This is a genomic window from Cellulomonas sp. C5510 (assembly GCF_019797765.1).
Lineage (GTDB): Bacteria > Actinomycetota > Actinomycetes > Actinomycetales > Cellulomonadaceae > Cellulomonas.
In genome coordinates this window covers 1,381,358-1,438,557 of the sequence record NZ_CP081862.1, presented here as the reverse complement: position 1 = coordinate 1,438,557, position 57,200 = coordinate 1,381,358, and the positions used below count along the sequence as shown (strand labels likewise).

51 protein-coding genes (2 of these 51 running past the window's edge) are annotated in these 57,200 nt (G+C 76.5%); 32 read left to right on the top strand and 19 right to left on the bottom strand.

All coding sequences use genetic code 11. The annotated features are described in order from the left end of the window. The 4 genes in view from K5O09_RS06550 to K5O09_RS06535 are tightly spaced (at most 27 nt apart) and all read left to right on the top strand, a layout consistent with a single transcriptional unit that may run on beyond the window. Positions 1–34: the final stretch of a DUF3090 domain-containing protein gene (locus tag K5O09_RS06550; protein ID WP_222171975.1), read on the top strand. It extends 518 nt beyond the left edge of the window; 34 of the gene's 552 nt are visible here — the last part of the coding sequence; its start codon lies off the left edge, out of view; its stop codon occupies positions 32–34. Then, entirely contained in the window at positions 31–822 is a 792-nt protein-coding gene (locus K5O09_RS06545) for an SCO1664 family protein (protein ID WP_222171974.1), read from the top strand. Before K5O09_RS06550 ends, K5O09_RS06545 begins: the two co-directional genes overlap by 4 nt. A 27-nt stretch (positions 823–849) precedes the next feature. Further along, complete coding sequence (locus K5O09_RS06540) at positions 850–1,098, top strand: hypothetical protein (RefSeq protein ID WP_222171973.1); 249 nt, start codon at positions 850–852, stop codon at positions 1,096–1,098. Next, entirely contained in the window at positions 1,095–1,493 is a 399-nt protein-coding gene (locus K5O09_RS06535) for a type II toxin-antitoxin system VapC family toxin (protein WP_222171972.1), read from the top strand. Before K5O09_RS06540 ends, K5O09_RS06535 begins: the two co-directional genes overlap by 4 nt. Positions 1,494–1,523: 30 nt before the next feature. Here the strand turns inward: K5O09_RS06535 and K5O09_RS06530 are convergent, their stop codons facing one another. Beyond that, positions 1,524–2,489, bottom strand: coding sequence for an alpha/beta hydrolase (locus tag K5O09_RS06530; protein WP_222171971.1), 966 nt, complete (start codon positions 2,487–2,489; stop codon positions 1,524–1,526). 465 nt (positions 2,490–2,954) lie between these two features. On the opposite strand from K5O09_RS06530, the gene cysK reads away from it, so the two are divergent. Further along, complete coding sequence (gene cysK / locus K5O09_RS06525; RefSeq protein ID WP_222171970.1) at positions 2,955–3,890, top strand: cysteine synthase A; 936 nt, start codon at positions 2,955–2,957, stop codon at positions 3,888–3,890. A 14-nt stretch (positions 3,891–3,904) separates the two neighbouring features. After that, positions 3,905–4,627: a serine O-acetyltransferase EpsC gene (gene epsC, locus K5O09_RS06520; protein ID WP_222171969.1), complete on the top strand. Its 723-nt coding sequence runs from the start codon at positions 3,905–3,907 to the stop codon at positions 4,625–4,627. A 62-nt stretch (positions 4,628–4,689) separates the two neighbouring features. Here epsC and K5O09_RS06515 read toward each other — a convergent pair whose 3' ends face one another. Then, positions 4,690–5,136: a methylglyoxal synthase gene (locus K5O09_RS06515; RefSeq protein ID WP_222171968.1), complete on the bottom strand. Its 447-nt coding sequence runs from the start codon at positions 5,134–5,136 to the stop codon at positions 4,690–4,692. A gap of 120 nt (positions 5,137–5,256) precedes the next feature. Here K5O09_RS06515 and K5O09_RS06510 point away from each other — a divergent pair, with 120 nt between their 5' ends. The 12 genes from K5O09_RS06510 (at position 5,257) to K5O09_RS06455 (ending at position 18,950) form a co-directional block, all read left to right on the top strand. Beyond that, a complete protein-coding gene (locus K5O09_RS06510; RefSeq protein WP_222171967.1) occupies positions 5,257–5,625 on the top strand; it encodes a GntR family transcriptional regulator in 369 nt (122 codons plus the stop codon). Then, positions 5,622–6,644, top strand: coding sequence for a DUF1648 domain-containing protein (locus tag K5O09_RS06505; RefSeq protein ID WP_222171966.1), 1,023 nt, complete (start codon positions 5,622–5,624; stop codon positions 6,642–6,644). Before K5O09_RS06510 ends, K5O09_RS06505 begins: the two co-directional genes overlap by 4 nt. Positions 6,645–6,718: 74 nt before the next feature. Further along, entirely contained in the window at positions 6,719–7,774 is a 1,056-nt protein-coding gene (locus K5O09_RS06500) for an LLM class F420-dependent oxidoreductase (RefSeq protein ID WP_222171965.1), read from the top strand. Positions 7,775–7,829: 55 nt separating this feature from the next. Beyond that, the gene (locus K5O09_RS06495) at positions 7,830–9,038 is read left to right on the top strand and encodes a benzoate/H(+) symporter BenE family transporter (RefSeq protein ID WP_255596174.1); all 1,209 of its coding nucleotides are present in this window, start codon (positions 7,830–7,832) and stop codon (positions 9,036–9,038) included. Between the two features lie 645 nt (positions 9,039–9,683). Further along, complete coding sequence (locus K5O09_RS06490; protein WP_222171964.1) at positions 9,684–10,583, top strand: ABC transporter ATP-binding protein; 900 nt, start codon at positions 9,684–9,686, stop codon at positions 10,581–10,583. 68 nt (positions 10,584–10,651) lie between these two features. Then, positions 10,652–11,713, top strand: a complete 1,062-nt coding sequence (locus tag K5O09_RS06485) for an aliphatic sulfonate ABC transporter substrate-binding protein (protein ID WP_222171963.1) — start codon at positions 10,652–10,654, stop codon at positions 11,711–11,713. 59 nt (positions 11,714–11,772) lie between these two features. Beyond that, on the top strand, positions 11,773–12,660 hold the full coding sequence (locus K5O09_RS06480; protein WP_222171962.1) for an ABC transporter permease: 888 nt from the start codon (positions 11,773–11,775) through the stop codon (positions 12,658–12,660). Beyond that, positions 12,657–14,720, top strand: a complete 2,064-nt coding sequence (gene acs / locus K5O09_RS06475; protein ID WP_370635532.1) for an acetate--CoA ligase — start codon at positions 12,657–12,659, stop codon at positions 14,718–14,720. Before K5O09_RS06480 ends, acs begins: the two co-directional genes overlap by 4 nt. Further along, a complete protein-coding gene (locus K5O09_RS06470) occupies positions 14,717–16,132 on the top strand; it encodes an O-acetylhomoserine aminocarboxypropyltransferase/cysteine synthase family protein (protein ID WP_222171961.1) in 1,416 nt (471 codons plus the stop codon). The genes acs and K5O09_RS06470 overlap by 4 nt, the downstream gene beginning before the upstream one ends. Next, positions 16,129–16,620, top strand: coding sequence for a CoA-binding protein (locus K5O09_RS06465; protein ID WP_222171960.1), 492 nt, complete (start codon positions 16,129–16,131; stop codon positions 16,618–16,620). Before K5O09_RS06470 ends, K5O09_RS06465 begins: the two co-directional genes overlap by 4 nt. A gap of 81 nt (positions 16,621–16,701) precedes the next feature. Then, complete coding sequence (locus K5O09_RS06460; protein WP_222171959.1) at positions 16,702–17,280, top strand: PH domain-containing protein; 579 nt, start codon at positions 16,702–16,704, stop codon at positions 17,278–17,280. Beyond that, positions 17,277–18,950, top strand: coding sequence for a PH domain-containing protein (locus K5O09_RS06455; RefSeq protein WP_255596172.1), 1,674 nt, complete (start codon positions 17,277–17,279; stop codon positions 18,948–18,950). The genes K5O09_RS06460 and K5O09_RS06455 overlap by 4 nt, the downstream gene beginning before the upstream one ends. On the opposite strand, the gene K5O09_RS06450 is transcribed toward K5O09_RS06455, so the two are convergent. Next, positions 18,913–19,572: a TetR/AcrR family transcriptional regulator gene (locus tag K5O09_RS06450; protein WP_222171958.1), complete on the bottom strand. Its 660-nt coding sequence runs from the start codon at positions 19,570–19,572 to the stop codon at positions 18,913–18,915. The two genes, K5O09_RS06455 and K5O09_RS06450, sit on opposite strands and share 38 nt — an antisense overlap. Before the next feature lie 158 nt (positions 19,573–19,730). Between K5O09_RS06450 and K5O09_RS06445 the strand changes: the two genes are divergently transcribed. From K5O09_RS06445 to K5O09_RS06430, 4 genes are all read left to right on the top strand, one after another. After that, positions 19,731–21,203, top strand: a complete 1,473-nt coding sequence (locus K5O09_RS06445; protein WP_255596305.1) for an MFS transporter — start codon at positions 19,731–19,733, stop codon at positions 21,201–21,203. Positions 21,204–21,359: 156 nt separating this feature from the next. Further along, complete coding sequence (locus K5O09_RS06440; RefSeq protein WP_222171956.1) at positions 21,360–22,037, top strand: TetR/AcrR family transcriptional regulator; 678 nt, start codon at positions 21,360–21,362, stop codon at positions 22,035–22,037. Between the two features lie 32 nt (positions 22,038–22,069). Beyond that, positions 22,070–22,978, top strand: a complete 909-nt coding sequence (locus K5O09_RS06435; RefSeq protein WP_222171955.1) for an ABC transporter ATP-binding protein — start codon at positions 22,070–22,072, stop codon at positions 22,976–22,978. Beyond that, on the top strand, positions 22,975–24,615 hold the full coding sequence (locus tag K5O09_RS06430; protein WP_222171954.1) for an ABC transporter permease: 1,641 nt from the start codon (positions 22,975–22,977) through the stop codon (positions 24,613–24,615). Before K5O09_RS06435 ends, K5O09_RS06430 begins: the two co-directional genes overlap by 4 nt. Positions 24,616–24,623: 8 nt before the next feature. Here the strand turns inward: K5O09_RS06430 and K5O09_RS06425 are convergent, their stop codons facing one another. Next, entirely contained in the window at positions 24,624–24,965 is a 342-nt protein-coding gene (locus K5O09_RS06425; protein ID WP_222171953.1) for an MGMT family protein, read from the bottom strand. Positions 24,966–24,970: 5 nt separating this feature from the next. Further along, a complete protein-coding gene (locus tag K5O09_RS06420; protein ID WP_222171952.1) occupies positions 24,971–26,086 on the bottom strand; it encodes a PP2C family protein-serine/threonine phosphatase in 1,116 nt (371 codons plus the stop codon). Between the two features lie 96 nt (positions 26,087–26,182). Between K5O09_RS06420 and K5O09_RS06415 the strand changes: the two genes are divergently transcribed. Next, the gene (locus tag K5O09_RS06415; RefSeq protein ID WP_222171951.1) at positions 26,183–27,454 is read left to right on the top strand and encodes a GNAT family N-acetyltransferase; all 1,272 of its coding nucleotides are present in this window, start codon (positions 26,183–26,185) and stop codon (positions 27,452–27,454) included. Positions 27,455–27,518: 64 nt separating this feature from the next. Here K5O09_RS06415 and K5O09_RS06410 read toward each other — a convergent pair whose 3' ends face one another. Then, positions 27,519–27,971 (bottom strand): ribose-5-phosphate isomerase, encoded by a 453-nt coding sequence (locus K5O09_RS06410; protein WP_222171950.1) that lies wholly within the window; start codon positions 27,969–27,971, stop codon positions 27,519–27,521. A gap of 149 nt (positions 27,972–28,120) precedes the next feature. Between K5O09_RS06410 and K5O09_RS06405 the strand changes: the two genes are divergently transcribed. Together K5O09_RS06405 and K5O09_RS06400 are read left to right on the top strand one after the other, a co-directional pair. Continuing rightward, positions 28,121–30,097: a M13 family metallopeptidase gene (locus tag K5O09_RS06405; RefSeq protein ID WP_222171949.1), complete on the top strand. Its 1,977-nt coding sequence runs from the start codon at positions 28,121–28,123 to the stop codon at positions 30,095–30,097. Next, positions 30,094–31,065 carry a DMT family transporter gene (locus tag K5O09_RS06400; protein ID WP_255596171.1) on the top strand — a complete coding sequence of 324 codons (972 nt, stop codon included), beginning with the start codon at positions 30,094–30,096 and terminating at the stop codon, positions 31,063–31,065. Before K5O09_RS06405 ends, K5O09_RS06400 begins: the two co-directional genes overlap by 4 nt. Positions 31,066–31,214: 149 nt before the next feature. Here the strand turns inward: K5O09_RS06400 and K5O09_RS06395 are convergent, their stop codons facing one another. Together K5O09_RS06395 and K5O09_RS06390 are read right to left on the bottom strand one after the other, a co-directional pair. Further along, positions 31,215–31,766, bottom strand: a complete 552-nt coding sequence (locus K5O09_RS06395) for a hypothetical protein (protein WP_255596170.1) — start codon at positions 31,764–31,766, stop codon at positions 31,215–31,217. A 16-nt stretch (positions 31,767–31,782) separates the two neighbouring features. Continuing rightward, positions 31,783–32,334, bottom strand: a complete 552-nt coding sequence (locus tag K5O09_RS06390; RefSeq protein WP_222172632.1) for a disulfide bond formation protein DsbA — start codon at positions 32,332–32,334, stop codon at positions 31,783–31,785. Positions 32,335–32,635: 301 nt separating this feature from the next. Between K5O09_RS06390 and pepN the strand changes: the two genes are divergently transcribed. Next, positions 32,636–35,266 carry an aminopeptidase N gene (pepN, locus tag K5O09_RS06385; RefSeq protein WP_222171948.1) on the top strand — a complete coding sequence of 877 codons (2,631 nt, stop codon included), beginning with the start codon at positions 32,636–32,638 and terminating at the stop codon, positions 35,264–35,266. Between the two features lie 21 nt (positions 35,267–35,287). On the opposite strand, the gene K5O09_RS06380 is transcribed toward pepN, so the two are convergent. Then, a complete protein-coding gene (locus K5O09_RS06380; RefSeq protein ID WP_222171947.1) occupies positions 35,288–35,845 on the bottom strand; it encodes a toxin in 558 nt (185 codons plus the stop codon). 3 nt (positions 35,846–35,848) lie between these two features. Then, positions 35,849–38,125: a 4-alpha-glucanotransferase gene (gene malQ / locus K5O09_RS06375; RefSeq protein WP_222171946.1), complete on the bottom strand. Its 2,277-nt coding sequence runs from the start codon at positions 38,123–38,125 to the stop codon at positions 35,849–35,851. Between malQ and K5O09_RS06370 the strand changes: the two genes are divergently transcribed. Next, a complete protein-coding gene (locus K5O09_RS06370; RefSeq protein WP_222171945.1) occupies positions 38,124–40,328 on the top strand; it encodes a prolyl oligopeptidase family protein in 2,205 nt (734 codons plus the stop codon). The two genes, malQ and K5O09_RS06370, sit on opposite strands and share 2 nt — an antisense overlap. Positions 40,329–40,413: 85 nt before the next feature. Beyond that, positions 40,414–41,475 (top strand): mechanosensitive ion channel family protein, encoded by a 1,062-nt coding sequence (locus K5O09_RS06365; protein WP_255596166.1) that lies wholly within the window; start codon positions 40,414–40,416, stop codon positions 41,473–41,475. A 177-nt stretch (positions 41,476–41,652) separates the two neighbouring features. On the opposite strand, the gene K5O09_RS06360 is transcribed toward K5O09_RS06365, so the two are convergent. Next, the gene (locus K5O09_RS06360) at positions 41,653–41,883 is read right to left on the bottom strand and encodes a glucose PTS transporter subunit EIIB (protein WP_222171944.1); all 231 of its coding nucleotides are present in this window, start codon (positions 41,881–41,883) and stop codon (positions 41,653–41,655) included. A gap of 171 nt (positions 41,884–42,054) precedes the next feature. On the opposite strand from K5O09_RS06360, the gene K5O09_RS06355 reads away from it, so the two are divergent. From K5O09_RS06355 to K5O09_RS06345, 3 genes are all read left to right on the top strand, one after another. Further along, positions 42,055–42,504, top strand: a complete 450-nt coding sequence (locus tag K5O09_RS06355) for a globin (RefSeq protein WP_370635572.1) — start codon at positions 42,055–42,057, stop codon at positions 42,502–42,504. Between the two features lie 13 nt (positions 42,505–42,517). Next, positions 42,518–43,414 (top strand): acyl-CoA thioesterase II, encoded by an 897-nt coding sequence (locus tag K5O09_RS06350; protein ID WP_222171942.1) that lies wholly within the window; start codon positions 42,518–42,520, stop codon positions 43,412–43,414. Between the two features lie 61 nt (positions 43,415–43,475). After that, positions 43,476–44,471: a DNA topoisomerase IB gene (locus K5O09_RS06345; protein WP_222171941.1), complete on the top strand. Its 996-nt coding sequence runs from the start codon at positions 43,476–43,478 to the stop codon at positions 44,469–44,471. Between the two features lie 9 nt (positions 44,472–44,480). On the opposite strand, the gene K5O09_RS06340 is transcribed toward K5O09_RS06345, so the two are convergent. Continuing rightward, a complete protein-coding gene (locus K5O09_RS06340) occupies positions 44,481–45,143 on the bottom strand; it encodes an O-methyltransferase (RefSeq protein WP_222171940.1) in 663 nt (220 codons plus the stop codon). 169 nt (positions 45,144–45,312) lie between these two features. Between K5O09_RS06340 and K5O09_RS06335 the strand changes: the two genes are divergently transcribed. Then, entirely contained in the window at positions 45,313–46,908 is a 1,596-nt protein-coding gene (locus K5O09_RS06335; RefSeq protein WP_255596303.1) for an SDR family oxidoreductase, read from the top strand. Between the two features lie 19 nt (positions 46,909–46,927). On the opposite strand, the gene K5O09_RS06330 is transcribed toward K5O09_RS06335, so the two are convergent. The 7 genes from K5O09_RS06330 to K5O09_RS06300 all read right to left on the bottom strand — a co-directional run. Then, the gene (locus K5O09_RS06330) at positions 46,928–47,443 is read right to left on the bottom strand and encodes a thioesterase family protein (protein ID WP_222171938.1); all 516 of its coding nucleotides are present in this window, start codon (positions 47,441–47,443) and stop codon (positions 46,928–46,930) included. 305 nt (positions 47,444–47,748) lie between these two features. Further along, complete coding sequence (locus K5O09_RS06325; RefSeq protein WP_222171937.1) at positions 47,749–49,443, bottom strand: GTPase family protein; 1,695 nt, start codon at positions 49,441–49,443, stop codon at positions 47,749–47,751. Then, positions 49,385–51,532: a GTPase domain-containing protein gene (locus tag K5O09_RS06320; RefSeq protein WP_222171936.1), complete on the bottom strand. Its 2,148-nt coding sequence runs from the start codon at positions 51,530–51,532 to the stop codon at positions 49,385–49,387. Before K5O09_RS06320 ends, K5O09_RS06325 begins: the two co-directional genes overlap by 59 nt. 373 nt (positions 51,533–51,905) lie before the next feature. Beyond that, on the bottom strand, positions 51,906–53,588 hold the full coding sequence (ettA, locus tag K5O09_RS06315; RefSeq protein ID WP_222171935.1) for an energy-dependent translational throttle protein EttA: 1,683 nt from the start codon (positions 53,586–53,588) through the stop codon (positions 51,906–51,908). 197 nt (positions 53,589–53,785) lie between these two features. Further along, the gene (locus tag K5O09_RS06310) at positions 53,786–54,325 is read right to left on the bottom strand and encodes a single-stranded DNA-binding protein (RefSeq protein ID WP_222171934.1); all 540 of its coding nucleotides are present in this window, start codon (positions 54,323–54,325) and stop codon (positions 53,786–53,788) included. Between the two features lie 182 nt (positions 54,326–54,507). Beyond that, positions 54,508–56,034: a GTP-binding protein gene (locus tag K5O09_RS06305; RefSeq protein WP_222171933.1), complete on the bottom strand. Its 1,527-nt coding sequence runs from the start codon at positions 56,032–56,034 to the stop codon at positions 54,508–54,510. Further along, positions 56,031–57,200 carry the 3' portion of a dynamin family protein gene (locus K5O09_RS06300; RefSeq protein ID WP_255596165.1) on the bottom strand. 522 nt of this gene lie beyond the right edge of the window, so the window shows 1,170 of its 1,692 coding nt (coding positions 523–1,692); its start codon lies off the right edge, out of view; the stop codon is at positions 56,031–56,033. The genes K5O09_RS06305 and K5O09_RS06300 overlap by 4 nt, the downstream gene beginning before the upstream one ends.

Sequence of the window (57,200 nt, the reverse complement as noted above, 5' to 3'; positions counted from 1 at the left end):
CGACGGCCACGTGTGCGACCCCGGGGACGCGTGACCGCGCCCGACACCCGCGACGCGCCGCAGGAGGACCTGGAGCGCGGCGACCTCGAGGTGGTGGGCCGGATCACGACGGCCTCGAACGCGACGTTCCTGGCCCGGATCGGCGGGACGTCGGTGGTCTACAAGCCCGTCGCCGGCGAGAAGCCGCTGTGGGACTTCCCGGACGGCACACTCGCCCGGCGCGAGGTCGCCGCGTACCTCGTCTCCGAGGCCACCGGCTGGGGCGTCGTGCCGCGCACGTGGCTGCGGGACGGCCCGCTCGGCGCCGGGATGGTGCAGCTCTGGCAGGAGCCCGACGCGGCGCAGGACCCCGTCGACGTGCTGCCGGCCGACCGCGTGCCGGGGGCGGGCTGGCGCGCGGTCGTCGAGGGCGAGGACGAGGCCGGCTCCCCCGTCGTGCTGGTCCACGAGGACTCGGCGGCGCTGCGCCGCATGGCGGTGCTGGACGTGCTGCTCAACAACGCGGACCGCAAGGGCGGGCACGTGCTGCCGGTGCCGGGCGGCCACCGGTTCGGCGTCGACCACGGCGTGACGTTCCACGTCGAGCCGCGGCTGCGGACGGTGCTGTGGGGCTGGATCGGCGCGCCGCTGGACGGCGACGAGCGCGCGGGCGTCGAGCGGGTGCGCGACGGGCTGGGGGGCGAGCTCGGCGCGGCGCTGGCGGACCTCCTCGCCGAGGCGGAGGTCGCCGCGCTGGCGGCCCGGTGCGCGCGGCTGCTGCGCGACGGCCGGTTCCCGGGGCCGGAGGGGGACATGCCCGCGGTGCCGTGGCCGTTGTTCTGACATGCAATCTGCATGCATCATGGAGGCATGGTGGCGATCCAGATCCGTGACGTCCCGGACGACGTCCGGGACGTGCTGACCGAGCGCGCGCGGTCGCGCGGCCAGAGCCTCCAGGCGTTCCTCCGGGAGGTGGTGCTGCGGGAGGCGTCGTTCGCCCACAACGTCGCCGTGCTCGACTCGATCGCCGGCTGGCGTCAGGGCGGGTCGGCGACCGGCCAGGACGTGCTCGACGCGCTCTCGGCGGCGCGCGAGGAACGTCCCGGCGGCGGAGCGTGATCGTCCCGGACGCCTCGGCGTTCGCCCTGACCTTCACCGCCGACGACCCGCGCGCGGCAGCGGCCGACCACGCGCTGCGGTCCGACCCCGCGTGGCTGGTGCCGGAGACGTGGCACACCGAGGTGCTGTCCGTGATCCGGGGGCTCTGGCGGGGCGGGAAGCTCGACCCGGCGCGAGCGGACGCAGCGGTCGCGGCACTGTCCACCGCGACCGTGGCGGTCACCGCCGTCGCCCCGCTCGTGCCCCGGATGTGGCAGCTGCGGGAGAACCTCTCCAGCTACGACGCCGCGTACGTCGCCGCCGCGGAGGCGCACGACCTCACCCTCGTCACCGCGGACGTCCGCATCGCGCGGGCCGGGGTCGCCCGCTGCCCGGTACTGACGCTCGCGGCCTGAGCCCTCGGCGTCGTGCCGCGCGACGGCGTCTCAGGCCCGCGCGAGCGTCACGTCCAGCCACCCGAGCACCTCGTCCAGGTACCGGGTGCGGGCCGGCAGGGGCGACAGCGCCAGGTCGTGCGCCCCGCCCGGGACCTCGACGCTCGTGACGTCCGCGCCGAGGCGGGGGGCGAGCCGCCGCATGTCGGCGACGTCCAGCACCGAGTCGGTGGTGAGCAGCGCGTCGTGCCAGCGGTCGTCCGGGCCGGTCGCGTCGGAGGACAGGACCAGCACGGGCACGTCGATGGCGAGCCCAGCCGCGACGGCCGCGTGGCCGCGCCGGACCGCGCGGACGAAGCCGGCCCGCACCGGGAACCCCTCGTGCGGCTTCCAGCCGAGGTCGTAGTCCCACTCGCCGCCGGAGGCGCTGTGCAGCGCGCGGCCGTAGTGCTCGCCGAGGTGCGAGACGACCAGCCGCGGCGCGACGCGTCCCAGCACGTGCACGATCGCCCAGGTCGCGACGGTGCGCTCCAGCAGGGAGCCCCGCAGGTCCAGCCACGGGCTGTTGAGCACCACCGCGTCGACCCGCCCGAGGCCGCGCCGGTGATGCGCCCACAGCGCGGCGACGAGCCCGCCCGTCGAGTGGCCGAGCAGCACCACGCGGTCGTGCTCGGCGCGCAGCACCCGCACGGCGGCGTCGAGCTCCTCGGCGTGGACGGCGAGGTCGTGGGTGTCGTTCGGCACCCGGCCGGGCCGGATGGAGCGGCCGTAGTCGCGCAGGTCGAGCGCGTACAGGTCGTAGCCGCGGCCCGCGAGCGCGTCCCCGACGTGGGCCTGGAAGAAGTAGTCGACGAATCCGTGCACGTACAGCACGGCGGGCCGGGTGCGGTCGGCGGCGGCGTCGCGGCGGTGCACCAGGGTCGCGACGGGGTCGCCGAGCGCGTCGGGTCGCAGGTGCATCGTGCGCTGCACCCAGTCGCCGCCGAGCACGTCCGGGACCGCGTCGTCCAGCCTCATGCCGCGCATCGTGCCACGGCGGCGCACCACCCGGTGGCGGGGACGCGGGGCGTGGCGCACCGTGGACGGGTGACGACGGGCGCGGAGGAACCCCTGGTGACGGCACTGACGGCGCCCGGCGGACGACCCGGGCATCTTTGTCGCCGTCCGCGCGTTACGGTTACTGTCGGGCCTGTCGGCCCCGACGCCGACCTGACGGGAGAGGGAGCCGGGCATGCGCGTCACCGCGTCCAGCACCGTGCGTTCCCTGTCCCGCCCCGCGACGTCCCGTGCCCCGCGGCGCACCTGTCGCTGTCGGTAGAGCGCTGGCCCCACCGCCGTCCGCGTCGCACCCCTGACGGGTCCGCCACGCCCCGGCCAGCGCTCGCCTCGGACCCCACGGCAGGGCGTCCGCCCGTGCCGTGCGATGCAGGACCCGTCATCCCCGGTACTCCCACCACCTGACGAGAGAAGGACGGACGCGACATGGCACGCATCTACGACGACGCGACGAAGCTCATCGGCAACACCCCCCTGGTCCGCATCAACAAGCTGACCGAGGGTGTCGGGGCGACGGTCGTCGGCAAGCTCGAGTTCTACAACCCCGCGAGCTCGGTGAAGGACCGCATCGGCGTGGCGATCGTCGACGCCGCCGAGGCGTCCGGCGAGCTGAAGCCGGGCGGGACCATCGTCGAGGCGACCAGCGGCAACACCGGCATCGCGCTGGCGTTCGTCGGCGCCGCGCGCGGGTACGACGTCGTGCTGACCATGCCGGAGTCCATGTCGAAGGAGCGGCGCGCGCTGCTGCGGGCGTACGGCGCGGAGCTGATCCTCACGCCGGCCGCCGAGGGCATGAAGGGTGCGGTGAACCGGGCGAACGAGATCGTCCAGGAGCGGCCGGGCGCCATCCTCGCCCGCCAGTTCGCGAACGAGGCGAACCCCGCGATCCACCGCCGCACGACCGCCGAGGAGATCTGGGCGGACACGGACGGCGAGGTCGACATCCTCGTCGCCGGCATCGGCACGGGCGGCACCATCACGGGCGTCGGCCAGGTGCTCAAGGAGCGCAAGCCCGGCGTGCAGGTCGTGGGCGTCGAGCCCGCCGAGTCGCCGATCCTCAACGGCGGCCAGCCCGGCCCGCACAAGATCCAGGGCATCGGCGCGAACTTCGTGCCCGAGATCCTCGACACCGGCGTGTACGACGAGATCGTCGACGTGGACGCCGAGACGGCCGTGGCCGTGGCCCGCCGGGCCGCGAAGGAGGAGGGCCTGCTCGTCGGCATCTCGTCCGGCGCGGCGCTGCACGCGGCCATCGAGCTGGGCAAGCGCCCGGAGAACGCCGGGAAGCTGATCGTGGTGATCATCCCGTCGTTCGGCGAGCGCTACCTGTCCTCCATCCTGTACGCCGACCTCCTGGACTGATCGGACACCCCGCGATGACCTCCACCACCCGGCTGCCGCGCCCCGACGGCGCCTCCCGCCCCGACGAGGGGCGCGGGGTGCCGTCGCCGGCGCGCCCGGCGTCCGCGACGGGCCGCCCCGTCGCGGACGGTCCCCGCAGCGCGTCGGACCACTGGCGCCGTCTGCGGGCGTTCGCGCGGACGCTGCGCGAGGACCTGGACGCGGCCCAGCGCCGCGACCCGGCCGCGCGGTCGGGGCTGGAGGTCGCGCTCGCCTACCCGGGCCTGCACGCCGTGTGGGTGCACCGGGTGGCCCACCGGCTGTGGCAGCGGCCGGGCCTGCGCCTGCCGGCCCGGCTGCTGTCCCAGGCGTCCCGCGCGGTGACCGGGGTGGAGATCCACCCGGGCGCGACCGTCGGGCGGCGGCTGTTCATCGACCACGGCATGGGCGTGGTGGTCGGCGAGACGGCCGTGATCGGCGACGACGTCGTGCTGTTCCACGGCGCGACGCTCGGCGGCAAGACGATGCGCCGGGGCAAGCGGCACCCCACGGTCGGCGACCGCGTCGTCATCGGCGCCGGGGCGAAGGTGCTGGGGCCGGTGTGGATCGGCGACGACGCGCAGGTCGGCGCGAACGCGGTGGTGCTCAAGGACGTGCCGCCGGGAGCCGTCGCCGTGGGGGTGCCGGCGACGATCCGCCAGCGCCCGGTGTCCGCTCCCCCGGAGCCAGAGGTCGACGACCCGGCGATCTACATCTGAGGCACCGCCCGACCTGACGCACCGCGAGCCGGCCCCGGACGGGGCCGACCCGCGGTGTCGCGTCACTCCGTCGGCGCGCTGCCGTCCCACCCGCGCGGGGTCAGCTCCGGCCGGTGCGTCCACCGCTCCGCGAGCATCGGGCTGGAGATCAGCATGTCCGCGGTGGCGCGGTTGCTCGCCATGGGGACGTTCCAGACCGCGCCGATGCGCAGCAGCGCCTTGACGTCGGGGTCGTGCGGCTGCGGCTCGAGCGGGTCCCAGAAGAAGATCAGCATGTCGATGAGGCCCTCGGCGATCTTGGCGCCGATCTGCTGGTCGCCGCCGACCGGGCCGGACAGCAGCCGCGTCACGGGAAGGCCGAGCTCGTACTCGATCATCGTGCCGGTGGTGCCGGTGGCGTAGAGGTGGTGGCGTGAGAGCGTGCCGCGGTTGAACTCCGCCCACCGCAGCAGCTCGACCTTCTTGTTGTCGTGCGCCACGAGGGCGATGTGGTGGGCTGCACCGGGCATGGTGGGCGTCCTTCCGTGCGGCTGGCGGGACGTGCGGCACGTCCCGGGGCACACCCTAGGGCTCACGGCCGTGCGGTCGCCCACTTGTTCTAGTTGTCATCGAACAACTAGGGTGGCCCCGTGCTGTTCCGCATCGACCCCACCTCCGCCGAGCCGCTGTTCGCGCAGCTCGCCGCCCAGGTGCGCGCGGGCGTCCTGCACGGCGAGCTGCGACCGGGGACCCGCCTGCCGTCGGCGCGGGACCTCGCGGCGTCCCTGGACGTCAACCTGCACACCGTGCTCCGGGCCTACCAGGACCTGCGGGACGAGGGCCTGATCGACCTGCGACGGGGCCGCGGCGCGATCGTCTCCCACCGGCCGCCCGCCGACCTCGCACCCGTGCACGACGCGGTCGCGGCACTCGTCGCCGCCGCCGGGTCCGCCGGCCTCGCCCCCAGCACCACGCTCAGCCTCGTCAAGGACGCCCTCGCCCCGCAGGAGACCCGATGACCGCCACCGAGCCGCGCACCACCGACGGCCGGACGCCCGGACGCCCACCGGTGCCGCACCGGCTGTCCACCACGCTGCTCGGGCTGGTGCCGGGGCTGACGGTGCTGGTCGCGACGGCGCTGGTCGTCACGTCGTGGCGCGACGACCTGCCCGACCCGGTCGCGGTCCACTTCGGCCAGGACCGCCCCGACGGGTACGGGTCGGTCGGCGGGACGCTCGCGCTCATGCTGGGCGTGTTCGGCACGCTGACGGTGGCGATGTGGCTGCTCGCCGTGCTGCGCGGCCGGGACTCGATGACGCGCCGGATCGCCGTGGGCACGTCGACGGGCCTGGCTGTGTTCGGCTCGCTCGTGCTGGCCGGGACCCTGTGGCTCCAGCGCGGCCTGGCCGACGCGGCCGACACCCCCGACGTCGACCCCGTGATCGGCCTCGCGCTCGCCGCCGGGCTGGTCGCCGGCGGCCTGTGCGCCTGGGCCGCTCCCGGCGACGCCCCCGTGCCGGCGGACCGCGGGCGCACCGGGCTGACCGGCGCGCGTCTGCCGCTCGGCCCCCAGGAGCGCGCCGCCTGGACGGGCCGGGTCGTGAGCCGCGTCGCGCTCGGCGTCGGAGGCGGAGCGACCCTGGTCGTCGCCGTCCTGGTCGCCGTGCTCGACATGCCTGGGCTGATCGTGCTCGTGCTCGCGCTCCTCCTGCTCCTCCTGACCGGCGCGGTCATCGTCGTCACGGTGGACGCCCGAGGTCTCACCGCGCGGTCCGCCCTCGGCTGGCCCCGCTTCCACGTCCCGCTCGACGAGGTGGAGTCCGTGACCGTGCGGCAGGTCCGCCCGCTGCGGGAGTTCGGCGGCTGGGGGTTCCGGGTCGGCCTGGCCGGGCAGGTCGGCTACGTGCTCCGCACCGGCGAGGCCATCGAGGTGGGACGCACCCGCGGGCGGTCCTTCGTCGTGACGGTGGACGACGCAGCGACCGGCGCGGCGCTGCTCACGACGCTCGCGGACCGGCAGCGCACCTCGACCGTCTAGCGGCGCGGCCGGCCCGGACCAGGCAGCATGGGTCCGGCGCGCTCAGCGGCGAGCGCGCCGACGAGGAGGCACGCATGCGGCTCGGCTACCACACCGGCTACTGGTCCGCGGGTCCACCCCCGGGCGCCGCCGAGGCGGTGCGCGACGCGGACCGGCTGGGCCTGGACTCCGTCTGGACCGCCGAGGCGTACGGGTCCGACGCGTTCACCCCGCTCGCCTGGTGGGGGTCCGCGACGTCGCGCGTCCGGCTCGGCACCGCCGTCGCGCAGATCGCGGCCCGCACCCCGACGGCCACCGCGATGGCGGCCCTGACGCTCGACCACCTGTCCGGCGGGCGGTTCACGCTCGGGCTCGGGGTGTCCGGCCCGCAGGTGGTCGAGGGCTGGTACGGGCTGCCCTACCCCCGTCCGCTGGCGCGCACCCGGGAGTTCGTCGCGATCGTGCGGGACGTGCTGCGCCGCGAGGCGCCGGTGCGGGCGGACGGGGAGTTCTACCGGCTGCCGCTGCCCGAGGGCGAGGGCAGCGGACTCGGCAAGGCGCTGCGGTCCACCGTGCACCCGCTGCGCGCCGACCTGCCGATCCACCTCGCCGCCGAGGGGCCGCGCAACATCGCCCTGGCGGCGGAGATCGCCGACGGCTGGCTGCCGCTGTTCTGCGCCCCGCGGCTGGACGGTGAGATGCGGGGGCTGCTCGCCGACGGCTTCGCCCGGCGGGCCGCCGGCACGCGACCCGTGGAGGAGTTCGAGGTGACGGCGACCGTGCCGGTGGTGCTCGGCCCCGACATCGAGACCGCTGCCGACGCCGTGCGGCCCTTCGTCGCCCTGTATGCCGGCGGCATGGGGGCCCGGGGCGCCAACTTCCACGCGAACGCCCTCGAGCGGCTCGGCTACGCGGAGGCGTGCGCGGAGGTCCAGGCGCACTACCGGGCCGGCGACCGCGCGCGGGCGGCCGCGGCGGTCCCGACGGAGCTCGTGCAGGACATCGCGCTGGTCGGGCCGCCCGACGCGGTGCGGGAGCAGGCCCGCGCGTGGGACAGCACGGTCGTCACGACGCTCCTGGTGCAGGCGAGCCCGGAGCAGCTCCCGGAGATCGCCGCGCTGCTCGGACCGGGGGCGCGCGCGGGCGGCTGACGGCTCCGGGGCACCCGCAACGTCGCCGACACACGGCTCGGCTACGGTCCGCCGCGTGACCACCCCGCCACCCCTGGACACGGCCCCGCCGGAGGGTCGGGCCGCGCCGCGGGACACCGCGACGTCCGTGTCCGCCGGCGTCGTCACGGCGCTGGTCGGGTTCACCAGCGCGTTCGCGGTGGTGCTGGCCGGCCTGCGCGCGGTCGGGGCGACGCCCGCGCAGGCGACGTCGGGCCTGCTCGCCGTGACGGTCGCGATGGGTGCCGCGACGGTGCTGCTCGCGTGGCGGACGCGCCTGCCGATCACCGTCGCGTGGTCGACACCCGGCGCGGCGCTGCTGGCGGGTACGGGGGCGGCAGCCGGCAGCTGGCCGGAGGCGGTCGCGGGGTTCGCCCTGTGCGGCGTCCTGCTCGCCGCGTTCGGCCTGTGGCGGCGGCTCGAGCGCTGGGTGCGGCTGATCCCGGTGCCGCTCGCGAACGCGATGCTCGCGGGCGTGCTGGTGGACCTCTGCCTGGAGCCGGTGCGCGCCGTCGCCGACCGGCCGCTGCTGGTGGGTCCCGTGGTGCTCGTCTGGCTCGTGCTGCTGCGCCTCGCACCCCGCTGGGCCACGCCCGCGGCGATGGGCCTGGCCGTGGGGATCGCCGTCGCGTCGCCCGCGGTGCGCCACCTGGACGCCGCGAGCCTGCTGCCGACGCTCGCGTGGACGACTCCGCAGCTGTCGTGGACCGCGGTGGTGTCGGTCGCCGTGCCGCTGTTCGTGGTGACGATGGCCTCGCAGAACATCCCGGGGCTCGCCGTGCTCGCGGGCTTCGGGTACGCGGCACCGCTGCGCCCCGTGATGCTCGTGACCGGGCTGGGGACGGTGCTGGCCGCGCCGTGGGGCGGCCACGCGATCAACCTGGCGGCCATCAGCGCCGCCCTCGCCGCCGGGCCCGCCGGAGGTCCCGACCCGCGGCGGCGCTGGCGGGCCGCCGTCGTGGCCGGCCTGGGGTACGTGGTGCTGGGCGCCGGGGCGGCGGCGGTGGCCGCGGTGGCCCTGGCAGCGCCGGGCGGGCTGATCGCGGCAGCCGCGGGTCTGGCGCTCCTCGGGACGCTCGCGGCGTCGCTCGGCGCCGCCTTCGGCGCGCCGGGTCACCGGGAGGCGGCGGCGGTGACGTTCCTGGTCACGATGTCGGGGATCGCGGTCGGCGGCATCTCCGCGGCGTTCTGGGGGCTGCTCGCGGGCCTCGCCTGCCACCTCGCGCTCCGCGGCGCCCGCCGCTGACCCGCGTCCGGGATCACCCCGGGCACCTGGCGCGCCGGGCTTGTGGTGCGCCGCCGGTCCCCGCTACTGTCGACCCCGATCCCGAGGCGTGAACTTCCACGTCTCACATGACGAGACGTCATGACGGCGCGCGACAGCGAGAGGAGGCGGCCCGTGGCCCGGTCGACGCACCCGCGCACGACCCAGCGCCCGGGCCGGCCGATGCCCGGCCGCTGTCGCTGCGCCGTCGGCTGTCCGCGCTGTCCGCAGGCCTGTCGCGCCGCCTGACCGGACCCGGTGACCCCGGCTCCGCTCAGGAGCCCCACCGCGGTGCCCGACCGGCACCGCCCGGGACGCCCGGGTCCACCGGACCCCGCCCGACAGGCCGCACCGCCGGACCCGCCCCCCGCACCGCCCCGTCCACCGCTGACCGGCGGTCCGGGCCGGGGCACGCACGGTCCCGGCACCGCGCGCGACGCGCCGGTCACACCCGGCCCGGCGCCCGCCGACCCCGCCCGCAGGCGCCCGGCCGCGCACCCGGCCGGACCTGCCCCCTGGTGCAGCCGGCACCACGCACCATCGGCCCCGGGCCCCCGCCCACCCCCGCACCGCCCGCCCTGCACCGCCGCCCGCCACCGCCGGTGGCCCGACGACCTGGGACCTCGCATGACCTCCCCCACCCGCTCCACCACGGCGCCCGCCGCGACCACCGCCGCGCCCACCGCCACCGCCGCGCCCTCGGCACCCGCCACGCCCGCGCCGACCGGCACCGCCCGCCCGGTCGGGATGCGCGGCGTCGCCCGGGCGTTCGCCACCCCGGAGGGCACCCGCACGGTGCTCGCCGGCGTCGACCTCGACGTCGCCGCCGGCGAGGTCGTGGCCGTCATCGGCCCCTCCGGCTGCGGCAAGTCGACGCTGCTGCGCCAGGTCGCCGGGCTGGACCGCCCGGACGAGGGCGAGATCCTGCTGGGCGGCTCGCCCGTCGGACCGTACGACCCGCGCACGGCCGTCGCGTTCCAGGAGCCGCGGCTGCTGCCGTGGCGGACGCTCGCGCAGAACGTCGCGCTGGGGCTCCCTCGCGGCACGCCGCGGCGCGACGCCCGTGAGCAGGTGGCGCGGCTGCTGGACCTCGTCGGCCTGTCCGGCTCGGCGGGCCTGCGGCCCCGGCAGGTCTCGGGCGGCATGGCGCAGCGCGCGTCGCTCGCCCGGGCCCTCGCCCGGCGCCCGGCGGTGCTGCTGCTCGACGAGCCGTTCGGGGCGCTGGACGCGCTCACCCGGCTCCGGATGCAGGACCTGCTGCTCGACGTCCACGCCGAGCGTCCGACGACGGTCCTGCTGGTGACCCACGACGTCGAGGAGGCGCTGTTCCTCGCGGACCGCGTCGTCCTGCTCGGCACGCCCGACGCGGAGCGGGCGTCCGTGCGCCGTGTCCTGCGCGTGCCGGGTGCCCGCCCCCGGGACCGCGCCGACGCCCGCCTCGCCGAGCTGCGCGCCGAGCTGCTCGACGGCCTCGGCGTCCCGACCCACCACCACGTGCACGACCCCGACCTGCACCACACCATCTGACCCGCCCTCCCCCACGCCCTTCCCCACCCGCCCCCGACGGGCACCCACCCACCGAGGAGTCGACCGACATGACCGCCCGATCCCGCGCCACCGTGCGCCGCCCCGCCGCCGCCGTGGCCTCCGTGCTCGCCGCGACCCTGCTGCTCGGCGGCTGCGTCGCCGGCGAGGGCGAGGCTCAGGCCGGCTCCGCCCCCGAGGGGGGCGACGACTCCACCTGGAGCGCCGACACCCTCACGCTGGACTTCGCGACCTACAACCCGCTGAGCCTCGTCATCAAGGACCAGGGCTGGCTGGAGGCCACCCTCGGCGACGACGTCACCGTGGAGTGGGTGCAGTCGGCCGGTTCGAACAAGGCCAACGAGGCGCTGCGGGCCGGCGCGGTCGACGTCGGCTCGACCGCAGGATCGGCCGCGCTGCTGGCCCGCGCGAACGGCTCCCCCATCCGGACGATCGACATCTACTCCCAGCCCGAGTGGTCGGCGCTCGTCGTGCCGGAGGGGTCCGGCATCACCGACGTCGCGGACCTCGCGGGTCGGTCGGTCGCCGCCACGAAGGGCACCGACCCGTACTTCTTCCTGCTGCAGGCGCTCGATGCGGCGGGCGTCGACCCGGCGGACGTCGAGGTGCAGAACCTCCAGCACGCCGACGGCAAGGCCGCGCTCGAGAACGGCTCCGTGGACGCCTGGGCGGGCCTGGACCCGCTGATGGCTGCCAGCGAGGCGGAGGCCGGGTCGACGCTGCTGTACCGGAACGTGGACTTCAACACCTACGGGTTCCTCAACGCGACGCAGGACTTCCTGGACGCCAGCCCGGACCTCGCGCAGGTGGTCGTCGACGCCTACGAGAAGGCGCGCGGGTGGGCGCAGGAGAACCCCGACGAGGTCGCCGCGATCCTCGCGGACGTCGCCGGCATCGACCCGGCGGTGGCCGAGACGGTGATCACCGAGCGCACGACGCTCGACATCGACCCCGTCCCGGGCGACGCGCAGCGCGCGGTGCTCGAGGTGGTGGGGCCGATCTTCGTGGAGTCCGGCGACGTGGCCTCGCAGGACGTGGTCGACACCGCGCTCGACGAGCTGTTCGACCCGCAGCTCGCCGAGGCCGCGGACCCGTCCACGATCGCGGACTGACCTCCCGCCGGCGGCCGCGCCCCCGCGGCCCCCGGCCCCACCCCTCCCGAGGAGCCCCCATGTCCCAGGTGCTCGGCACCGCCACCGTCGCGGGCACGTCCGCCCCGGTGACGGACGACCGCGGCCGCGTCCGGCCCGGCCGGAACCCGTTCAGCCCCGGCCTCGGGCCCGGACCCCGCGCCGCGGGGCCGCTCGGCCGGCGCCCGGTCCGCGTGGCGCTCGGCCTCGTCGTCCCCGCCCTGCTGCTGCTCGCGTGGCAGTGGGTCACGGCGACGGGGCGGGTCGCGCCGTACCAGCTGCCCAGCCCCGCGTCCGTGTGGACCGCCGCGGTGGACCTCACAGAGCGCGGCCTGCTGGGCCCGTACGTGGCGATCTCGACGCAGCGCGTGCTGCTCGGCTTCGTCGCGGGCGCCGCGCTGGGGCTCGCGCTCGGGTCGCTGGTCGGGCTGTCCCGGCTGGCCGGCGCCCTGCTGGAGCCGGTGCTCGCGGCCGTGCGCGCGGTGCCGTCGCTGGCGTGGGTGCCGCTGCTGATCCTGTGGCTGAAGATCGGCGAGGACTCGAAGATCACGCTCATCGCGATCGGCGCGTTCTTCCCGGTGTACACGACCGTGGTCGCCGCGCTGCGGCACGTCGACCCGCACCTGGTGGAGGCCGGGCGCGCCTACGGGCTGCGCGGGCCGCGGCTGCTGGGCGGCGTGCAGCTGCCCGCCGCGCTGCCCGCGGTGGTGGCCGGCCTGCGACTCGGCATGGCGCAGGCGTGGCTGTTCCTGGTGGCCGCCGAGCTCATCGCGTCGTCGATGGGGCTCGGGTTCCTGCTGACGGACTCCGGGCAGAACGGCCGCGTCGACCGGATCCTGCTGGCGATCGTGCTGCTGGCGCTGCTGGGCAAGACGACCGACGCGCTGATCGGCCTGGCCGAGAAGCGCCTGCTGAGGAGGTGGTCGTGACCTTCACGGCCCTGCAGTCCGAGACCCGCAGCTACCCGGCGCCCGACCGCCCCGTCGGGGTGGCCGGCGGCTGGAACGTCGACCCCGCGGCGGACGCCGCCCTGCGCGAGCGCGCCGCCGCCGACCCGGTGGGGTTCTGGGAGGACGCCGCCCGCCGCCTGGAGTGGGCGGAGCCCTGGCACACCGCGCACACCTGGTCCCCCGCCGTGCCCGGGCCGGACGGCGAGCTCACCGTGCCGGAGGCGCGCTGGTTCGTCGGGGGCCGCCTCAACGCGGCCGTGAACTGCGTCGACCGGCATGTGGCTGCGGGCCGCGGCGACAAGGTCGCGATCCACGCGGAGGGCGAGCGCGGCGACCGCCGCTCGTTCACGTACGCCGACCTCCAGCGCGAGGTGGCGAGGGCGGCGAACGCCCTCACCGACCTGGGCGTCGGGCCGGGCGACCGGGTCGTGGTCTACCTGCCGGTGATCGCGGAGACCGTCATCATGACGCTGGCGATCGCCCGGATCGGGGCGGTGCACTCGCTGGTGTTCGGCGGGTTCTCCGCGGAGGCGGTGCGGTTCCGGGTGCAGGACACCGGGGCGAAGCTGCTGGTCACCAGCGACGGGCAGTTCCGCCGCGGGCAGGCCGTCGAGGTGAAGTCCGCGGCCGACGCCGCGGTCGAGGGCCTGGACCACGTCGAGCACGTGCTCGTGGTGCGGCGCACCGGGCAGGACGTCGCCTGGACCGCGGGGCGCGACGTCTGGTGGCACGACGTCGTGGACACCGCCTCCGACCGGCACGAGGCGCAGGCGTTCGACGCCGAGCACCCGCTGTTCATCATCTACACCTCGGGCACCACCGGGAAGCCGAAGGGCCTGGTGCACACCACGGGCGGCTACCTCACGCACGCGTCGTGGTCGCACTGGGCGGTGTTCGACGCCAAGCCGGACGACGTCCACTGGTGCACCGCGGACCTCGCGTGGGTGACCGCGCACACCTACGAGATCTACGGCCCGCTGACCAACGGCGTCACGCAGGTGATCTACGAGGGCACGCCCGACACGCCCCACCGCGAGCGCCACCTGGAGGTGATCGAGCGGTACGGCGTCACGGTGTACTACACGGCGCCGACGCTGATCCGGACGTTCATGACGTGGTTCCCCGGCGGCCTGCCGGACCGCTACGACCTGTCGAGCATCCGGCTGCTCGGGACGGTCGGCGAGGCCATCAACCCCGAGGCGTGGGTGTGGTTCCGCCGCGAGCTGGGCGGCGACCGCGCGCCCGTGGTCGACACGTGGTGGCAGTCCGAGACGGGCGCAGCCGTGATTGCCCCGCTGCCCGGTGTGACGACGCTGAAGCCCGGCTCGGCGACCCGGCCGCTGCCGGGCCTGTCCACCCGCGTGGTCGACGAGCACGGCGCCGACGTGCCGCGCGGGTCCGGCGGGTTCCTGGTGATCGACCGCCCGTGGCCCGGCATGGCCCGGACCGTGTGGGGCGACCCTCGGCGGTACCTCGACTCCTACTGGCGGCCGTTCGCGGCGCAGGGGTTCTTCCTGGCGGGCGACGGCGCGTCGTGGGACGCCGACGGCGACGTGTGGCTGCTGGGCCGGGTGGACGACGTGGTGAACGTCGCCGGGCACCGGCTGTCCACCATCGAGATCGAGTCGGCCCTCGTCGCGCACCCCGCGGTCGGTGAGGCCGGCGTCGCCGGGGTGGCGGACGCGGTGGGCGGGCAGGCCGTCGCGGCGTTCGTCGTGCCGGCCGTGCCACCGGGCCCCGTCGAGGACGTCGCCGCGTGGCGCGCCGCCGCCGACGCGCTGCGCGACGAGCTGCGGGCGCAGGTCGCCCGCGAGATCGGGCCGGTCGCCAAGCCGCGGCACGTCGTCCTCGTCCCGGAGGTCCCCAAGACCCGCTCGGGCAAGATCCTGCGCCGCCTGCTCGCCGACCTGCACGACGGCCGGCCGCTCGGCGACAGCACCTCGCTGCAGAACCCCTGGGCCGTGGAGCAGGTGGCCGCCCTGCTGCCCCGCGCCCCCCGCCCCCACCCCACGACGGCCGAGGAGGCCCTGCCCGCATGACCACCGAGGAGCACCGCTTCGGCTTCCGCACCCGCGCGCTGCACGCCGGGGCGATCCCCGACGCCGCGACCGGCGCGCGCGCCGTGCCGATCTACCAGACGACGTCCTTCGTGTTCGCCGACACCACCGACGCGGCCAACCTGTTCGCGCTCCAGAAGTACGGGAACATCTACTCCCGCATCGGCAACCCCACCGTGGCGGCGTTCGAGGAGCGCATCGCCTCGCTCGAGGGGGGCATCGGTGCCGTGGCCACGGCCTCCGGGATGGCCGCGGAGTTCGTGACGTTCGCCGCGCTCGTCGGGGCCGGCGACCACGTGGTCGCCTCCGCGCAGCTCTACGGCGGCACGGTCACGCAGCTCGACGTCACGCTGCGCCGGTTCGGGGTGGAGACCACGTTCGTGCCCGGCACCGACCCGGCCGACTTCGCCGCGGCGATCCGCCCGGAGACCAAGGTGCTGTACACCGAGGTCGTCGCGAACCCGTCCGGAGACGTCGCGGACCTGGCCGGTCTGGCGGAGGTCGCGCACGCCGCCGGCGTCCCCCTGGTCGTGGACGCGACGCTGTCGACCCCGTACCTGGTGCGGCCGATCGAGCACGGCGCGGACATCGTCATCCACTCGGCGACCAAGTTCCTCGGCGGGCACGGCACCACGCTGGGCGGCGTGGTCGTCGAGTCCGGTCGGTTCGACTGGGGGAACGGCAAGTTCCCGCAGATGACCGAGCCCGTGCCGTCGTACAACGGCGTGTCCTGGTGGGGGAACTTCGGCGAGTACGGGTTCCTCACCAAGCTGCGCTCCGAGCAGCTCCGGGACATCGGCCCGGCGCTGTCGGCGCAGTCCGCGTTCCAGCTCCTCCAGGGCGTCGAGACGCTGCCGCAGCGGCTCGACGCGCACCTCGCGAACGCCCGCGCGGTCGCGGAGTGGCTCGACGCGGACCGGCGCGTCGGCGCCGTGCACTGGGCGGGGCTGCCGTCCCACCCCCACCACGAGCGGGCCGCGCACTACCTGCCGCTGGGCCCCGGGTCCGTGTTCGCGTTCCGGCTGGCGGCCACCCCCGAGCGCTCCGGTCGTGAGGTCGGACGCCGGTTCATCGAGGCGCTCCAGCTCGCGAGCCACCTCGCGAACGTCGGCGACGCCCGCACGCTCGTCATCCACCCCGCGTCCACCACCCACCAGCAGCTGTCCGCCGCGCAGCTCGAGGCCGCGGGCGTCCCCGAGGACCTCGTGCGGATCAGCGTGGGGCTCGAGGACCCGGAGGACATCCTCTGGGACCTCGACCAGGCGCTGAGGGTCGCGACCGCCACCGACGACGCCACCGACGACGGCAGCGGCTCCCCCGGTCGCCCGGCCGCCCTCCCCGTCCCCGCAGTCGGGACCGCCGACGCCTGCGCCCTCCCGGAGGTCACCCGATGAGCACCGCGACCCGCACCTGGCAGGGCCCGTCCGCCCCGGAGCGGCTGGCCCTGCTGCGCCGCACCCGGTCCATCGCGATCGTGGGAGCGTCGAACAACCCGTCCCGGGCGTCGTTCTTCGTCACGACGTACCTGCGCTCCAGCTCCCCGTACGACCTGTACCTGGTGAACCCGCGCGAGACCGAGATCCTCGGCCTGCCCGTCTACCCGTCGCTCGACGCGCTGCCGGTGGTGCCGGACCTCGTCGACGTGTTCCGCCGCCACGACGACCTGCCGACGGTGCTCGACGAGACCCTCGCGGTGGGCGCCCGGGCGCTGTGGCTCCAGCTCGGGTCCTGGCACGAGGACGTCGCGCGCCGCGGCGAGGAGGCCGGGCTGACCGTCGTCATGGACCGGTGCGTGAAGATCGAGCACGCCCGGTTCCACGGCGGGCTGCACCTCGCGGGGTTCGACACGGGGGTCATCAGCTCCCGGCGCGCGCTGCCCTGACCGCGCCGCCGCCGGGCGGTCCGCGCCACGCCGCCCGGCGGCGAGGGTTCCCGTCCGGCGGCGCCCGGGTCAGACTGGGGCATGGACCCGACCTCGGCCGAGCCCACCCCGCCCTCCCCCGCGGCGCCGCGGCACGACTCCGTGCACGACGCCCGGCTGGACCTGCCGCCGCCCGCGCTGCGCCTGCGGCCCCCGACGCACCGCGTCGACCCCCGCGCCCGCCGCTGGTGGGTGCTGCGCGGGCTCGTCACCGGCGGCGGCGCGACCGTCGTCGTCGCGGTGCCGTGGTGGCTGTGGGAGCCCGCCCGGCCGTGGCTCGCCGTCCCCCTGGCGCTCGCCGCGGCCTGGACCCTCGCGCGCGTCCTGGTCGAGCCGCGCCGGCGGTACGCGGTGCACCGCTGGGAGACCACGGACCACGCGGTGTACGGGCTCTCGGGCTGGATCACCCGGGAGTGGCGCGTCGCCCCGCTGTCACGCGTGCAGACCGTCGACGCCGTCCGCGGGCCGCTCGAGCAGGCGCTGGGCCTGGCGACCCTCCGGGTGACCACCGCGTCGAGCAGCGGCGCCCTCACCATCCGGGGGCTCGACGCCGAGCTCGCCGCCGAGGTCGCCGAGCGGCTCACGCAGGTGACCGAGCGGACGCCGGGGGACGCGACGTGAGCGAGCGAGCCGACACGCCCACCACGGCCGAGGCCGCGCCGGGCTCCGTCACGGATGCCGTCCGCGAGGCCGACCGGCCCGCCGCCGACGACGGGACGCCGTGGTCGCGGCTGGACGCCCGCATGGTCCTCGTCGACCTCGTGCGCTCGCTGCTCTCCCTGGTCCCGTCCGCCGTGGCCGTGGGCGTCTTCGGCGTCGAGCCCACCTGGGAGAGCCTCTGGCCGCTGCTGCTCGTCGCCGCGGCCGGTCTGGCGGGCGCCGGGCTCGACCTGCTCCGGTGGGCGTTCACGCGCTACCGCGTCACCGACGACTACCTCGAGCGGCGGACCGGCGTGCTGGTGCGGCGCTACCGGTCGGTGCGGCGCGACCGCATCCGCAGCGTCGACACCACCGCACGGCTTCGGCACCGCCTGTCCGGGCTGCGCGTCGTGCTGGTCGGCGCCGGTCAGCAGCTCGCCGCCGGCGAGTCGGCGCTCGCCCTGGACGCGGTGTCGCGCCGGGACGCCGACGCGCTGCGCGCCGTGCTGCTGAGCGGGCCCCGCGCCCCGGCCGCCGACGCCGAACCTCCGCGGGTGCGCGTCCTCGCCCGCTTCCGGCCGTGGTGGGTCGTCTACAACGTGGCGGGCGTCTGGGCGTTCCTCATGGCGGGCGGTCTGCTGTGGGGCGGGTATTGGCTGCTGGAGGGCTTCGGGCTCGACCCGGCCGGGTGGGTGCGCGGGCTGCTCGACTGGGAGGCCCGCGGTCGCACGGGCACGGTCGTCGTGGCGCTGCTGCTGATGTTCGTGATCGGCGCCCTCGGCATGGGCGCGAACTTCCTGGCCACGTCGTGGGGGTTCGAGCTGGCCCGCGTGCCGGGCGAGGAGGGGACCCAGCTCCGCACCCGGCAGGGCCTGCTGACCACCCGCGAGGTCAGCCGGGACGACCGGCGGCTGCGCGGCGTCACCGTCTCGGAACCGGTGCTGTGGCGGTGGGCGGACATGGCGGACACCCTGGTCATCACCACCGGGCTGTCGCTGTTCTCGCCCTCCCAGCCGGCGTCGATCCTGCCCCGGGGACCCGGCTCCGTGGCGTGGCCGGTGGCGCGCGCCGTTCTCGACGCGGACCCCGACCCGTTCGCAGCGCCGCTGCGCCGGCACCCGCCGGGCGCCCGGCGGCGACGGCTGTGGTGGGCCACGGCGACGACCGGCGCCGTCGTCGGGCTGCTGGTGCTGCTCGCGTCCTCCGGCGTCCTGCCGGCGGCGGCGCCCTGGTGGGGTGCGGCGCTGTGGCCGGTCGCGCTGGCAGCCGCCGAGGTCGCCTACCGGGCGCTCGGGCACACGGTGACCGGGGACCACCTGGTGGTGCGGTCCGGGCTGGCCGCCCGTGCGACCACAGCGCTGCGGCGGGACGCGGTCAGCACCGTCGCGCTGCGGGAGTCGGTGCTCCAGCGCCGGCTCGGGCTGCGGACCGTCGCCGTCATGACCGCGGCCGGCTGGGGGCGGTACGAGGCGCCCGACGTCGACGCGGACGAGGCGCTGCGGTTCGCCGTCGCGGCGGCGCCGGGCCTGCTGGAGCCGTTCCTCGTGCGCGACGACCAGGAACCGGGCGGGGCGGCGGGTGGGGGCCGGGCGCCCGGGGGCGGCGGGCGCGACGTCAGGCGTCCGCGGCCTCGCGCTCCCTGGCCGACGTGAGCCGGCCGGTCGCGAGCGGCAGGATCACCGCGTCGACGAGGCGCGCGGCGAACGCCGCGTCCATCGGCCGGTGCGCCACGACCTTGCGGTAGTGCACCATCGCGAGCGCGACGGCCGTGATCATCTCCACGTCCGCGTCGGGCGACGTCTCGCCGCGCAGCTCGGCGCGCTCGAGGACGTCCCGCATGAGCCGCGCCTGGCTGGCGACGAACTGCTCGTGGAAGACGGCGGCCACCTCGGGCTCCTCGCGGATGGCCGACATGACGCCGTGCATGAGGTCGTCGTTCTTCAGCCGGGAGGCGCGGGTGGCCACGGCCAGCAGGTCGTCGCGCAGCGAGCCGGTGTCCGGGACCTCGTCGATGGTGAGCTGCTTGGCGCAGAGCATGCTGTCGACCGTGAGCTGCACCTTGGAGGACCAGCGGCGGTAGACGGTGGCCTTGCCGGCGCCGGCCCGCTCGGCCACGGCGTCCATGGTCATGCCGGCGTACCCGCGCTCGCGCAGCAGCTCGCGCGCCGCGCTGAGGATCGCCTCGTCCTTGGCCTCGTCCCGGGGGCGCCCGGGGCGGGCGGCAGGTGCGGGCGCGGGCAGCGCGACGTCCGCGTCGTCGCCACGCGCTGCCATACCCGCTCCCCTCCGTCCCGGCCATTGTGCCCGCCGGGACTCCCGGGACACAAATCGAGACCGATGGGTTTCGGAACTAGCCGGTCTTGGATTACCGTCGTCCCATCCCCACACCGACGTCCTGAGGAAGCACACCTGTATCCACACCCGACGCCGCCCTGCCGGCACCCGACCCGCGGCGCTGGCTCGTCCTCGCGACCGCCGCGCTCGCCCAGCTCATGGTCGTGCTCGACGCGACCATCGTGAACATCGCCCTGCCCTCGGCCCAGGCCGAGCTCGGCTTCTCCGACAACGACCGCCAGTGGGTCGTCACCGCCTACGCCCTGGCGTTCGGCAGCCTGCTGCTGCTCGGCGGGCGCCTGTCCGACATGATCGGGCGGCGCCGCATGTTCCTCATCGGGCTCGTCGGGTTCGCGGTCGCGTCCGCACTCGGCGGAGCCGCCGGGTCCTTCGAGCTGCTCGTCGCCGCCCGCGCGCTCCAGGGCGTGTTCGGCGCGGTGCTCGCACCCGCCGCACTGTCCGTGCTGACCACCACGTTCACCGTCCCCCGGGAGCGGGCGCGCGCGTTCGGCGTGTTCGGCGCGATCGCCGGCATGGGCGGCGCCATCGGCCTGCTGCTCGGCGGGTACCTGACCGAGAACCTCGACTGGCGCTGGAACCTCTACGTCAACGTCGTCATCGCCGCCGTCGCCCTGGCCGCCGGTACCGCGCTGCTCCCCCGGGCCGGGGGCACGGCCGGCCACCGCCTCGACCTGCCGGGCGTGCTGCTCGGCTCCGCGGGGCTGTTCGCGCTGGTCCTCGGCTTCTCGCAGGCCGAGCCGCAGGGCTGGGACTCCCCGGCCACCTGGGGACCGCTGGCGGCGAGCGCCGTCCTGCTCGTCGGCTTCGTGCTGCGGCAGCGCACCGCCTCGCACGCCGTGCTGCCGCTGGAGGTCGTGCTCGACCGCGACCGGGGCGCGTCGTTCCTCGCGATCCTCGTCGCCGGATCCGGGATGTTCGGGGTCTTCCTGTTCCTCACGTACTACCTGCAGTCGACGCTCGGCTACGCCCCGATGCGCACCGGCGTCGCGTTCCTGCCGATGGTCGTGTCCATCATCGTCACCGCGCAGATCCAGTCGAACCTGCTGATCCCCCGCTTCGGCCCGAAGGTGCTGGTCCCGATCGGCATGCTGCTGGCGGCGGGGGCGATGCTGACGTTCACGACGCTGGACGTCGACAGCAGCTACGCGCACGTCCTGCCGGGACTGGTGCTCATGGGGGTCGGCATGGCCTCGATCATGCCGGCGGCGTTCCAGCTCGCGACGCTGGGCGTCGAGCCGCGCCTGGCCGGCGCCGCCTCGGCGCTCGTCTCCACGAGCCAGCAGGTGGGCGGCGCCATCGGCACGGCGCTGCTCAACACGCTGGCCGCCACCGCGGCGACCACGTACGTCGCGGCGCACGCCCCCGCCACCCCGGAGGTGCTCGCGGCCGCCGCGCTGCACAGCTTCGACACCGCCTACACGTGGTCCGCGGGCATCTTCGTCGGCGGTGCGGTGCTGGCTGGCGTGCTGTTCCGCCGGCTGGACGACCGCCGCGCCCGGGCGGCGGCGCCCGTCGCCGTGACGGCCGAGGCGGCGGTGGTCGCGCACTGAGCCACCCGGTCGCGGCCACGCACCGGCCGCGACGGTCGCACCGCGAGGGCGGGCCGCACGACGGCCCGCCCTCGCGGCGTCCCCGGGTGGGCGGCGATCCGCGTCGCCGTCCACCGGTCGTTGCACCCCGCTGAACGGGCGTCTAGCATCCTGAACATGCGTTCAGCCGCTGCGGACCCGGACGACCTCACCGCCCGCGCCCGCATCCGGGACGCCGCGATCCTCCGGTTCGGGCGCGACGGCTTCCGGACGGGCGTGCGCACCGTCGCGCAGGACGCCGGGGTCAGCCCCGCGCTCGTGCTGCACCACTTCGGCAGCAAGCAGGGGCTGCGCGAGGCCTGCGACGCCCACGTCCTCGCCACGATCGCGGCGCACAAGACCGAGACGCTCGGGCCGGCCGGCGCCGACGCGGTGCTCCTGAAGATGGCGCAGGTCGAGTCCTTCGCGCCGCTCGCCGCGTACGTGGTCCGCAGCCTGCAGGACGGGGAGGGCCTCGCCCGCGGCTTCCTCGAGTCGTTCGTCGCCGACACGCGCCGCTACCTCGAGGACGGCGTCGCCGCCGGCACCGTCCGGCCCAGCCTCGACGAGGCCGCCCGCGCCCGCTGGCTCGCGCTCAGCGGCATCGGCGCCCTGCTCGTCCACCTCAGCCTCCACCCGGTCGGCCCCGAGGGGCTCGGCCCCGCCCTGCGCGCGTACGCCGACGCAGCCGCCCTGCCCGCGCTCGAGCTCTACACGCAGGGCCTGCTCACCGACCCGGCCCTCCTCGACGCGTACCGCCGGCAGGCCGGCCACGCGCCGCCCGGAGCGCCGGCCCCGACCCCACCCGCCGCCTGAACCCCTCCCCGCGACGAAAGCCCGTGATCCCCGTGCCCGCTGTGATCGACGTCGTCCGGCTCACCAAGTCCTTCGGCCCCGTGCGCGCGCTCGACGAGCTCGACCTGCGGGTCGAGGCCGGCGAGGTGCACGGGTTCCTGGGCCCCAACGGGGCCGGCAAGTCCACGACCATCCGCGTGCTGCTCGGGCTGCTGCGCGCCGACGCCGGCACGGTGCGGCTGCTCGGCGGGGACGCCTGGTCCGACGCGGTCGCGCTGCACCGTCGGCTGGCGTACGTGCCGGGCGACGTGACGCTGTGGCCGAAGCTCACCGGCGGGGAGGCGATCGACCTGCTCACCCGGCTGCGGGGCGGCGCGGACCCGGCGCGACGGGCCGAGCTCCTGGACGCGTTCGACCTCGACCCCACGAAGAGGGCCCGCACCTACTCCAAGGGCAACCGCCAGAAGGTCGCGCTGGTCGCCGCGCTCGCCTCCGACGTGGAGCTGCTGGTGCTGGACGAGCCGACAGCCGGCCTGGACCCGCTCATGGAGCTCGTGTTCCAGCAGTGCATCGTCCGCGCACGCGACGAGGGCCGCACCGTCCTGCTCTCGTCGCACATCCTCGCGGAGGTCGAGCGGCTCTGCGACCGCGTGACGATCATCCGCGACGGGCGCGCGGTGCAGTCCGGCACGCTGTCCGGGCTGCGCCACCTGCACCGCACGACGGTCACCGCCACCGTCACCGGCGACCCCGGCGCGGTCGCGTCGCTGCCCGGGACGCACGACGTGCGGGTGGACGGCCGGACGGTGCACCTGTCGGTCGACGCCGAGGCGCTCTCCCCCGTCACCGCCACGCTGGCGTCACTCGGGCTGACCGCCCTGACCACCGCGCCGCCCTCGCTGGAGCAGCTGTTCGTCGAGCAGTACGGCCGCAGCGCCGCCGGTGCCGGGGCGTCGTCGTGACCGCCGCGACCGCCGCGACCCGGCCCCGCCGCACGGGACCCGCGCCCGGCGGCCCGCTCGCCGGGGCGGGTCACCTCACCCGGTTCGCCCTCCGGCGGGACCGCGTCCGGATCGGGGTGTGGACGCTGTCCCTCGGCGGGCTCGTGGCGTACTTCGGCGCCGTGGTGCCGACCGTCTACCCGGACGCCGCCGCCCGCCGGACCCGCGCCGCGATCATGCGCGAGCCGTCCGGTGCCCTCCTGACGGGCCCCGGGTACGGGCTCGACGACTACACGTTCGGCGTGATGATCGCCAACGAGGTGCTCGGCATGCTCGCCGTGGCCGCCGCCCTCATGTCGATCCTCCTGGTCGTCCGGCACACCCGCGCGGAGGAGGAGGACGGGCGCACAGACCTGGTGCGCGCCGGGGTCGTCGGCCGCGCCGCACCCCTCGCCGCCGCGCTCGCCGTCATGCTCGTCGCGGACGCCGCGGTGGCGGTGGGGCTGCTGGGCGCGCTGACGGCGAACGGCCTCGACGCGCGCGACAGCGCCGCCGTCGCCCTCGGCGTCGCGGCGGTCGGCGTCACGTTCGGCACGGTCGCCGCCGTGACCGCGCAGCTCACCACCGGTGCCCGCGCCGCCAGCGGATCGGCGGGCGCCGTCCTCGCCCTCGCGTTCCTGCTCCGCGGTGTCGGCGACGCGCGACGGACCGGCGGCAGCGCGCTCTCGTGGGCGTCCCCCGTCGGCTGGGCCCAGCAGACGCGGGCGTTCGTCGACCTGCGGTGGTGGCCGCTGCTGCTGCACGTCGCCGCCGCCGCGGTGCTGCTCGCCGTCGCGACCGCGCTCGCCGTGCGCCGGGACGTCGGCGCCGGGCTCGTCCCCGAGCGCCGCGGGGCCGCCCGCGCCTCCCGCTCGCTGGCCGGTCCGGTGGGCCTCGCGGCACGCCTCGAGCGGGCGGGGCTCGCCTGGTGGGCGGCCTCCCTGTTCGCCTTCGCCGCGCTGACCGGCTCGATGACGCAGGGCATCGTCGACAGCTTCGCGGACCAGCCGCAGCTCGCGCAGGCGTTCGGGTCCACCGGCGGCGACGACCTCGTGCTGGGCACCGTGTCGACGTTCCTGGGGATCCTGGCCATGGCGGTCGCCGTGCACGCGGTCACGGTCGTCGGGCGGCTGCGCCGCGAGGAGACCGACGGCCGGGCGTCCGCCGTGCTCGCGGCGGCCGTCGACCGGCGCGCGTGGCTGGGCGCACAGCTCGGCGTCGCCGTCGCGGGGGCGACCGTGCTGCTGCTGGCGAGCGGCCTGGGTCTCGGCCTCGGGGCGGCGGGAGCGGTCGACGGCGCGGTGACCGCGTGCACCCTCGCCTCGCTCGCGCACCTGCCGGTCGTCGCGGCGTTCGCCGCGCTCGCCGCCCTGCTGCACGGCACCGGGTCACCGGCGTGGCCGGGGTGGGCGCTGCTGGTCGCCTCGGTGGTCGTCGGGGTGTACGGGCCGGTGCTCGGGCTGCCGGACTCGGTGCTGGACCTCGCGCCGTTCGGGCTGGTCCCGGCCATGCCGGCCGCCGCGCTGGACCTCGCGCCGCTGGCCGCCCTGACGGCGGTCGCGGTCGCGCTGACGGCCGGTGCCCTGGCCGCAGTGCGGAGGCGGGACCTGCGGGGCTGACCGCCCGCTCAGCCGCCGGGCGGGTCGTCGGGGAACCACACCGCGCGCCGCAGCGCGACGCGCGTACCGTCCGCGGTCAGCGGGGTGCCCTCCGCCCGCAACCGGCCCAGGGCCGCCAGGGCGTGGTGCGCGGGCGGGGACCCGGCCGCGTTCACCACCCGCCACCAGGGCACCCCGCTGCCGCCGCGCGCCATGACCCGGCCCACCTGCCGCGGTCCGCCGCGGGCGGGCAGCCCTGCGGCGACGAGGCGGTCCTGCACCACCTCGGCCACCAGCCCGTACGTCATCGCGCGCCCCGGCGGGATCGCCCCCACGACGTCCAGCACCGCCTCCAGGTAGTCCTCGTCCACGGCCGTCAGTCCCGGCGCACCAGGACGAGCGCCCGGTCGTCGCCCTCGCTCGCGCCGATCCGCGCGATCACGTCGTCCGCTCCCCCGCGCCGCGTCGCGAGCACGTCCTCCGCGGCGCCACGGAGCCGGTCGATGCCCAGGTCGAGGTCACCGCCCGGCGTCTCGACCAGCCCGTCGGTGTACAGCAGCAGGGCGTCGCCCGGCTCGATGCGGCCCCGCGTCCGCCCGAAGCACGCGCCCTCGACGACGCCCAGCACCGGGCCGCCCGGCACGGTGAGCAGCTCCACCACCCCCGACCCGGAGTGCAGGTGCACCGGCGGCAGGTGCCCCGCGGACGCCACCTCGTAGTCGCCCGTCCCCAGGTCGACCGACAGGTGCACGGCGCTCGCGAACCCCTCGTCCCACGCCTGGCCCAGCAGGTACGCGTTCGCGGCGGGCAGGAAGTCCGCGCTCTCGAGGTGCCCCACCAGCCCCGCGAGCGCCCCGGAGAGCTGCAGCGAGCGCACGCCCGCGCCCTGGCCCTTGCCGGAGACGTCCACCAGCACGAGCTCGAGCACGCGGCCGTGCTCCCGGGTGGCCGTCACGACGAAGTCACCGGAGAACGCCTCCCGGTGGGCGGACCGCAGCGCCGTCTGCACGGACCAGCCGTCCGGCAGCGCCGGCACCACGCCGTGCGCCGCGAGGCGGTCGCGCAGGTCGACGATCATGAGGCCGCCCGGCGCGCCCTGCAGCCCCAGCCGCTCCCGCTGCGTCGCGAACGCCAGCACGGCCGCGACCGCGACGCCCTGCAGCACGAACGTCCCCGGCGTGAACACCCCCAGCCCGGCCAGCGGGATGCCCAGCACCTGCACGACGATCGCGGCGCACAGCACCACCATGCCGCGCAGCCGCAGCAGGAACGCGCCGAGCAGCTCGATGAGCACGAAGGTCGACGGCGGGAACCAGGGCCGGGCCAGCACGATGCCGGCGGACGCCAGCAGCGTCAGGCCGACCAGCAGCAGCGTCAGCGCCCCCTGCGACCCGAGCCCCCAGCGCAGCAGCACCCGGCGGACCCGGTCCGGCACGCCCGGGGCCCGGCGCGGACGCGACCGCCGCGGGGCCGGGGCGTCGCTCGGGTTCATCCCGCGAGGGTATCCAGCCCGCCGCGGCCGCCGGCAGAGCCGCGCCGGGCCGGAAAACGGCGTGCCCTGCCCCGCACCCGCGGTCAGGATGGGCCCATGACCAGCGCACCCGAGGGCTACCGCCTGACCGAGATCACCTCCGACCGCCTCCCCGAGTTCCGGGCGCTCGACGCCATGGCGTTCGCCGAACCGGCGCAGGACGCCGAGACCCTGGCGGCGGTGCCGTTCACCGTGCCGCTGGAGCGAGCCGTCGCCGTCGCGGACGCCGCCGACGAGATCGTCGCGGTGCACGGCTCGTACGCGTTCGACCTGCCCGTCCCGGGCGGCGAGCTGCCGTGCGCCGGCCTCACCTGGGTCGGTGTGCGCCCCGACCACCGTCGCCGCGGGCTGCTCACCGCGATGATCGCCGCGCACCACGAGCGCTCGGCGCGCCGCGGCGAGGTCGTGTCCGCGCTCTTCGCCGCCGAGCCCGGGATCTACGGCCGCTTCGGCTACGGGTCCGCGTGCGACGACGTCCGGCTCACGCTGCCGCGCGGCGCCGCCCTGCGCGACGTCCGCGGGTCCGACGCGCTGACCGTGCGCTTCACCACCCTGGACGCCGACCGGCACGAGGGCCTCGTGGCGGACGTGCACGCCGCCGCCGGGCGGGGACGGCCCGGGTGGCTGCAGCGCGGATCGGACACCCTGCGGCGCATCGCCGTCGTCGACCCGCCGGCGTGGCGCCGCGGCGGCGAGCAGGCGCGCCTGGCGACCGTGCACGACGCGGCGGGGGCTCCGCGCGCGTACGCGATCCTGCGCCGCACGGAGACGTGGGGCGACGGCGGCGCGGAGTACACCGTCCACGTACGCGCGGCCGCGGCGGTCGACGCGCCCGCGGCGCACCGCCTGTGGTCGTTCCTGCTGGACCTCGACCTGACGACGACCGTGAACTCGGGGATGCTCGCCGTGGACGACCCGCTGCTCGCGCTGCTCGTCGACGCCCGCCGGGCGGTGCCGAAGCTGAGCGACAACCTGTGGCTGCGGCTGCTCGACGTGCCCGCGGCCCTCGCCGGGCGCCGGTACGCGGCTCCGGCCGACCTGGTGCTGGGCGTGCGCGACGCCCGGCTGCCCGGGAACGACGGGGCGTGGCGGCTCGTCACGGGCGACCCGGTCGCGGACGGCACGCACCCGGCGCGCGTGGAGCGCACCGGTGACGCCCCGGACCTCACGCTCGACGTCCGGGAGCTCGGCGCGGCCTACCTCGGCGGCCGGAGCCTGACCGCCCTGGCGGCCGCCGGCCTCGTCGAGGCCGCGAGCGCCGAGGCGCTGCACCGCGCGACGGCCGCCTTCGGGTGGCCCGTCGCCCCGGTCTGCCCCTGGGTGTTCTGAGCGCCCCCGGGTGCTCGCAGCGCGCGTGCCCCCGGCCGGCCGGGCCGGGGGCACGCACGGGGCGTCAGGCGCGCGCGGCCTCGTAGGCGGCGAGCTGGTCGATGCGGCGCTGGTGCCGCGGGTCCTGGCTGAAGGGCTCCGCGACGAACGCGTCCACGAGCTCCAGCGCCTCGTCGACCGAGTGCTGGCGGGCGCCGATCGCGACGACGTTCGCGTCGTTGTGCTGGCGGCCCAGGCGCGCGGTGTCCAGGTTCCACGCGAGCGCGGCGCGGACGCCCGTGACCTTGTTCGCGGCGATCTGCTCGCCGTTGCCCGAGCCCCCGATGACGACCCCGAGGCTGCCCGGGTCCGCGACGACCGCCTCGCCGGCCGCGAAGCACACGGCCGGGTAGTCGTCCTGCGGGTCGTACTCGGCGGCCCCGTGGTCGACGACGTCGTGCCCCCCGGCGCGCAGGTGCTCGACGAGCGCGACCTTGAGCTCGAATCCGGCGTGGTCGGCGGCGACATGGATACGCATGGGGCCATCCTGCCGCACGCGGGAGGTCGCGCGGGCGCCTGCCCCGCGGAGCCACCCTGCGGTCGGCCGGGCGTCGCCCCGGCAGCGGGACCTAGGCTGACCCCGGCGCGCGCCCGCGCGCCCGCCGACAGAAGGGACGTCCCCCGACCATGACCCGCAGCGGCATCGACTCCTCGGCCTTCGACCCCGCGGTGCGCCCGCAGGACGACCTGTACGCGTACGTCAACGGCCGCTGGGTGGCGGAGCACGTGATCCCCGCCGACCGCGCCATGGACGGGTCGTTCCGCGCCCTGCACGACCAGGCCGAGGAGCAGGTCCGGGACATCATCGTGGAGGCCGGCGAGGCGCCGGACGCCACGGGCGTGCAGGCGCAGATCGGCGCGCTCTACGCCAGCTTCATGGACACCGACGCCGTCGAGGCCGCCGGTGTCGGGCCCCTGCGGCCCGACCTGGCGGCGATCGCCGCCGCGGCCACGCGGCAGGACCTCACCGACGTGCTCGGCTCGCTCCAGCGCACCGGGGCCGCCGGCGCCACCGCGTTCTGGGTCGACAACGACGCCAAGGACCCGGAGCGCTACGTCGTCTACCTGCACCAGTCCGGGCTCGGGCTGCCGGACGAGTCGTACTACCGCGACGAGCAGTACGCCGCCGTGCTGGCGGCCTACCGCCCGCACGTCGCGCGCATGCTGCGGCTGGGAGGGTGGGCCACCGACGGGGCCGCAGCGGACGAGGCCGCGGGGCGCGTCGTCGCGCTGGAGACGCAGCTCGCCGCCGGCCACTGGGACGTCGTCAAGGACCGCGACGCGGACCTGACCTACAACCCCACGACGCTCGCCGAGCTCGCGACCGCCGCGCCGGGCTTCGACTGGGAGGCGTGGGTGAGGGCGCTCGGCGCCCCGCAGGGTGCCCTGGACGCGCTCGTCGTCCGCGAGCCGTCGTTCGCGACCGCCTTCGCGGCACTGTGGGCGTCCGAGCCGGTCGAGTCGTGGCAGGCCTGGCTCGCGTACCACGCGACCACCGCGCGGGCGCCGTACCTGTCGTCGGAGCTGGTCGAGGCGAACTTCGACTTCCACGGCCGCACCCTCACGGGTGCCCAGGAGCTGCGGGACCGCTGGAAGCGCGGCGTCTCGCTGGTGCAGGGCGTGCTCGGCGAGGCGGTCGGCGAGGTGTACGTCGCCCGGCACTTCCCGCCGTCCCACAAGGAGCGGATGGAACAGCTCGTCGCGCACCTCGTCGAGGCCTACCGCGAGTCCATCACCGGGCTCGACTGGATGGGCGAGGAGACGAAGGCCAAGGCGCTGGCGAAGCTCGACGCCTTCACGCCGAAGATCGGCTACCCCGTGAAGTGGCGGGACTACTCCGGCCTCGAGCTGCGCGCGGACGACCTCGTCGGCAACGTGCGCCGGGCGTCCGCGTTCGAGCAGGACTTCGAGCTGCGCAAGATCGGCCGGCCCATCGACCGCGACGAGTGGTTCATGACGCCGCAGACCGTGAACGCGTACTACAACCCCGGCATGAACGAGATCGTGTTCCCGGCCGCGATCCTGCAGCCGCCGTTCTTCGACGCCGAGGCGGACGACGCCGTCAACTACGGCGGCATCGGCGCGGTCATCGGCCACGAGATCGGGCACGGGTTCGACGACCAGGGCTCGAAGTACGACGGCCAGGGGCGCCTCGAGGACTGGTGGACCGAGACCGACCGGGCGGAGTTCGAGAAGCGCACGGCCGCGCTCGTCGCCCAGTACGACGGCTTCTCGCCGGCCCAGCTCCAGGGGTCGCACCACGTCAACGGCGCCCTGACCATCGGCGAGAACATCGGCGACCTCGGCGGGCTGTCCATCGCGCTGCGGGCGTACCGGATCTCGCTCGGCCGACCGCTGGACGAGGCGCCGGTGGTCGACGGGCTGACCGGCGTGCAGCGGGTGTTCCTCGGCTGGGCGCAGGTGTGGCGCGCGAAGGGCCGCGACGAGGAGGTCATCCGCCGCCTCGCCACCGACCCGCACTCCCCCGACGAGGTCCGGTGCAACGCCGTGGTGCGCAACGTCGACGAGTTCGCCGAGGCGTTCGACGTGCAGCCCGGCGACGGTCTCTGGCTCGCGCCGGAGCAGCGCGTCCGCATCTGGTGACGGGCGTCGTCCCCGGGGCCGGCACGCCGCCGGCCCCGGTCATGGGAGCGCCCGCGCACGGCCCGGTCGAGCCGGTCGAGCCCGTCCACCCCGCCCCGGGCCACCGGTCGCCGGGCCGCCGCCGCGTGCTCCAGGCGATGGGTCTCATCGCGCTGGGCTCGCTGGGCATCCAGACGTCGTCGGCGTTGTCGGCGGGCCTGTTCGGGGCGCTCGGCCCGGCGTCGGTCAGCTCGCTGCGCCTGGCGCTGGCCGCGGCCGTGCTGCTGGTCGTGCTCCGGCCGCGGCTGCGCGGACGGTCGCGCACCCAGTGGACGGGCATCGTCGTGTACGGCGTCGCGATGGCGGCGATGAACCTCAGCCTGTACGCGGCGATCGACCGGATCCCGCTCGGCGTCGCGGTCACGCTGGAGTTCCTCGGGCCGTGCGCCGTGGCGCTGCTGGCGTCGCGGCACCTGCGGGAGGGGTTGTGCGCCGTCGCGGCGCTGGTCGGCGTCGGTCTCATCTCCGGGCCCGGCGGGGCGTTCGACCTGGCCGGCTACGCGTTCGCCCTGGCCGCCGCCGTGTTCTTCGCGCTCTACACCGTGTTCGCGGGCCGGGTGGGCAAGGCCGAGGACGGGCTGTCCGGCCTGGCGCTGTCCGTCGCGGTCGCCGCGCTCGTCGCCCTGCCGTGGGGCGCCGGCCGGGTCGCCGAGGTCACGGCCGGCCAGTGGGGCGTCCTCGCGGCGTCCGCGGTGATCGGCGTCGTCGTCCCCTACAGCGTCGACACGGTCGCGGCGCGCCTCACGTCCGCCCGGGTGGTCGGCACGCTGTTCAGCATCGACCCCGCGATGGGCGCGCTCGTGGCCCTGGTCGTGCTCGGCCAGAGCACCGGCCCGGCGGCGGTCGCGGGCATCGCGGTGGTCTCCCTGGCGGGCGCCCTGCTGGTGGCCACCTCCGGCCGCGACCGCCGCCCCGCCCCACCCCCCTGACCCCGCACCCCGCCCCCCGGCGAGTTCGGCAGTCCGAGGCGAGGTCGGCACCTGGAGCTGCCGACCTCGTCACCGGAGTGCCGGACTCGCCGGGTGGGACGGGGCGGGGCGGGAGGCCCGAGGGCGGATGGGCGGGTGGGTGGGTGGGGTCAGGGGAGGGTGGTCAGGGCCGCCGTCGCGACGCGGAAGCCCACGCCCGTGGCGTCGACGACGCACGACATGCCGTTGGACGCGCTCGTGCACGTGTACGGGCCGACGGTCTGGGCGCGTCCGTAGTCGAGGACGGGGGTGTCCGCCGAGGCGACCGCGGGGCCGGGGCCGTCGACGCACGGGGTCGTGACGCCGTCCGCGGTGTTGAGGACGATCACGTGGCCGGTGGTGCCGGTGCACCCCTCGGACGCCGGGACGGTGTAGCGGATGTTCGCGATGGTGCAGGTCACGCCGTCGGGCGACATCGTGCACGCGATGTTGCCGGTCGGGGAAGCGAAGGACAGCGCGCTGTCGCTCGTGGCCCGGTCGGTGGCGCCGGTCGTCTCGCCCACCGCGGCGGGCGTCGAGCCGGTCGTCGGCGACGCCGCGGGGTCACCGTCCCCGCGGCCGCCGAGCACGAGCACCGCCGTGACGACGAGCGCCAGCACGAGGACGACGTCGACCGCCACGAACGCCTTCATCCCGCGGCTCATCCCCGCGAACGCTCCCATGGTTCCCCTCCCCGGGTCAGTCGAAGACCGGGCCCTTGGTCCGGGTGCGCTTCAGCTCGTAGAAACCGGGCACACCGGTGACCAGCACGAACCCGTCCCAGAGCCGGCCGGCGTCCTCGCCGCGCGGCGCGGGCGTCATGACCGGCCCGAAGAACGCGGTGCCGTTGACGGCGACCACGGGCGTGCCGACCTCGTCGCCGACCAGGGCGATCGCCTCGGCGTGCGAGGCGCGCAGCTGCTCGTCGAACTCGTCGGTGTCGCCGTACGCCACGAGCGACTGCGGGAGGCCGACCTCGTCGAGCGACTCCCGGATGATGGCCCAGGTGTCCGTCCTGCCGCCCGGGTGCCGGCGCGTGCCCAGGGCGTCGTACAGGGGCTTGAGGTGCTCCACGCCGTACAGCTCCGTGGCGGCGGTCAGGACGCGGACCGCGGCCCAGGCGTCGTCCATGGCCGCGCGGTAGTCCTCCGGCAGGTCCCGGCCCTCGTTCAGCACCGCGAGGCTCATCACGTGCCAGCGCACGTCCACGTCGCGCACCCGCTGCACCTCGTCCATCCACCGCGACGTCATCCAGGCCCACGGGCAGGCCGGGTCGAACCAGAAGTCGGCGGTGTCGCGGGTGGCGGGCGGCTGCGTGTCGGTCACGGAGGGGCTCCTCGTGGGCGGGGCTGCGGGGTCGTGCACTGGTGCCGGGGCGCGCGGTGCCCCCGCGGGGACGGACCGGCGCGCCCCGCCATCATGCCCCGAGACCCGGGGGCGCTGTCACGCCGGGGGACGGCCGCGGTGCCCCGGCGACCCGGCGCACGGACCCGCCCGTTGGTGGAATGATGCGGCGACGGCCGCTCACCCAACCCCACGAGGAGACCCGCGCGTGCCCGCAGAGAACCTGACCCGTGACGAGGCCCGCACCCGGGCCGCCCTGGTGGACGTCCGGTCCTACGACGTGACGCTCGACCTGACCACGGGACCGGCGACCTTCGCGTCGACGACGACCGTCCGGTTCACCAGCCGCGAGGCGGGGGCGAGCACGTTTCTCGACCTCATCGCGCCGGCCGTGCACCGCGTCGTCCTCAACGGCACCGAGCTGGACCCGGCGGACGTCGTCGCCGACTCGCGGATCCGCCTGGACGGCCTGGCGGAGGAGAACGTCGTCGTGGTCGAGGCCGACTGCGCCTACATGAACACCGGCGAGGGCCTGCACCGGTTCGTGGACCCCGTGGACGACGAGGTGTACCTGTACTCGCAGTTCGAGGTCGCCGACTCCCGGCGCGTGTTCGCGGTGTTCGAGCAGCCGGACCTCAAGGCGACGTTCGCGTTCACGGTCACCGCGCCGGCGCACTGGGTCGTCGTGTCGAACTCCCCCGAGGCCGGCGCCCCGGTCCCCGTCGAGGGCGGCAGCAACCGCAACGGCGGCCGCGACGAGGGCACCGCCACCTGGACGTTCGAGCCGACGCCGCGCATCTCGTCCTACATCACCGCGGTCGTGGCCGGGCCGTACCACCACGAGCACGGCGAGCTGACCAGCAGCGACGGCCGCACGATCCCGCTCGGCGTCTACTGCCGCGGCTCGCTGGCCCAGCACCTCGACACCGCGAACATCCTCGACGTCACGCGGGCGGGCTTCGCGTTCTACGAGGAGCAGTTCGCCGTCCCCTACCCGTTCGCGAAGTACGACCAGCTGTTCGTCCCGGAGTTCAACGCCGGCGCGATGGAGAACGCCGGCGCGGTGACGTTCCTCGAGTCGTACGTGTTCCGGTCCAAGGTGCCGGAGGCCACGGTCGAGCGGCGCGCGGTGACGATCCTGCACGAGCTCGCGCACATGTGGTTCGGCGACCTGGTGACCATGCGCTGGTGGGACGACCTGTGGCTGAACGAGTCGTTCGCCGAGTACGCCTCGACGCTCGCGACCGCCGAGGCGACGCCGTGGACGACCGCCTGGACGACGTTCTCCTCGCTGGAGAAGGGCTGGGCGTACCGCCAGGACCAGCTCCCGTCGACGCACCCGATCGCCGCGGACATCCGCGACCTCGAGGACGTCGAGGTGAACTTCGACGGCATCACGTACGCGAAGGGCGCGAGCGTCCTCAAGCAGCTCGTCGCGTGGGTCGGCCAGGAGCAGTTCTTCGCCGGCGTCCGGCAGTACTTCCAGAAGCACGCGTGGGGCAACACCGAGCTGCGCGACCTGCTGACCGAGCTCGAGTCGACGTCGGGCCGCGACCTGTCGGCGTGGTCCGCGCTGTGGCTGGAGCAGTCCGGCGTGACGCTGCTGCGCCCGGAGATCGCCTCGGAGACCGGCGCGGACGGCGTCGAGCGCATCACCGCGCTGGCCGTGCGCCAGGAGGTCCCCGCGACGCACCCCGTGCAGCGCCCGCACCGCCTGGTGGTCGGCGGCTACGACGTGGTGCCCGGCCCCGACGGCGGCTCGCGCCTGGAGCGCACCGTGCGCGTCGAGCTCGACGTGGACGGCGAGCTCACGCCCGTCCCGCAGCTCGTGGGCGAACGGCGCCCCGACCTGCTGCTCCTCAACGACGACGACCTGGCCTACGCGAAGGTCCGCCTGGACGAGCGCTCGCTCGCCACCGCGATCGCGCACCTCGGCGACTTCGGCGGGTCCCTGCCCCGCACCCTGGTGTGGGCGGCGGTCTGGGACGCGACGCGCGACGGCGAGACCCCGGCCCGCGACTACGTCGACCTGCTGCTCGGCAACATCGCGCACGAGACCGACTCCTCGGTCGTCCTGGTGCTGCTGCGCCAGCTTCACACGGCGCTCGACCTGTACGTCGCGGCCGAGCACCGGTCGGCCACCGAGGTCGCCGCGGCGGACCGCCTGTGGACCCTCGCCACCGACGCCCCGGGCGGCAGCGACACCCAGCTCCAGCTCGTGAAGGCGTTCGCGGCGCGGGCGTCCACGCCCGAGCAGCTCGACGCGGTCGAGGCGCTGCTGGACGGCGGCACCCGGCTGGACGGCCTGTCGATCGACACCGACCTGCGCTGGGAGCTGCTGACGTCCCTGGTCGCGGGCGGTCGCGCCGGGGCCGAGCAGATCGACGCCCAGCTCGAGGCCGACCCCACCGCGACCGGGCAGCGCGCCGCGGCCGCCGCCCGCGCCGCCGTGCCGACCGCCGAGGCGAAGGCCGCCGCCTGGCAGGCCGTCGTCGAGTCGGACGCGCTGCCGAACGCGCTGCAGGCCGCGACGATCGGCGGCTTCGGCCGGGTGCACGACCGCGCGCTGCTGCGGCCCTACGTGGCGCCGTACTTCGAGGTGCTCGAGACGGTCTGGGCCGGGAAGACCAACGAGATGGCGCAGAACATCGTCACGGGCCTGTACCCGACCGAGCTCGCGGACGACGCCGAGGCCGACGTGGCGGGCGCCACCGACGCGTGGCTGGCCGCGCACCCCGACGCCGCGCCCGCGCTGCGCCGGCTGGTCGTCGAGGCGCGCGACGGCGTCCGCCGCACGCTCGCCGCGCAGGCCGCGGACCGCCACTACCACGAGGCCTGACGGGCTCCGGGGCGGGGGGGGTCACCGGGTGCCGGTGACCCCCGCCAGCCACCGCGTCGCCTCGCGCGGGCTGCGCAGCCGGACCACCGGCACCGCCCCGGACTCCGCGAGCGCGAGGTACTGCCTCCGGTAGGCCCCGTGCTGCGTCCACGACCACAGCACGATGTTCTGCTCCGGGTCCCGCCGCACGAACGAGCGCAGCGACTCCGTGTTGCCGTGGTAGACGGGCCGCCGGAGCACCGCCCGGGCGAGGGTCCGCCGCACCACCCGCGGCATGACGACCCGGCGCGGGTAGTCGAGCCAGACGATCGCGTCGACGTCGTCGGCGAGGCCCTGCCGGGCGCTCGTCCAGTTCCCGTCCACGACCCAGCCGCCCGGCGCGGCGTCGAGGAACTCCCGGAGCAGCGCGCGGGCGACCTCGGGGTCCTTCTTGACCCAGCCGGGACCCCAGAACACCTCGTCGAGCTCGCGGTGCGGCACGTCGAGCCGGCGCGCGAGCTCCCGGGCGAACGTCGTCTTGCCCGCGCCGGAGTTGCCCACCACCCGGACGCGCCGCAGCCGCGGTCGTGCCGAGGTCACGGGTCAGGCCTCGCCGAGGACCGCCGCGAGCGAGCGGAACCGGGCCGTGCGGAACAGGTCGTCGAGCAGCACCGGGCGCCCCGAGCCGTCGGCCAGCGGCACCCGCCAGTTCGGGTACTCCTGGTCGGTGCCGGGCTGGTTCTGGGCGCGCCGCTCCCCCACCGCGTCGGCCAGCGAGACCCCGACGAGGACGCTGGGCGTCCGCAGCACGTACCGGTGCAGGGCCTCGACGACCTCGCGCTCCGAGGGGTCGTCCCCGAGCATCCCGCGCTCGGCGAGCGCCGCCAGCATCGCCTCCCGCTCCGCCCGGGCGGCGCGCCGCACCTGCTCCACCGGCTCGGTCAGCAGCCCCAGCCGCTCGCGGAGCGCGACGTGCTCGTCGGCCAGGTAGCCCGCGGTCGGCGGCAGGTCGTGCGTCGTGACGCTGGCCAGCGCGAGGCGCCGGTAGTCCTCGGGCGGCAGCGGCCGGCCCTCGCCGTCCTTCTCGAACCAGAGGATGGACGTGCCGAGCACCCCGCGATCCGACAGGTAGTCCCGCACCCACGGCTCGACGTTGCCGAGGTCCTCGCCGATGACGACGGCGCCGGCCCGGTGCGCCTCGAGGGCCAGGATGCCGATCATCGCGTCGTGGTCGTACCGGACGTACGCGGCGTCCGCCGGGCTGTTGCCCTGCGGGATCCACCAGAGCCGGAACAGGCCGATGATGTGGTCGATCCGCACGGCGCCCGCGTGCCGCAGCACGGTGCGGAGCATGTCCCGGTACGGCCGGTACGCGACGCGCTCGAGCTCCGCGGGGTGCCACGGCGGCTGCGACCAGTCCTGCCCCTGCTGGTTGTACATGTCGGGCGGGGCGCCGACCGACGCGCCGCGCGCGAGCACCGGCCCGAGCGCCCACACGTCCGCACCGGCGGGGTGCACGCCCACGGCGAGGTCGTGCATCACGCCCAGGCCCATGCCGGCCTCGTGGGCCGTGCGCTGCACCGTGGCGAGCTGCTGGTCCGCGAGCCACTGCAGCCAGCAGAAGAACTCGACGCGGTCGGCCAGCTCGGTGCGGGCCCGCAGCGCGCCCGGCGCGGCGGGGTCGCGCAGCTCAGCCGGCCACGGTCCCGGCCCGTGCCGCTCGACCAGCGCGCACCAGAGCGCGAAGTCCTCCAGCCCGCGGCCCTCACGGCGGCGGAAGTCGTCGAACGCCGACTGCCGGGCCGCCGAGCGCGGGACCGCGAACACGACGTCCAGCGCCGCCTTCTTCGCCGCCCACACCACGTCCCGGTCGATCGGGCCGTCGTCCGTGTCGAGGGCGAGCGCCTGCTCCGCGGACCACTCCACGAGGGCCCGGTCGGCCGACGACAGGTACGCGGCCTCGTCGACGTCCTCCACCCGCAGGTACAGGGGGTTCACGAACCGCCGGGTCGTCGGCAGGTAGGGCGACGGGGTCAGCGGCGGCACGGGCTCGGCGGCGTGCAGCGGGTTCACGAGCACGAACTGCGCGCCCGCCTCGCGCCCCGCCAGCCAGGCCAGGTCGGCGAGGTCGCGCAGGTCGCCCGCGCCCCAGGACCGGCTGGACCGCACGGAGTAGAGCTGGACCATCAGTCCCCACGCGCGCCGCTCGTCGAGCGCCGCGGGCAGCTCGAGGCGGTCGGGGGTGACGGCCAGGGGGCTGGCGGCCTCGCCGGACGGCCCGGCGGTCCGCAGCAGGTGCCAGCCGAGCGGCAGGTCGGGCGGGACCACGAACGTCGCCCGGCCGATCTCGCGGCCGTCGACGGTCCGCGGGTCCACGTAGACGTCGGCCTGCTCCAGGTCGACGCGACGCGGCTCCGCGCCCGCCGCCCGGCGGCCGTGGCCCTCGGCGGCGTCCAGCTCGAGCCACGCGCGCACGGGGTCGCCGTGCGCGACGTGCACCGGCACCGTCGTGCCCTGCGACTGCCGGACGACGACGACGGGCGGCAGCACGCGGCGCCACGGGGCGTCCTCGGCGTGCCGCAGCGCCACCTCGACCCGCTCCGGCGTGGACGCGTCCACGCCCAGGGCGCCGAGCACCGCGACCAGCGTGCTCGCGGGGACCGCACGCTGCCCGCCGCCGAACTCCTGGAACTCCGGGGCGACGCCGTGCGCCCGCGCGAGGCGCACCAGGGACTCGGACGGCGGTGTGTGCGGTGCCACATCACGATCCTGCCAGAGCGGTGCTGCTCGCGCCGGTCGCCGCGCAGGAGGCCGGGCGGACGGACGCGCAGGTGGCACCGGCGCCGTCGGGCGCGCGCCCCGCCGTAGGGTGGCGCGCATGACCGCCGACCCCGTCCCCACCGGCCTGCCCGCCTACCCCGACGCCCGCCGGAGCGACCTCGTCGAGGACCTCCACGGCCGCGCCGTCGCCGACCCGTACCGCTGGCTGGAGGACCCGGACTCCGAGGAGACCGCGGCGTGGTCCGCGGCGCAGGACGCGCTGTACGCGGCGTACCGCGGCGGGGTGACGGCCCGCGTCCCGGCGGACCACCCGCTCGCGTCGGAGCGCCTCACGGCCCGGCTCGGCGAGCTGCTCGGCGCGGGCTTCGTCGGGGCCCCGGCGTGGCGCGGGCAGCGGCGCTTCACCGCCCGGCGGGCGGGCGACCATGAGCACGCCGTGGTGGTCGTCACCGAGCCCGACCCGGCCGTCCCGGGCGCGGAGCGGGAGCGGGTGCTCGTCGACCCGGTGGCGATCGACCCCGCCGGCACCACGACGCTCGACGCGTGGCAGCCCAGCAAGGAGGGCGACCTGCTCGCCTACCAGGTGTCGCACGGTGGTACCGAGGAGAGCGTCCTGCACGTCCTCGACGTCGCGACCGGCGAGCCCGTCGACGGCCCGGTCGACCGCGCGCGGTACTCCCCCGTGGCCTGGGAGCCGGGCGGGCGGGCGTTCTACTACGTGCGACGGCTCGCGCCGGAGCTGCTGCCGGAGGACGAGCGCCAGTACCACCGGCGCGTCTGGCGCCGCGTCGTCGGCACCGACCCGGCCACGGACCTGGAGGTCTTCGGTGCCGGGCTCGACATGACGAACTACTACGGCGTCTCGGTGTCGCGCGACGGCCGCTGGCTGATCGTCTCGGCGTCGGCCGGCACCGCCCCGCGCACGGACGTCTGGATCGCGGACCTCGAGGCGTCGGAGCCGGGGACGGTCCCGGAGCTGCGTGAGGTGGCGGTCGGGTACGACGCCGAGGTCGGCGCGTGGGTCGGGCGCGACGGGCGCCTCTACCTGCACACCACCCTCGACGCCGACCGCGGGCGCCTCGCGGTGGCCGACCCGCGGGAGCCGGGCGTCCCGCACTGGCGGACCCTGCTGGCCGAGCACCCGGAGGCCGTGCTGGAGGACGTCGCGCTCACGGACGGCGGGGGCGACGACACCGGTCCCCTGCGGCTGGTGGCGGCCTGGCGCCGGCACGCCGTGAGCGAGCTCACCGTGCACGACCCCGCGACGGGCGAGCAGCTCCCCGGTCCCGCGGGCGAGGTGGCCCTGCCCGGGCTCGGCTCGGTCGGCGGGCTCGTCACCCGGCCCGACGGCGGGCCGGACGTGTGGTTCACCTACACGGACCACACCACCGTCACCGAGGTGCACCGGTACGACGCGGCCGCCGGGACGACGTCGCTGTGGGCCGCACCGCCCGGGGCGGTCGCCGACCTGCCGGACGTCCGGGTGCAGCGCGTCGTGGCGACGAGCGCCGACGGCACGCCGGTCCGGGCGTTCGTCGTGGCCCGTGCCGACGCCCTCGACCCGGACGGCCGGCCGCTCGCCCCCGCGCCGACCGTCCTCTACGGCTACGGCGGCTTCCAGATCTCGCTCGACCCGGCGTTCTCCGCCACGACGCTCGCCTGGGTGGAGGCCGGCGGCGTCTACGTCGTCGCGAACCTCCGCGGCGGCGGGGAGAAGGGCGAGGCGTGGCACCGCGCGGGACGGCGCGGCAGCAAGCAGCACGTGTTCGACGACTTCCACGCCGTCGCGCGCCTGCTGGTCGACGACGGCTGGACGACGACCGACCGGCTCGCGTGCTGGGGCGGGTCGAACGGCGGCCTGCTGGTCGGGGCCGCGCTCACCCAGCACCCGGAGACCTTCGCGGCGGTCGTCTGCTCGGCGCCGCTGCTCGACATGGTGCGGTACCAGCGGTTCGGCCTGGGCGTCACGTGGACGGACGAGTACGGCGACGCGGACACGCCCGCCGAGCTGGACTGGCTGCTGTCCTACTCGCCGTACCACCGGGTGGTGGACGGCACCGCGTACCCCGCGACCCTGTTCACCGTGTTCGACGGCGACACGCGCGTCGACCCGCTGCACGCACGCAAGCTGGCCGCGGCGCTGCAGGCCGCGACGTCGGCGCCCGTGGACGAGGCCCCGGTGCTCGTGCGGCGGGAACGGGGCGTCGGGCACGGCGGGCGGGCGCTGTCGCGCACGATCGCACTCACCGTCGAGCAGCTCCAGTTCGTCGGGGACCGGACCGGGCTGGCGACCGCCCGCTGACCGGCCGCGGGGCGGCGCACAGGCCCGGCCGGGGCGGAGCGGGGCAGGTGGGCGGTCCCGGCGGCGGCCGGGCTAGCGTGGCCCGGTGACCACCGCTCTCCTCCGCCTCGCGCTGCCCGCCGCCACCGACCCCGCCCCGTCCGAGCAGCTCGCCGACGGCGCGAACGCGTTCGTCGACTGGCTGCTCGGGCCGGGCCTGCGCATCGCGATCATCGTCGTGGCCGCAGTCGTGACGCTGCTGCTGGTGCGGCGGCTCATCCGCGCCGTCACGGAGCACATCGCCGACGGCACGTCGCTCCTCCAGCGCGGGATCACCCGGCCGCTCGGCGCCACCGAGGTCGCCGCGGCCCTGCGGAAGGTCGGCCCGGTGGCGAGCGCCCGTCGCACGCAGCGCGCCCGCACCATCGGGTCCGTGCTGCGGTCGACCGCCGCCATCGTCATCGGCTCGATCGCCGTGCTCCTCGTGCTCGACCAGCTCGGGGTGAACATCGCGCCGTTCATCGCGTCCGCGGGCATCGTCGGCGTGGCGTTCGGCTTCGGCGCGCAGAGCCTGGTCAAGGACTTCCTGTCCGGCATGTTCATGCTGCTGGAGGACCAGTACGGCGTCGGTGACGTCGTCGACGCGGGTCCGGCGCAGGGCACCGTCGAGGCGGTCGGGCTGCGCGTGACGAAGATCCGCGACGCCGACGGCACCCTCTGGTACGTCCCCAACGGCTCGATGCTGCGGGTCGGCAACAAGACGCAGGGCTGGGCGAACGCCGTCGTCGAGGTCAAGGTCGACTACTTCGCGGACCTCGACCTCGTGCGGGACCTGCTGGTCGGCGCGGCCGCCCGGCTCGCGGCCGACCCGGAGATCGGCGACGCGCTGGAGGGTGCCGCCACCGTCACCACGGCCGAGGACCTCACCTTCGACGCCGTGACGGTGCGGATCGCGCAGCGCACGGCACCCTCCCGGCAGTGGGCGGTGGCGCGGGCCCTGCGCACCGCGGTCCGGGACGCGCTGGAGGACGCCGACGTGCCGCTCGCCGGGCAGCGGGACCTGCTGGCCGCGCACCGCGAGCGCGTGCAGGCGCAGGGGGCGGTCGTCGTCGACGGCCCCGACGCGCCGCCCGCGGACGAGGGAGCCGCGCCCGGCGGTCAGGGCTGAGGGCGCGTCCGGCGGCCACCACCCCCGGCGGTCGTCACCGCCCGGGCCGGGCTGCTCCCCGCGGGCACGCGCTGCCGCCGTCCCGGCGCGGCCCACCGGCCCCGGACACGACGCAGCCCCGGGCCCGTCGTCCGGGTCCCGGGGCTGCGTGCCGTCGCGGCTCGCCGCGCGCCCGCGTCAGCGCAGGCCGTCGAGCTCCGCCGCCAGGTTGTCCGCCTCCGGGCCGACGATGACCTGCACGATGCGGCCGGACCGCACCACGCCGAACGCGCCGGTCGCCTTGAGGGCGGCCTCGTCCACGCGCTGCGGGTCCGTGACCTCGACCCGCAGCCGCGTGATGCACGGCTCCAGGTCGACGACGTTCCCGCCGCCGCCCAGCGCCACCAGGATCTGCTCTGCCTTGCTCATCGAACCCCCGTCGTGCTGCCGGTCCCGCCCCCGCGACCGCCGGAGGGCGGCCTCGGCTCCCAGCCTAGTCCGCGGTGGCGGACCGCGACGGACCGCGTCCTGCCCGGTGCGACACTGGCACGCATGACCGCCGACCACCCGTCCCCGGCACCCCGCCCGGCCGGCCCGTCGCTGCCGCTCACCGCGGCGGGCGCCCCGGCAGCCGCCACCTCGGCACCCGGCGCGGTGCCCGACCGCGTCCGCGAGTCGTTCTACGACGCGGTCGGCGGGCACGCGACGTTCGAGCGGCTCGTGGACCGGTTCTACGAGGGCGTCGCGGCCGACCCGGTGCTCGCGCCGATGTACCCCGAGACGGACCTGGGCCCGGCGCGCCGACGCCTCACGATGTTCCTCGAGCAGTACTGGGGCGGTCCCACCACGTACCAGGCCGAGCGGGGCCACCCCCGGCTGCGCATGCGCCACGCGCCCTTCCCGGTCGACACCGACGCCCGCGACCGGTGGTTGCGGCACATGAGGGACGCCGTCGACGCGCTCGACCTGGCGCCCCTGCACCGCGAGGTGCTGTGGGACTACCTGGAGCGGGCCGCGCACTCGCTCGTCAACACGGCGTCGCGGCCGTGAGATCCTGGCGCGCGTGACCGACGCTGCCCAGGGCGCCACCACCGCGCACGAGCCCACCCCCGACCCGATCGCCGCTCTGCTCGACGTCCTCGACGTGCAGCCGTCCGGCAGCCCCGACGAGCTCGTGGCCGCCAACCTGCCCAAGCCCGGCGGCCGGGTGTTCGGCGGGCAGGTCGTCGCGCAGGCGCTCGTCGCCGCCGGGCGCACCGTGCCCGAGGGCCGGCTGCCGCACTCGCTGCACGGGTACTTCCTGCGGGCCGGCGACGTCGCGGCGCCGATCACGCTGTCCGTGGAGCGGCTGCGCGACGGCCGGTCGTTCTCCGCCCGGCGCACGCACGCGCTGCAGGACGGCGAGCCGATCCTGTCGATGATCGCGTCGTTCCAGGAGGACCAGCCGGGCATCGAGCTGACGCAGCCGATGCCGGACGTCCCCGCACCGCAGGACGTCGAGTCGGCCATGGACCGCATGGGCCACCTCGACCACCCGCTGGCCCGGTTCTGGACGCACGAGAGCGCGTTCGACGTGCGGCACGTCGGCGGGTCGCTGTACCTCGGCCCGGCCCCGGCACCCGACGGCCGGCAGCGCGTGTGGATGCGGACCAAGGGCGCCCTGCCGGACGACCCGCTGCTGCACCGCGCGGTGCTCGCCTTCGCCTGCGACCAGATCATGCTCGAGCCCGTGCTGCGCCGCGCCGGCCTGTCCTGGCTGACGCCGGGGCTGTCGGTCGCCAGCCTCGACCACGCGATGTGGTGGCACCGGGACGTCCGGGTGGACGAGTGGCTGCTGTTCGACCAGGACAGCCCGACCGCCCAGGGCGGCCGGGGGCTCGGCACCACCCGGGTGTTCAGCGAGCAGGGTGTGCTGGTCGCGACCATCGCGCAGGAGGGCATGGTCCGGGTGCCCGCCTGAGACCGGAGCACCGTCCCGCCCTCCGCTGGCGGGGGCGCAGGGCCCGGTGCACAGTGTCCCGGTGGTGAGGCTGCGACGGGTCCGGATCGACTCCCCCGGGTGGACCCGGCGGCGCGCAGGCCGCGGGTTCTGGTACCTGGACGTCGACGCGACCCGCATCAGCGACCCCGTGCACCTCGACCGGATCACGGCGCTCGCCATCCCCCCTGCGTGGCGGGACGTCTGGATCAGCCCGTGGCCGAACGGGCACATCCAGGCGGCCGGCCTCGACGACGCCCGGCGGCGGCAGTACCTGTACCACGAGCAGTGGCGCCGGCGCCGTGACCGCCTCAAGCACGACCACGTGCTGGACGTCGCCCGCCGGCTGCCGGCGGCCCGCCGGTCGGTCCGCCGGGACACGGCGCTCGACGGCTTCCCCCGGGCGAAGGCCCTCGCGCTGGCGTTCCGGCTGCTCGACCTGGCGTACTTCCGCGCCGGCGGCGAGGGCTACGCGCAGCGCAACGGCTCCTACGGCCTCGCCACGCTGCGCCGGGAGCACGTGCAGGTGCTCCACGACCCGGCGGGCGCCCCGACGGCCGTCCGGTTCTGCTACCCCGCGAAGTCGGGCCAGGTGCGCGACGTCGTCGTCGAGGACGCCCAGGTGGCGGAGCTCGTCGGGACGCTCCTGCGGCGGCGCGGCGGCGGGTCGGAGCTGCTCGCCTGGCGGGACGAGACCGGCTGGCACGACATCACCAGCGCCGAGGTCGGCGCCGACGTCAAGAACCGGCTGGGCCCGGACGCCAGTCCGAAGGACTTCCGCACGTGGCACGCGACCGTGCTGGCGGCGCGCGGTCTCGCGGCGGCCGGACCCGCCCCCGCGTCCGAGCGGGGGCGGAGGCGGGTCGTCGCGCAGGTGGTCACGGACGTCTCGGCCGAGCTCGGCAACACGCCGGCGGTGTGCCGCGCGTCCTACATCGACCCGCGCGTCGTGGACCTGTGGGAGCACGGCACCACGATCCGGCCCACCCGCTCGCAGGCGGTCGGCGAGAAGGAGACGCTGGCGCTGCTGCGAGCCTGAGCCACCCGCTCAGGCGGTGACGACCGCGAGCGCGAAGCCGTCCCAGCCCTTGCCCCCCACGGTCTGCAGCGCGGTCGCCTCGAGCCGCGGGTGCGCGGCGAGGGCGCCCAGGACGGCGCGGGAGCCCTGCACGCGCGGGTCGCCGGAGCCGGCGTCCGCCACCGCCCCGGCGCGCACCACGTTGTCGACGACGACCACCGTGCCCGGACGGGACAGCGCCACCGCGAGCTCCAGGTACCGGGTGTTGCCCGGCTTGTCCGCGTCGACGAACACCAGGTCGTACGGCTCGGTGCCCGCGTCCACCAGGGCGCGGGCGGTCTCGGCGGCCGGGCCCTCGTGCACGTCCACCCGGTGCGCCACACCGGCGCGGGTGAGGTTCTCCCGCGCGACGGCGGCGTGCACGGGGTCGAGCTCGAGCGTCGTGACGTGCCCCTCCGGTCCCACGGCCCGGGCGAACCACAGGGCGCTGTACCCCGCGAGCGTGCCGAACTCCAGCACGCGGCGCGCGCCCGACAGGGTGCACAGCAGCGCGAGGAGCTTGCCCTGCAGCGGCGACACCTCGATCGCCGGCAGGCCCGCGGCCCGCCCGGCCTCCCGCGCCGCGACGAGGTCCGGGTCCTCGTCGACCAAGGTCCCGGTCAGGTACGCGTCCACCGCCGCCCAGTCGGCCATCCCTCATGATGGCACCACGGCGGACCTGAGCCACCCGGCGGGCACCGGCGCCCGGATCTGCCCGGATGCGCCGCACCTCGGCGCGACGCACACTGCGACCGTGCCCCACGACGACACCAACGCCCCCACCCGCACCGGGCCGACGGGCTCCGGCCCGACCGGCGAGGACCTGCTGCCGGAACCTGTCGCGGCGAGCCTCACGGGCCTCGTCCCGGGCGTCGGCGACGACGGCCGCCCGCGCGAGGACGCGCCCCTTGTCGCCGTCACCGGGGTCACCGGGTACGTCGGCGGCCGCCTGGTCCCCGAGCTGCTGGCCGCCGGGTACCGGGTGCGCGCCGTCGCCCGACGACCCGAGCGGCTGCGCGGGCGCCCCTGGTACGACGCGGTCGAGATCGCGCAGGCCGACGCGTCCGACCCCGGCCAGATCCGCGCCGCGCTCGACGGCGTGGACGTGGCGTACTACCTCATCCACTCGCTCGGCACGGGACGGCGGTTCGAGCAGCGCGACCGGTCGACGGCCCTCACCTTCGGCCGCGCGGTGCGCGAGGCCGGCGTCGGCCGGATCGTGTACCTCGGCGGGCTCGCCCCCGACGTCGAGGACCTGTCGCCGCACCTGGCCTCCCGCACCGAGGTCGGGGAGATCCTCCTGGCCTCGGGCGTGCCGACGACCGTGCTGCGCGCCGCCGTCATCCTCGGGTCGGGCTCCGCGTCGTTCGAGATGATGCGCTACCTCACCGAGCGCCTCCCCGCGATGACCGTGCCGCGCTGGGTGGAGAACCGCATCCAGCCGATCGCGGTACGCGACGTGCTGCGCTACCTCGTGGGCTCCGCGTCGATGCCGCCCGAGGTGAACCGGGCGTTCGACATCGGGGGGTCGGAGGTCCTCACGTACCGCGACATGATGCAGGGCTACGCCGAGGCGGCCGGGCTGCCGCGGCGGATCATCGTCGGCGTCGGCCTGCTGACCCCGCGGCTGTCGAGCCTGTGGGTCGGGCTGGTGACGCCCGTGCCGTCCGGGATCGCGCGGCCGCTCGTGGAGTCCCTCGTGCACGAGGTGGTGTGCCGTGAGCACGACATCGCCGAGCACGTCCCCGACCCGCCCGGCGGGCTGATCGGCTTCGAGCGTGCGGTGCGGCTCGCGCTCACCCGGATCCGCGAGGCCGACGTGACGACCCGGTGGTCGTCCGCCGGGATCCCCGGCGTGCCGAGCGACCCGCTGCCCTCGGACCCGGACTGGGCCGGCGGCTCGCTCTACGTGGACGAGCGGCGCACGACCGTGGACGCCTCCCCGGCGGCGCTGTGGCGGGTGCTGGAGGCGGTCGGCGGCGAGCGGGGCTGGTACTCGTGGACGCTCGCGTGGCGGGTGCGGGGGCTGCTGGACCGGGTGGTCGGCGGGCCCGGTCTGCGGCGGGGCCGGCGGGACCCCGGCCGGCTCGTCGTGGACGACGCGGTCGACTTCTGGCGCGTGGAGGACGTCCAGCCGGGCCGGCTGCTGCGGCTGCGCGCCGAGATGCGGCTGCCCGGGCTCGCGTGGCTGGAGCTGCGGGTCGAGCCGGAGGACGACGGCACCGACCCCGCCGACACCGCGCGCTGGACCACGCCGCCCGTGACGTTCGCGCAGCGCGCCGTGTTCCACCCCCACGGCCTGCTCGGGCAGCTCTACTGGTGGTCGGTGTACCCGTTCCACGGTGTCGTGTTCGGGGGCATGCAGCGGAACATCGCGCGGGCGGCGGAGACCGCGGAGCGGGCTCGCCGGGACCGGTGACGGGCGGAGGTCGGCGGCGTCAGCGACTGCGGCGCCGGAACGCCGGCGGCGCCTCCACGTACGGCGACCACGCGGCGCGCTCCGCCTCCCCGATCCGGCGGGGTGCGCCGGTCGCGGCGTCCACGAGCACGAGCGTCGTCACCGCGCGGGCGTACGGCCCGTCCGGGTCCGCCGTCCCGTCGGCGGCCGGCGCGGCGTCGTGCAGCTCGTAGCAGACGTCGATGCTCGCGCCCCCGAGGTGACCGATCCACATGTCCACGACGACGGGTGTCCGCCGGTACCCGACCGGGCGGAGGTACTCGACCTCCTGACGGGCGACCAGCGTGAACGTCTGCGCGCCCGGTCCCGCGTCGAGCACGGCGGTCGGCCACACCGGCCGGTCGGCCGCACCGGAAGGACCCGCCTCGGCGGGGTGCGCCCAGAACGCCTCGATGCGCGCCTCCTCGAGCAGGCGCAGCAGCTCCACGTTGTTCACGTGCCCGTAGGCATCCATGTCGGACCACCGCAGCTGGACCGGCACCTGCAGCCTCGTCATACGTCCTCCGTCCGTCCCCCGGGCCCGCCGCGCGGCGGGCCGTCCAGCATCCTGCACCCGCGGGCGGCACGGCGCGCACCGGCGGCGCGGCGCGGCGTGTCCGCGCGGCGGTGCCGGTGCGTGTCGGCGGGCGCGGCGTGTGCGCGAGGACGCCGGCGCGTGTCGGCGGGCGCGGCGGTGCGTGTCGGCGCGGCCTGCCCGCGGCGGCGGTGCGTGTCGGCGGGGGCGGCGGTGCGTGTCGGCGGGGGCGGCGATGCGTGTCGGCGCGGCCTGCCCGCGGCGGCGGTGCGTGTCGGAAGTGCGCGTCAGCGTGACCGGCCCGCGGCCACCCGCGCCTGCGTGCGGCACGCGTCCAGGTCGTCCAGCACGGCGGCCGCAGGCCCGGTGACGCGGTCGCGGGCCACCTCCGCCACGGCGCCGAGCAGACGCGCGCGCACCGCTCGCGCGCGGCGTCGGGCCATCAACCGGGCGAGCGCCCCGGCGAGCAGCGCGAGGGCGATGCCCACGAGGAGGCCGCCACCGAGCAGGGCCGTGGGCACGGGCAGCGGTCCCCACTGCGGCGTGCGGGGCTCGGGCAGCCGCAGGTAGGCCAGGCCGGCCAGCACCCCGAGCCAGAGCGCCCCGGCGGCGGCGGCCGCCAGCAGCACGGTCTGCACCACGTTCGTCGCCCTCGCCCACCAGGGCACCCGGTCCGGCAGCAGCGGGGTCGACGACACCGCGACGTCGAGCGGGTCGGCGAGGTCCGGGTCACCGACCGACGACCGCACGGCGAGCGCCCACGCGTCGGGCACGCCTGCCGTGGCGGCGTCGAGCGACCGCCGCACCGCGGTGGCGGCCGCCGCCCGGGTGGCGGGGCCGGGTGCGGGCAGCGAGGTGCGCCCGGTCGGAGCGGCAGCACCCGCACCAGCGGCTCCCGGTCCGGCGGAACCCGGTCCGGCGGAACCCGCGCCGGCGGAACCCGCGCCGAGGTGGAGCCGCCGCAGCGGGTCGGGGCGCAGGCGCTGGAGCCACCGCACCGGCGGCCAGCCGGCCGCCGCGGTCGCGCGCCGCACCGCAGAACGCCGTGTCGCCTCGACGACGACCGGCACGCCGGCGGCGTCGGCCAGCGCCGCGACGAGATCCGGCGGCGGGGCGGCACGGTCCGTCCTCCCCGACGCCGTCGGGGTGCCGCGCGACGGCAGCAGGCGCTGCCGCGCGGAGCCGGTGGCGTCACCGCATGCCTCGAGCACGCGCAGCGCCACGACCTCGACGTCCGCGGTGAGGCGCCGCGTCGCGGCCTCCCGGCGCTCCGCGGCCTCGTCGAGCAGCGCGCCGAGGCGGTCGAGGCCCAGACCCGTCCGCGCCGAGACGGCCAGCACGCGGGCACCCGCCGGACCGTCCAGCGCCGTCAGCCGTCGCAGGTCGGCGAGCACGGCGTCCACCTCGGCGGCCGAGAGCCGGTCGGCCTGGTTGAGCGCCAGCACCAGGACGTCGGCGTGCCGGGCCAGCGGGCGCAGGTAGCGCTCGTGCAGCGCGGCGTCGGCGTACTTCTGCGGGTCCACCACCCAGACGAGCAGGTCGACGCGGTCGACGAGGTGCTCGGCGCGCAGCCGGTGCTCGGCCACCACCGAGTCGTGGTCGGGCAGGTCGAGCAGCACCAGCCCCGCGCCGCGGCGCGGACGACCGCCCGCCAGCTCGTGCCGTCGCCGCACGCCCAACCAGTCGAGCAGCGGGCCCGCACCCGGTCCCCGCACCACGGCCAGCGCCTCCGAGGTGGTCGGCCGCTGCACGCCCGTGCGCGCGACCTCCTCACCGGCCAGCGCGTTCAGCAGCGAGGACTTGCCCGACCCGGTCGCCCCGGCGAGCGCCACCACCGTGTGCTCCGCCGACAGCGCGGCCCGCTCCCCCGCACGCGCCACGACGGCGCGCCCCGCGTCGACCACCTCGCGCGGCAACCGGCCCTCACCCGCCGTCAGCGCACGGTCGAGCGCGGCCACCCGCTCGGCCGGCGTCGCGCTCACCCCGCACCCCCGCGTCCGAGCAGCCGGCGCCAGAAGCCCGGCCGCGCCTGGCCGGAGGCACCGCCGGGGCCATCCGGGTGCCGCGCGGGCGCACCGCCCGCGAGACCGCCGCGCCCGCGCGCGGTCGCCGCCGCGCGCCAGGCGGAGGCGCCGCGCAGCTCCACCCGGTCCGCACCGGGGGCTGAGCCGCGCGAGGAGCGCCCGGGAGAGCGGCGTCGTCGTCCACCCTCGGCGCGGGTCGCCCCGGCGCGGGTTGCCCCGGCGCGGGTGGCTCCGGCGTGGGCGGCCCCGGGACGCGCCGCCGGGACGCCTCCTGCAGCGCGAGGCCGGCGGCGCGCAGGCCGTCGCCGGACGAGGTCCCCAACGCGTCGAGCTGTGCCGTGAACCGCTCCGCCTCCGCCTCCAGCAGCCGCGACACCCGCGTGTCCAGGCGCTCGCGGGCCGCGACCGTGAGGCGGCGCACCGCGTCGTCGCCGAAGACCGCCTCCAGCAGCCGCTGGGCGACCAGGGCCGTGCCGCCGGCGATGCCGACCTCGACGCCCGTCAGCCCGCCCGTGGACGCGAACACCACCACCATGAGGCTCACGCCGAGGGCGTTCAGCCCGAAGGACAGCGCCCGCGCGGCCCCGCGCCGGCGCTCGCCCTGCTCGCGCACCAGGTCGAGCACGTCGCCCTGCCACGCGCGGACCTCGGCGTCGACCGCGGCCCGCAGCGACGCCGACGACCGCGACAGCCCGAGGTCGGGCAGCAGCGCCTCGCCCGCGGGGTCACCGCGCCAGGCCGCGTGGGTGCGCTCCGCGGCCCCGTCCGCCGCGTCGAGCACGACGGCGGCCAGCCCGTGCGCGATCGCCTGCTCGACCGGCGGCACCGGCGCCGGCCGCCCGCGCAGGAAGCCCGACACCGCGTCCCGCACCCGGCCGACCCGGCGCTCCACGGCACGCAGCAGGTCGCCCGTGCCGACGAGCTCCTGCCAGCGCGCCAGCACCTCCCCGCGCAGCAAGGCGCCGTCGGACGTCGCCGCGGCGACCTGCCGCCGGGCCTCGCCGTACGCGCGGGTCACGGACTCGCGGAGCCTCGCCGAGGCGCCGACCTGGGCGTCCGCGGCGTCCGCCAGAGCCAGGGCGCGGCGCACGAGCTCCGCGACCGCCCCGTCCCGCGTCGCCCGCGCAACCTCCTGCCGGGCGCCCACGTCGCCGCCGAGATCCGACAGCCACGCAGCGAGCTCCCCCACCGCGTCCTCGGGCAGCAGGCCGTCCGCGTCGAGCCCCTCCGGCAGCGCGAACGACGGCGCGTCCGCCAGTCCGTGCTCGTCGAGCATCCGGCGCAGGTCCGCCACCGCGGCCTCGGCCCCCGGATCCACCCGGTCGACGACGAGCGCGACCACGGCGTGCCGGGCGGCGGCGTCGTGCAGCAGCTCCCACGGCACCGCGTCGGCGTACCGCGCGGCGGTGGTGACGAACAGCCAGAGGTCCGCAGCCGCGAGCAGCTGCGCGGCCAGCGCCCGGTTCGCCGCCTCGACGGAGTCCACGTCCGGCGCGTCGAGCAGCGCCAGCCCGCGAGGCAGCGCCTCGCTCGGCACGAGGCGCACCGCCGGTGCGGGCGGTCGGTCCGTCGGTGGGGTCTCCCGGGGCTCTGCGACGGGGACCGTCGGCGCCGACGCTGTCACGCGCGCCAACCCGGGCAGCACCCGGTCACCCGAGAACCACGCCCCGTCCAGCGGGTGGTGCACCAGCACGGGCGCGCGCGTCGTCGGTCGCAGCACCCCGGGGTCGGTCACGGTGACGCCGAGCAGGGAGTTCACGAGCGTCGACTTGCCCGCGCCGGTGGAGCCGCCGACGACGACGAGCAGCGGCGCCGCCGCCGACCGCAGACGCGGCAGCAGGTAGTCGTCGACCTGACGGGCCGCCGCCTCCCGGACCGCGCGCGCCTGCACGGCGCCGGGGACCTCCAGCGGCAGCGCGAGCTCGCGGAGCCGGAGGTGCACCTGCTCGACCGGCCCGAGGAGCGCCGCGTCGGCGCCGTCGGCGGGGGGCGCAGGGGCGGGCGCACCGCCCGCGGGGTCGGCGGCGTCCTGGGGCAGGTCGGCCATGGGGCCAGTGTGCCCGCCGACGGGCGTCCGCGCCGGTCAGCGCCGCACGCCCGCGCGGCGCCACTCCCAGCGTTCCCGTTCGGAGTCTCCGAGCGTGCTCGGAGGGGCCCGCGTGCTCTCGGAGGTCTCCGCGGACCACCTCGATGGCGCGCGCACCTCTCCGAGTGCGTTCGGAGCCTCCGAACGTGCACCGGGGCGGCAGGTGGAGTCGCTCGCGCCGCTGGTGCACGGGAGCGGTGCACGGGACGGGTGCACGCGAGCGGTGCACGCGAGCGGTGCACGGGAGCGGTGCACACGGACGCGCCGCCGCCCCGTGGGGGGGGCGACGGCGCGTGCGCGTCGGGGGTGGGCCGAGCCGCGGAGGGTCCTCCGGTCAGTCGCGCGTGAGCTTGCGGTACGTCACGCGGTGCGGGCGCGCGGCGTCGGCGCCGAGCCGGCTGACCTTGTTCTCCTCGTAGGCCGCGAAGTTGCCCTCGAACCAGTACCAGCTCGCCGGGTCCTCCTCGGTGCCCTCGTAGGCGAGGATGTGCGTCGCGACCCGGTCGAGGAACCAGCGGTCGTGGGAGACCACGACGGCGCAGCCGGGGAACTCGAGCAGGGCGTTCTCCAGGGAGCCGAGGGTCTCGACGTCGAGGTCGTTGGTCGGCTCGTCGAGCAGCAGCAGGTTGCCGCCCTGCTTGAGGGTGAGCGCGAGGTTCAGGCGGTTGCGCTCACCACCGGACAGCACGCCGGCGGGCTTCTGCTGGTCCGGTCCCTTGAACCCGAAGGACGCGACGTACGCGCGGGACGGCATCTCGACGTTGCCGACCTTGATGAAGTCCAGACCGTCGGAGACGACCTCCCACAGGGTCTTCTTCGGGTCGATGCCGCCGCGCGACTGGTCGACGTAGGACACGGAGACGGTCTCGCCGACCTTGAGCGTGCCTCCGTCGAGAGGCTCGAGGCCGACGATGGTCTTGAAGAGCGTCGTCTTGCCGACGCCGTTCGGGCCGATGACGCCGACGATGCCGTTGCGGGGCAGGGTGAAGCTCAGGCCGTCGATGAGCACGCGGTCGCCGAAGCCCTTGCGCAGGTCCGTGGCCTCGAGGACGACGTTGCCCAGGCGCGGGCCCGGCGGGATCTGGATCTCCTCGAAGTCCAGCTTGCGGGTGCGGTCGGCCTCGGCCGCCATCTCCTCGTAGCGCGCCAGACGTGCCTTGGACTTCGCCTGACGACCCTTCGCGGACTGCCGGACCCACTCGAGCTCGTCCTTGAGGCGCTTCGCGAGCTTCGCGTCCTTCTTGCCCTGCACCTCCAGGCGCGCCTGCTTCTTCTCCAGGTAGGTGGAGTAGTTGCCCTCGTACGGGTAGAGGCGACCCCGGTCGACCTCGCAGATCCACTCCGCCACGTGGTCGAGGAAGTACCGGTCGTGGGTGACCGCGAGCACGGCGCCCGGGTAGGACGCGAGGTGCTGCTCGAGCCACAGCACGCTCTCGGCGTCCAGGTGGTTGGTCGGCTCGTCCAGCAGCAGCAGGTCGGGCTTCTCGAGCAGCAGCTTGCACAGGGCGACGCGACGACGCTCACCGCCCGACAGCACCTTGACGTCCGCGTCCGGCGGCGGGCAGCGCAGCGCGTCCATCGCCTGCTCGAGCTGGGCGTCGAGGTCCCAGGCGTCGGCGGCGTCGATCGCCTCCTGTAGCTGTCCCATCTCGGCGAGCAGCGCGTCGAAGTCCGCGTCGGGCTCGGCCATCAGGGCGGAGATCTCGTTGAACCGGTCGATCTTGCCCTTGATCTCGGCGACGCCCTCCTCGACGTTGCCGAGCACGGTCTTCTCGTCGTTCAGCGGCGGCTCCTGCTGCAGGATGCCGACCGTGTAGCCGGGGCTGAGCCGCGCCTCCCCGTTCGACGGCTGGTCGAGACCGGCCATGATCTTGAGGATCGTCGACTTGCCCGCGCCGTTCGGCCCGACGACGCCGATCTTGGCGCCGGGCAGGAAGTTCAGCGAGACGTCGTCGAGGATGACCTTGTCGCCGTGCGCCTTGCGCGCCTTGTACATGCTGTAGATGAACTCAGCCACTGGCTTCTCGTCCGCCTCGGTGCTCGTCGGTGATCGGGGTGCGCGTCGGGTCCGCCGGGCGGGCGGACGGGCTGGGGCCGGGCGACGTCGCGGTCACCCAGCCTAGGCGATCGGCGTGCCCGGGACACCGCCCGGGCGACCTCTCGCCCACCCGCCCGTCCCGCCACGGCCCACCCGGCGGGCGCGCGGGCGCACCCTCACGCGGGCGCGGGCGCCGCGCGGGCGTCGTCGGCCGTCTCGTCCTCCAGCACGACGGCACCGCTCACGTCCACGGGCCCCGCTCCCCGGGCTACGGCACCGGCGTGCTCCCCGTCGGTCCGGTCGGCCGCCCCGCCCGCCGCGTCGCCGGGCCCGCCGCGCTGCTCGTGCACCGTGCGCGCGAACCGGGTCGTCCCCCGCGTGAGGTCGTGGCCGACCGTGTCCGCCGTGAGCTCGGCCGTCGTGCGCGTGTGCCCGTCGGGGGCGACCCAGTCGACCAGCCGTACCCGCCCGGTCACGACCACGGGGTCCCCGCGGCGGATGCTCGCCGCGACGTTCTGGGCGAGGTCGCGGAACGCCTTGACCGTGAACCAGCTCGTCGCGGCGTCCACGTACGCGTCCCGCTCCCGGTCGTACAGCCGCGGCGTGCTGCCGAGCCGGAACTTGGTGAACGGCACCTGGCCGTCCTCACCGAGGTAGAGGGTGGGCTCGTTGCCCACCCAGCCGACCACCGTCAGGCTGAGCTCGTTGACCGCCATGCGTCCTCCTCGTGCGTGGCCGGCGCCCCTGTCGGGCCGGCCGTGGACGCACCGTCCCGCGGGGCGCACCCCCGTTGCCGGGCTCCGACCCGTCGCCTGGGGACCCGCTCCGCCGACACGCGCTGTGGAGGACTCGGCCGCCGCACGAGGCGAAGCGGTCCGCGTCGGGACCGGCGCGCGGATCAGCTGCCCCGCGCCCCCGCGAGCAGCTCCCGCACCCGACGGTGGTCCGCCAGCACCGCCCGGGTCGGGTCCGCGAGGCAGCGCCCGGCCACGGCCTCGAGCGCCGTCCGGCCGTCCCGGCGCACCGCCTCGGCCCGCCGCAGGGCCGCCGACCGGCGCGCCCGGACGGCCAGGACGCCGCACAGCACGGCGAGCAGGGCGAGCACGGCGGCGGCCGGCCAAGCCGGCCGCAGGGCGTCGTCCACCCCGCCGGTGCCGAGAGCCAACCCGGTACCCACGGCGGCGGAGGCGACCGCCGACACCGCGAGCACGAACGTCAGCACGGACAGCACCGCCGCACGCGCGGACCGGCGGGCGACGACCGCCACGCGGGACAGCGCGTCGTCCGCGGCCGCCCGGATCTCGTCGGTGCCGGCCAGGCTCGTCCGCACCGCGTCCGCCCACCGTCGCGGGAGCCGGGCGGTCACGGCGTCGGCCCACTGGGCGCGGGCCAGGGAGACGGTGCCGGGCTGCACCGCGACGAACGCCGGCACCGGGTCCTCGCTGCCGCGCACGACGGCGGCGACCGCGTCCGCGATGGCCGGCAGACCGGCCGCCTGCGCGAGCGTCAGGGCCACCGGGGTGACGTCCAGGTCCGCCTCCGGCGGCTCGGCCGACCCGACCTCGGCGGACACGAGCTGCGCGGCGTCGGCGACCTCAGCGGATCCACGACGTGCCGCGAGGCTCTGGCGGGAGACCACGTCGGCCAGGGTGTCCCGCATCTCCGCGACCCCCTCGCCGGTGCGGGCCGATGCCGTCCGTACCGGCACGTCGGTGAGCCCGTCCTCGACGAGCAGCCGCCGCAGGTCGCGCACGAGGGACTCGCGCTGGTCCGCGGGGACCGTGTCCACCTGGTTGAGCACGACCACCATCGCGCCCTCGTGGCCGACGAGCCGGCGCAAGTACCCCGAGTGCAGCGCGTCATCGGCGTACTTCTGCGGGTCGACCACCCACACCAACAGGTCCGCCATCGGCAGCAGCCGGTCCACCGCCGCCCGGTGGGCCGGCTCGATCGAGTCGTGGTCGGGCAGGTCGAGCAGGACCAGTCCGCGCAGCGGCGCCTCCGTGTCGCCGTCCAGGGCGCTCTCCCGCTCGATGCGCCGGTCGGCCTCGACCTCCAGCCAGTCGAGCAGCGCCTCGCCCCCGGCACCCCACACGCACGCCGCGGCCTGCGCCGTCGTCGGCCGGCGGACCCCCACCTCCGCGAAGTCCAGCCCGCAGATCGCGTTGAAGAGGCTGGACTTGCCGGACCCGGTCCCACCGAGGAGCGCGACCACCGTGTGGTCGACCCCGAGCGCGAGCCGCGCGCGCACCTGGTCGCCGATGACGCGTGCCCGGGACGCCGTCCGTGCGTCGACGCGGTCGCCCGCCACCGCGAGCGCCTCGTCGAGCTGCGCGAGCCGTCGCCCCAGGGCGGCCGTCTCGGTGCCCGCCGCGGGCGCCGCCGCAGCGGGGGCCCCGTCCGGCGGCGGCGTCGCGGCGCTCATGTCAGCCCCTTGACGACGGCGAGACGCAACCGCAGCAGCGACGCCGCGTCGGGCCGCAGCTCCGGGCGGTCCAGCACGGCCGCGGCCGCGTCACGCTCGCGGTGCGCCTGCGCGGCGGCCTGGTCGGCGAGCCGGTCGCGCAGCACGCGGACGGCGGCGTCCCCGCGGTCACCGAGGAGACCGCGGAGCATGCGGTCGGCGGCGTCGAGCCCCGCAGCCGCCGCGAGCGCCAGCGCGGCCAGGCCCTCGTCGCCGAGCGCGCGCCGGCCGGCGGCCACCCGCCGGTCCGCCCGGACGGCCGCGCGGCGTCCGGAGCGGTCCACCGGTGCGGGACGCGCACGCCCGAGCTCGTCCTCCAGCACCTCGACGGCGGAGGCGACCCACTCCCGGGCGGCACGCTCGACCTCGCGCGGCCGGTCCGCGGCCCGGTCGGACGCCGACCACTCCCGGGCGGCCGAGCGCGCCCCGTCGGGTCCCGTCGCCAGCGCGTCGCGCAGGGTCCGCTCCGTCGCGGCGCCGACGGCGGCGAGCGTCGCGGACGCCGACGAGACGAGGTCCTGCACGAGCGGCAGCACGGCGGTCGCGCGGTCCTTCCCGGCGCGGCGGGACCGGTCGACCCGGCCGGAGGGGCGCACCGCACCCGCGAGCGGTGCACCGGGTGCCGTGAGCTCGACCCACCGTGCCTGAGCGCTGCCCTGGGACACCGCCCCGCTCGCCACCGTGCGTCGGGCTTCCTCGGCCGGCCCGCGGACCGCGTCGTCCAGCGCCGCACGGATCGCGGTGGCGGCCTCGGCCTGCCGCTCGACCGCGTCGGCGAGCTCGTCGACCCAGGGGCGCAGCGCCGCGAGCGAGCCGCGCAGCGTCCGCGCCACGACGGTCCTCGCCCGGTCGGGTCCGGCGAGCATCGTGAGCCACCGCTTCACGGGCGCGACGCGCGCCGGCTCGAGCAGTCCCTCGTGCGGGCCGAGGTCCGGCACCACGAACAGCGGCGATCCCTGCATCCCGTGCGCGCGGAGCCGTTCCAGCAGGTCACCCCGCACGGTGGGCAGGGACGCGGGGTCGACCCGGTTGAGCACCATCGCCACGGACGCCCCGCGCGCGGTCGCCTCGCCGAGCACCCGCCACGGGAGCGCGTCGCCGTACCGCGCGGCCGTCGTGACGAACAG

Bases quoted from the DNA above. Each gene is read 5' to 3' on its own strand.
- K5O09_RS06540 (WP_222171973.1), top strand. From the start codon at position 850: ATGGTGGCGATCCAGATCCGTGACGTCCCGGACGACGTCCGGGACGTG.
- K5O09_RS06530 (WP_222171971.1), bottom strand. From the start codon at position 2,489: ATGAGGCTGGACGACGCGGTCCCGGACGTGCTCGGCGGCGACTGGGTG.
- cysK (WP_222171970.1), top strand. From the start codon at position 2,955: ATGGCACGCATCTACGACGACGCGACGAAGCTCATCGGCAACACCCCC.
- epsC (WP_222171969.1), top strand. From the start codon at position 3,905: ATGACCTCCACCACCCGGCTGCCGCGCCCCGACGGCGCCTCCCGCCCC.
- K5O09_RS06515 (WP_222171968.1), bottom strand. From the start codon at position 5,136: ATGCCCGGTGCAGCCCACCACATCGCCCTCGTGGCGCACGACAACAAG.
- K5O09_RS06505 (WP_222171966.1), top strand. From the start codon at position 5,622: ATGACCGCCACCGAGCCGCGCACCACCGACGGCCGGACGCCCGGACGC.
- K5O09_RS06500 (WP_222171965.1), top strand. From the start codon at position 6,719: ATGCGGCTCGGCTACCACACCGGCTACTGGTCCGCGGGTCCACCCCCG.
- K5O09_RS06490 (WP_222171964.1), top strand. From the start codon at position 9,684: ATGACCTCCCCCACCCGCTCCACCACGGCGCCCGCCGCGACCACCGCC.
- K5O09_RS06485 (WP_222171963.1), top strand. From the start codon at position 10,652: ATGACCGCCCGATCCCGCGCCACCGTGCGCCGCCCCGCCGCCGCCGTG.
- K5O09_RS06480 (WP_222171962.1), top strand. From the start codon at position 11,773: ATGTCCCAGGTGCTCGGCACCGCCACCGTCGCGGGCACGTCCGCCCCG.
- K5O09_RS06470 (WP_222171961.1), top strand. From the start codon at position 14,717: ATGACCACCGAGGAGCACCGCTTCGGCTTCCGCACCCGCGCGCTGCAC.
- K5O09_RS06465 (WP_222171960.1), top strand. From the start codon at position 16,129: ATGAGCACCGCGACCCGCACCTGGCAGGGCCCGTCCGCCCCGGAGCGG.
- K5O09_RS06460 (WP_222171959.1), top strand. From the start codon at position 16,702: ATGGACCCGACCTCGGCCGAGCCCACCCCGCCCTCCCCCGCGGCGCCG.
- K5O09_RS06450 (WP_222171958.1), bottom strand. From the start codon at position 19,572: ATGGCAGCGCGTGGCGACGACGCGGACGTCGCGCTGCCCGCGCCCGCA.
- K5O09_RS06440 (WP_222171956.1), top strand. From the start codon at position 21,360: ATGCGTTCAGCCGCTGCGGACCCGGACGACCTCACCGCCCGCGCCCGC.
- K5O09_RS06420 (WP_222171952.1), bottom strand. From the start codon at position 26,086: ATGAACCCGAGCGACGCCCCGGCCCCGCGGCGGTCGCGTCCGCGCCGG.
- K5O09_RS06415 (WP_222171951.1), top strand. From the start codon at position 26,183: ATGACCAGCGCACCCGAGGGCTACCGCCTGACCGAGATCACCTCCGAC.
- K5O09_RS06410 (WP_222171950.1), bottom strand. From the start codon at position 27,971: ATGCGTATCCATGTCGCCGCCGACCACGCCGGATTCGAGCTCAAGGTC.
- K5O09_RS06405 (WP_222171949.1), top strand. From the start codon at position 28,121: ATGACCCGCAGCGGCATCGACTCCTCGGCCTTCGACCCCGCGGTGCGC.
- K5O09_RS06395 (WP_255596170.1), bottom strand. From the start codon at position 31,766: ATGGGAGCGTTCGCGGGGATGAGCCGCGGGATGAAGGCGTTCGTGGCG.
- K5O09_RS06390 (WP_222172632.1), bottom strand. From the start codon at position 32,334: ATGACGTCGCGGTGGATGGACGAGGTGCAGCGGGTGCGCGACGTGGAC.
- K5O09_RS06370 (WP_222171945.1), top strand. From the start codon at position 38,124: ATGACCGCCGACCCCGTCCCCACCGGCCTGCCCGCCTACCCCGACGCC.
- malQ (WP_222171946.1), bottom strand. From the start codon at position 38,125: ATGCGCGCCACCCTACGGCGGGGCGCGCGCCCGACGGCGCCGGTGCCA.
- K5O09_RS06360 (WP_222171944.1), bottom strand. From the start codon at position 41,883: ATGAGCAAGGCAGAGCAGATCCTGGTGGCGCTGGGCGGCGGCGGGAAC.
- K5O09_RS06340 (WP_222171940.1), bottom strand. From the start codon at position 45,143: ATGGCCGACTGGGCGGCGGTGGACGCGTACCTGACCGGGACCTTGGTC.
- K5O09_RS06330 (WP_222171938.1), bottom strand. From the start codon at position 47,443: ATGACGAGGCTGCAGGTGCCGGTCCAGCTGCGGTGGTCCGACATGGAT.
- K5O09_RS06320 (WP_222171936.1), bottom strand. From the start codon at position 51,532: ATGGCCGACCTGCCCCAGGACGCCGCCGACCCCGCGGGCGGTGCGCCC.
- K5O09_RS06310 (WP_222171934.1), bottom strand. From the start codon at position 54,325: ATGGCGGTCAACGAGCTCAGCCTGACGGTGGTCGGCTGGGTGGGCAAC.
- K5O09_RS06305 (WP_222171933.1), bottom strand. From the start codon at position 56,034: ATGAGCGCCGCGACGCCGCCGCCGGACGGGGCCCCCGCTGCGGCGGCG.